We start from the raw sequence: 57,430 nt of genomic DNA, 5'->3' as shown, positions 1-57,430 counted from the left end.
CAGCTTCGTGCTGGCGGCGCGGCCCTTGCCGTGGCGCCTGGCGCCTGCCAGCGTGCTGTGCGCGCTGTGCCTGCAAGGCTTGCTGGCCGCCTGGTGGCCGGAACCGTCCGGCCAGCAAACGGCCGGCTGGCTGAAAGGCCCGTATTTCCTGTTCCTGCTGGCGGCCGTGCTGCTGGTGGGCGCGCTGTGGCCCGATAGTGCCGGCGGCAAGGCTGGCAAGGTATCCACCAGGCTGGGTCTGGCGATGATGGCGTGGACCATGCTGGCGTGCAATCTCGCCTGGATAGGCTGGCACTGGGCGGGACCGCCGGCGCTGCCGCCGGCCGGCCTGGTCGTGCTGCTGGCCATGCTGATGCTGTGCAACGGACGCTTGCGCCCGCCGCTGTGGCGGCTGGACCGGACCAGCCTCAGCATCGCGGGCGCGGCCGGCATCCTGCTGCTGCTGGCCATACCCGTGTCGGCCAGCTATTACGCCACCGAACGTTTCGCCACCACGGCCTTCGACATGCAAGGCCGCTTGCGCCATTGGCGGCAGGCGCTGGCCATGCAGCCGCCCGACTGGGGCGACCGCCTGTTCGGCATGGGTAGCGGCAGCTTTCCCGCCACGTATTACTGGCACAATCCCCAGCGCGAGGTGCCGGCCAGCATCGCGTATGCGGACGAAGAGGGAAACCGCTATGTGCGCCTGGCCAGTCCCGGCTACAGCGCCGGCTATGGCGAGCTGCTGCGGCTGCTGCAGCGCCTGCCCGTGCAGCCCGCCACGCGCTACACTTTGGCGCTCGACGTGCGACGCACGGGACCCATGCCCGTGCTGCTGGCGCGCCTGTGCCAGCGGCAATTGCTGTACGCACAGGGCTGCGTGAACGTTCCGCTGCGCCTGCGCCCGCCGCCGCCTGGCAACCCGCCGGAGGGATGGCAGCACTATGAAGTGCCGTTCGACAGCGCCTGGCTGGGCGCGGGCGCCTGGCTGCTGCGTCCGCCCGTGCAGCTGGAACTGGCGGCCAGCGGCACGGCCACCTCGTCCGTGCTCGAAGTCGACAATCTGAGCTTGCGCGCACCGGGCGGCGAGGAACTGATCGCCAACGGGAGCTTTACGCAAGCCAATAATTACTGGTTTTTCAGCAGCGACCACCACCACTTGCCGTGGCATATCAAGAGCATGGCACTGCATTTGCTGATAGAAACGGGCTGGTGCGGCGCCCTGTCCTTGCTGGCCCTGCTGGTTCTGGCCGGCCACCGCCTGCTGCGCCAGACCGCGCGCGGCGATGCAGGCGCGCTGGCCTGCGCCGCCGCCCTGCTGGGTTTTCTCGTCGTCGGCCTGTTCGACAGCCTGCTCGACGTGCCGCGCATCGCCCTGCTCTGCTATCTGATGCTGCTGTGCGCGCTGCTGCAGCCCGTGCCACCTCCTCACGTTGAAAGTGCGCCGCCATGAAAGCCCTGCCGTTTACATGCTTGTCCGCCCTCGTGTTTTGCCTGGCCTTGGCCAGCGCGCCGTGCCGCGCCGATGCGCCGCTGGCGCAAACCATCGCGCGCATCAAACCATCGATCGTCGGCGTGGGCAGCCTGCAAAAAACGCGCACGCCACCGATGAATTTCATCGGCACGGGTTTCGTGACCGGTGACGGCTTGAGCGTGCTCACTTGCGCCCATGTGATCCAGAAACTGCTTGACGCCAATCCGAACGAAGTCATCGGCATACTCACGGGCCAGGGCGAAGTAACGCAATTTCGCCCCGCCAAGGTCCAGGCGCTGGACACGGAACACGACCTGGCCTTGCTGCGCCTGGCGGGCGCGCCCCTGCCCGCCCTGGCGCTGGGCGACGCGGCCACGGTGCGCGAAGGCCAGGCCATGGCCTTTACGGGATTTCCACTGGGCACCTTGCTCGGACTGCGCCACGTGACGCACCGCGCCACCGTGTCATCGCTGACACCGGTGGTCATGCCCAGCGAAAACGCCCAGCGCCTCGACGTGCGGCGCCTGGCGCAGCTGCAAAAGGCGCCGTACACCGTGTTCCAGCTGGACGCGACGGCGTATCCGGGCAGCAGCGGCAGCCCCTTGTTCGATCCCGAGACCGGTCTCGTCTACGGCATCGTCAACATGGTGTACGTCAAGGGCCTCAAAGAGGCCGCCATCAGCGCGCCCAGCGGCATCACGTACGCGATTCCAGGCAGCCACATGCAGGCGATCTTGCTGAAGAATAAATGAATCGTCAGTTGCGCCCCTGCCTCAGCCGGCCGGTAATACCGGGCTCATCCCATGTCGGAAAAAAAAAGGGGTAAAACGACCGTTCACCCCCATGCTGTTCCATCAGGCCACCGAATTTACGGATCTGGGCCCCCATGTAATCGAGGTCCAGCCGTAGCAGCACGGCCGGCGCCCCCACGCGCGTGCACTCGCGCTCGCCGCCGAAGTCTTGGAAACCCAGCATGCGCTTGTAAAACACCACGTGGCGCGGGTTGACTTCAATCACGTAATCCGTAAAGCCGTGAATATTGTGGGCATAGATATAAGAAATATGAATCAGCGCCGCAAACACACGCTTGCTTACGCCCTTGTCGATGGCCAGGCGCGACGGTTCGCACAGGCGCCGGCCTTGCTCGCGCAGGACGTCGAGCTTGTCGCGAAAGTTTTCATCGGCGGGCAAGCCCGTCTCGTCGTTATCGAGGCACAAGGTCATGGTGCCGACGGTGGTGCCGGCCGTTTCCGCGAACAGCGTGATTTTATTCAGCGCATGCGCGGTGCAGGGATCGACGGCATAGCCGCGCCAGCCGTACATCTTGCGGATCAGCAAACTGGCCGCTTCGCGCCGGCCACGCGAATTGGCCATGCGGATATGAAAGCGCTGCAGGTCGAGCTCATGCTCCATGGCCGGGTCGATCTGCCCCTCGCCCACCACCAGATCACTGAAGTTGCCTGGCGTGTCGAAGGAAATTATGGGTTCATCTTCAAAGCTCATCTTGTCCTCACGTTCATCGGCAGCCGTCGAGACGGACTGAAGCCAATGCCTTGTGACAAGAGAAAAACTGGAGAAGTTCCCAGCAATAGCTAAAAAAACAGAAGAAATTTACCTTTGGATAGCAAAATAACACGATGAAATTTGTCTATAAGTACAAAATGGCAAATATAATTGCTGTTTTGATATTGATAAGCTTGCTGTTAAAAAAAGCTTTCCGGTATCAATAACACGTCGCCCGGCCGCATCATGACATTGGCCGAAATATCGCCTTCCTTCAGCAAATCGTCGAGCCGCACCCTCAACTGCTGCTGGTTGCCTTCGCGCACGCGGATGATGCTGGCCTTGTTGCCGGCCGCGAAATCGGTGATGCCGCCCACGGCGATGAGCACGTCCATCAGCGACATGCCCAGCCGGTACGGCAGCGCCTGCGGCTTGGCCGCCTCGCCGATGACGCGGATCTGCTCGCCATACGGTCCCGAGAAATTCGTGACGATCACCGTCACCACGGGTTGCTGGATGAACTTGCTCAAGGCTTGCTCGATGTCGCGCGCCAGCTGGGTCGATGTCTTGCCGCTGGCGGGCAAATCCTCGACCAGCGGCGTGGTGATCTTGCCGTCCGGCCGCACGGCCACCGTCAGCGACACTTCCGGATTGCGCCAGACGATGATGTTGACGGAGTCGCCCGGACCGATCAGGTAATCGTGCATGGGGGCGCTGTCGTCGGAAGGCGCCAGCGGATGGCGCATGCGGCAGGCACCCAGCAGGCTGGCGGCGCCCGCCAGGACCAGCGTGTTGCAGACAAATGCACGGCGAAATGGATTCATGCGGAGCCTCTTCGAGTCGATGCGCGTCCATGGCCGGCCCCGCAGAACCAGCCTGGGCCGCGAACTTCCTATGATTATTAAAACCCGGCAAGTGAACCTTGAGGCGTATCAAGAAGCAATCATCTTGGGAAATCTTGCTCCACAGCCGCCCTATACTTTGCTTACTCAACAAGCAAGTATTTCTTGCAAGACGCCGTCGTTGTCCGCGCCGCCAACCCATCTACCGGGCAGCACCGTTACCTGAAGGAAGCGACATGGAAGAATTGATACAGCAACTGCTTTCCGGCTTGAAAGGCATCTGGAAGTACCGCTGGCATGCGGTGCTGGTGGCGTGGCTGGTGGCCATCGGCGGCTTCATCAAGGTGATCACCCTGCCCGACGATTACCAGACGTCGGCGCGCGTGTTTGTCGATACGCAAACCATCCTCAAGCCGCTGATGGCCGGCATGACCAGCGTGCCGAACACGGAACAGCAGGTGGCCATCATGAGCCGCACCCTGCTCAGCCGCCCGAACGTGGAGCGCGTCATGCGCATGGTCGACCTCGACCTGGACTCGAAGACCGTACGCGAGCACGAAGCCCAGCTGGACAACTTGATGAGCCGCATCAAGATCACGGGCACCAACGCGTATGACATCTACACCATCAGCTACAGCGGACGCGACCCCAAGCTCGTGCGCGACGTCGTGCAAAGCCTGCTGACCATCTTTGTCGAAGGCAGTTTCCAGGGAAAGAAAGGCGACTCGCAAAAGGCGGTGCAGTTCATCGACGAGCAGATCAAGAATTACGAGGACAAGCTGAGCGCGGCGGAAAACCTGGTGAAGGAATTCAAGATCCGCAACAACCTGCTGCTGCCGCGCCAGGGCATCGACTATGGCAGCCAGCTGCTGATGTCGTCCGATAGCCTGAACAATGCCAAACTGGAACTGGTCGAGGCGGAACAGGCACGCAAGGCCATCCAGAGCCAGATCGAGGGCGACGAGCCCGTGCTCGACCTGGAGCCCAGCGCGTCGGCCATCACGAATCCCGAGCTCGACGAGCGCATCGCCTCGATCAACAAGAACCTCGACAGCCTGCGCATGCAATTTACCGAACTGCATCCCGACATCATCGCCTCGAAGCGCCTGGTGGCCCAGCTGGAAGAACGCAAGATCGAGGAAAACAAGCTGAAAGCGGCGTCCGGCGACCCGGGCAAGAACTACAGCCCCATGCTGCAGCAGCTGAAGGTGGCGCTGACGGATGCGGACGCCAAGGTGGCCGCCATCCGCGCCCGCGTGCAGGAATACAGCGCGCGCAACGAGCGCCTGCTGGCGCAAAGCAATGCCGTGCCCGAGGTGGAATCGCAGCTGGCGCAGCTCAACCGCGACTACATCATCAACAAGGAAAACTATGAAAAGCTGATCGGCCGGCGCGAAGCGGCCAAGCTGTCGGGCGAACTCAGTTCCACCACCGACATGATGGCCTTCAAGATCATCGACCCGCCCACGGTGCAATATGCGCCCGTCGGCCCGAACCGCCCGCTGCTGTTCAGCGCGGCGCTGGGCGCGGCCCTGGTGGCCGGCGTCGCCACGGCCTTGCTCATCAGCCAGGTGCGCCCCACCTTCCTCAGCCCCTCCGAACTGCGCGATGCCACAGGCTTGAACGTGCTGGGCACGGTATCGATGAACTGGACGCCGCTGCAGCAGGTACGCCGCCGCCGCGCCCGCTATGGCTTTGGCGCCTGCCTGGGCAGCCTGTTCGTCCTGTACGGCGGGGTCATGACGGCCGCGCTGCTGAAATTCTAGATCCAAGGGAGCGACGATGAGCAGCAAGGACAGCGGCAAGCACGAACCCACGATCCTCGGCGTGGCCGAGGCCAGCGTGCCTTATACAGTGAACGGTACGGATGGCGCGGATGCAAGCCGGTCGCCCCGCTACCGCGCCCTGAACCTGGCCCGGCTGGCCGAGCAAGGCATGCTCACGCACGATGGCGGGCGCAGCGCCGTGGCCGAGGATTTCCGCATCATCAAGCGCCCGCTGCTGCGCCAGGCGCGCGCCAGCGGCAGCGGCAGCGACACCATCCGCCACGGCAACCTGATCGTCGTCACCAGCGCCATGCCGGGCGAAGGCAAGACCTACTGCGCCGTCAACCTGGCCATGAGCATCGCCATGGAACTCGATATCACGGTGCTGCTGGTCGATGCCGACGTGGCGCGCCCGTCCGTGCTGAAGGTGCTGGGCCTGCCGCCGGAGCCGGGGCTGATGGACGTGCTGTTGGACCCGCAACTGGCCATGGCCGACGTGATCCTGAAAACCAACGTGGCCAACCTGAGCATCCTTCCCGCCGGGCGCAGCAACAAGCACGCGACGGAATTGCTGGCCAGCCGCGCGATGAGCCGGTTGCTGGCCGAGATCGCCAGCCGCTATGGCGACCGCATCGTCGTCTTCGATTCGCCGCCCCTGCTGATCACCAGCGAAGCGCACGCGCTGGTGGGGCAAATGGGCCAAGTGGTGATGGTGGTCGAGGCGGAAACAACGACCCAGCACGCCGTCAAGGAGGCGCTGCGGCAGATCGAGTCGTGCGAACACATTCATTTGATCTACAACAAGACCAAATCGTTCCCCGGCAACGACTACTACGGCTATGGCCATTACGACTAGCCGCCGGGGCTCGCTACCGCTGCTGCCCTTGCTGTCGCTGCTGCTGCCCGTGCCGGCCAGTGCCATCGACTGGCTGGCAAAACCGTCGCTGCGCCTGCGCGAAAGCTATACGGACAATGCCTTGCGCGCGCCGCCCGGCAAGGCGCAATCGGACTTCATCACGGAAATCGCGCCCGCCATCGCCCTCATCGGCACCGGCCCCCGCCTGCGCGTCCACCTCGATTACAGCTGGCACAAATACCTGTCCGGACAGCGGGCCGATACCGACAACCACGAACTGCAGGCCTCGGCCGACGCCGAGCTGGTCAAGGACTGGTTCTTTATCGATGCCAACGCCAGCGTGAGCCGGCGCAACATCTCGCCGTTCGGCCCCCAATTGATCGACGACCTGCCCGACACGGACAATGCCAGCACCGTGCGCACCATGGGCATCAGCCCCTATTTGCGCCACCGTTTCCGCGGCCTGGCCACGGCCGAGCTGCGCTATACGCGCAACACGGTCGACAGCGGCGGCGACTTGCTGTCCGTGCACAGCGATGAAATGGAATTGCTGCTCAGCGGCGAGCCGCGCGGCACCGGCTGGACCTGGAACGCCAGCCACGACGTGCGCCGCACGCAGGACAGCAAGCTGGCGCCCGTGCGCATGCAGCGCAGCAGCGTGGGCCTGCGTTATCCGTTCAGCAGCAAATGGTCGGCCACGGCCAGCGGCGGCATGGAAAAGGAAGGTTATATCTCGGCCAGCGGCAAGGCGCCCGAGGGCCGCTTCTGGTCGCTGGGCGGCGTGTGGACACCGTCGCCGCGCACCAGCGTCGCCTTCAGCACGGGCAAGCGCTTCTTTGGCACCACCTACAGCCTGGACGCCACGTTCCTGCAGCGCCATACCAACTGGCAACTGAACTACAGCGAAAACATCACCACCATGCCGACGCAGTTTTCGCGCCTGGGCAACCGCGACGCGGGCCAGTTGCTCGATCAATTGTGGCGCGGCATCTTTCCCAATGCGCGCGACCGGCGCCTGCGCATCGATGCCTTCCTGCGCTACGCCAACAGCCTGGGGCCGGAACGGGGCGCCATCAATTACTTCAGCCACCGCTATTTCCTGCAAAAGCAGCTGAAGCTGACGATGGCGCGCGCCACGGCGAAAAGCACGATGATCGCCGGCATCACCGCCGTCGACCGCACGGCGCAAACGGCCAGCGGCATCGACAGCGGCTTGCTGCCCGGCGTGGAATTCGGCAGCGAAGACCGCACGCGCCAGATCGGCGGCAATGTGGGCTGGAGCTGGCAAGCCAGTTCGCGCACCAGCGTGAATATCAATGCCGGCTACGCCAGCGTGCGCTCGCTGAGCGTACCCCGGCGCGACAACAACATCACCTTGACGGCCGGCTACACGCGCATCCTGCAGCCGAACATGACGGCCAGCATCGACGTGCGGCACACGCGGCACGCCAGCAACCGCGGCGGCGACTACCGCGAAAACGGCGTCAGCGCCACGCTCACCATGCAATTCTAAGGAGCCCGCATGTCCGACCCCTCTCTTGCGTCCGCCGTGCCGGCGCACCTGCTGTGCGTGGTGGCCGCGCGCCCCAACCTGATGAAGATGGCGCCCATCCTGGCCGCCCTGGCCCGCCAGGCGCCCGCCGTGCGCGTGACCTTGCTGCATACGGGCCAGCATTACGACACGGCCATGAATGGCCAGCTGTTTGCGGACCTGGATCTGCGCCCGCCCGACATCTGCCTCGACGTGGGCTCGGGCAACCACGCGCAGCAGACGGCCGAGATCATGCGCCGCTTCGACGCCGTGCTCGACGCGCATCCGCCGCTGGCGCCCGATGGCGTGCTGGTGGTGGGCGACGTCAATTCCACCTTGGCTTGCGCACTGGTGGCGGCCAAGCGGGGCATTCCCGTGATCCACGTCGAGGCGGGCTTGCGCAGCGGCGACCGGCGCATGCCCGAGGAAATCAACCGCGTGCTGACGGACCAGTTATCCAGCCTGCTGCTGACCAGCGAGGAAGGCGCCCGCGCCAACCTGCTGCGCGAAGGCATCGCCCCCGAACGCATCCACTTCACGGGCAACGTCATGATCGACAGCCTGCGGCGGCAACTGCCGCGCGCCGTACCGCCCGCCGCCGCCCTGCGCGCCCACGGCCACGCCTGCCCGGCCGCGTATGGCCTGATGACCCTGCACCGGCCATCGAATGTGGATGCGCCGGCGCAACTGGAAGCGCTGCTGGGGGCGCTGGGGCAATTGTCGCAACAACTGCCACTGCTGTTTCCCATCCACCCGCGCACCCTGGCCGGCCTGCGCCTGGCGGGCCTGGAACCGCTGCTGGCGCGCCATGCCATCGTCCGCCTGCCGCCGCTGGGCTATTTGGAAATGCTGGGCCTGATGCAGGACGCGCGCCTGGTGCTGACGGATTCGGGCGGGGTGCAGGAAGAAAGCACGGCCCTGGGCGTGCCCTGCTTGACCCTGCGCGACAATACGGAGCGCCCCGTCACCGTGAGCGACGGCACGAATACGCTGGCCGGCACGGACCCGGCCACCATTTTGGCGCTGGCGCGGGGCATCCTGGAGACGGGCGGCAAGCAGGGCCGCATTCCACCGCTGTGGGACGGCCACGCGGCTACGCGCATCGCCGCCGTCATCGCGCCCTGGCTGGCGGCGCGCCGGGGCACGCCGTGACACCGCCGCTGATATTGCGCAACGCGCTCACCATCGACGTGGAAGATTACTTTCAGGTGTCCGCCTTCGCGCCGCACATCGCGCGCGCCGACTGGCCCCGCCTGGAATGCCGGGTCGAGGCGAATATCGAGCGCATCCTGCTGCTGCTCGACAGCCGGCGCATCCACGCCACCTTCTTTACCCTGGGCTGGATCGCCGAGCGCTATCCGGCCATGCTGCGCCGCGTGGCCGACGCCGGGCACGAAGTGGCCAGCCACGGCTATGCGCACCTGCGCGCCAGCGACCAGTCGGCCGCGCAATTCGCCGAAGACGTGCGCCGCAGCAAGAGCATCCTCGAGCAATTGACGGGGCTGGCCGTGCGCGGCTACCGGGCGCCCAGCTTTTCCATCGGCGCGGCCAACCTGTGGGCTTTCGACGTGCTGCAGGAAGCGGGCTACCGCTACAGTTCCAGCATCTATCCGATCCGCCACGACCACTACGGCATGCCCGATGCTCCCCGCTTCGCCTGGCGCCCGCGCGGTCCGCACGGCGTGCTGGAACTGCCCGTCAGCACCGTGCGCCTGCGCGGGCGCAACCTGCCGGCCGGCGGCGGCGGCTATTTCAGGTTGATGCCGTATGCACTGTCGCGCTGGCTTTTGCGACGCATCAATTCGCGCGACGGGCAAGCTGGCATATTCTATTTTCATCCTTGGGAACTCGATCCCGGCCAGCCGCGTCCGCCGGGCCTCAGCGCCAGGACGCGCTTTCGCCACTACCTGAACCTGGGGCGCATGGAAGCACGGCTGGGACGCCTGACGGGCGACTTCGCCTGGGACCGCATGGACCGTATTTTTCTGGAAAGCACATGATGCACGAGGCCAGCCTTGCTCCCGACCCGGCACCATCGAGCGCCGCCATCGCCGTGCGGTCCCTGCAGGGGCACGAGCATGCGCGCTGGGACGCCTTTGTCGACACGTGCCCGGAAGCGACCTTCTTTCACCGGGCCGGCTGGCAAACCATCATGGAGCAAGGTTTCAAACACGACAGCCATTTCCTGTACGCGGAACAGGACGGGCGCATCGCCGGCGTGCTGCCGCTGGCCCACCTGCGCAGCCGGCTGTTCGGCTCCGCCCTCGTGTCGCTGCCCTTTTGCGTGTATGGCGGCGTCGCCGGCGGCAATTCTTCCGTCCGCCAGGCCCTCGACAGCGCCGCGCTGGCACTGGCCCGGCGTCTCGGCGTGGGCCACCTGGAATACCGCTGGCGCGAAGTGCCGGAGGAAACCTTGGACGCCTCATGGCTACAGAAACCCCTGTACGCGACCTTCCGCCGCCCCTTGCTCCCCGACGCCGAACAGAATCTGCTGGCCATTCCCCGCAAGCAGCGCGCCGTCGTGCGCAAGGCCATGGCGGCCGGCCTGCACAGCGCGATCGACTATGACATCAGCCGTTTCTACCCGATCTATGCGGCCAGCGTGCACCGGCTGGGCACGCCCGTCTTCGCGCGCCGCCATTTTGCCCTGCTGCGCACGGTGTTTGCTGACGCCTGCGACATCCTCACCGTCTACCACGGCCAGCAGGCGCAAGCGAGCGTGCTGCTGTTCTATTTCCGCGATGAAGTGCTGCCGTATTACGGCGGCGGCAGCGTGCTGGCCCGCAGCACGGGCGCCAACGATTTCATGTACTGGGAAGCGATGCGCCGCGCCTGCGCGCGCGGCTACCGCCTGTTCGATTTCGGCCGCAGCAAGTTGGGAACCGGGGCATACGACTTCAAGAAGAACTGGGGCTTTGCGCCGCAGCCGCTGCCATATGCCTACAAGCTCGTGCGCGCCAAGGCCTTGCCGGAAGTCAACCCATTGAATCCGAAATACGCGCTGTTCATCCGCGCCTGGCGCCGCCTGCCGCTGCCGTTGGCCAACCTGCTGGGGCCGCACATCGTGCGGCAACTGGGCTAAGCAAAGGACCCACCATGCGCGAACTGCTCTTCCTCGCCCACCGCCTGCCGTATCCGCCCAACAAGGGCGACAAGATACGCTCGTGGCACATGCTGCAATACCTGAGCCGGCATTTCCGCGTGCACCTGGGCTGCTTCATCGACGATGACGACGACTGGCAGCACGCGAAAACCGTGGCCGCCCTGTGCGCCAGCACGCGCTTCATCGACTTGCGGCGCGGCCCGGCCCGCTGGCGCGCCATGCAGGCGCTGCTGTCGCGCCAGGCCATGAGCGTGCAGTACTACCGCGATGCGCGCCTGCTGCAATGGGTCGACGGCTTGGTGTCCGGCGGCAAGGTGCGCCACGCGCTGGCCTTTTCCGGGCCCATGGCGCAATACATCGACGGCAGCGCGAGCCGGCATCTGCACCGCGTGATCGATTTCGTCGACGTCGATTCCGACAAATGGCGCCAGTACGGCGACAGCAAGCCCTGGCCCATGTCGCAGCTGTACCGGCGCGAAGCGCAGCTGCTGCTGCAGTACGAGCGCCATATCGCCCAGCAGTTCACAGCCGCCAGCTTCGTCTCGCCGGCCGAAGCGGCCCTGTTCCGCCAGTGCGCACCGATGGCGCGGCGCAAGACGGGCTACTTCAACAACGGCGTCGACACGGCGTATTTCACGCCCATGCCGGCCCAGCCTGGCGTGTATCCGGCGGGCGTGCAGGCGCTGGTGTTTACGGGAGCCATGGATTACTGGCCGAACGTCGACGCCGTGCAATGGTTCGTGCGCCACGTCTGGCCCGCCCTGCGGCGCCAGTTTCCCCAGCTGCAGTTCTATATCGTCGGCAGCGCACCCGTGCCCGCCGTCACGGCGCTGGCGCGGGTGGCCGGCGTGGTGGTGACGGGCAAGGTGCCCGATATCCGGCCCTACCTGGCCGGCGCGGCGCTGGCCGTGGCGCCCCTGCGCATCGCCCGCGGCGTGCAAAACAAGGTGCTCGAAGCGATGGCGATGGGCAAGATCGTGCTGGCCACGCCGCAGGCGCTCGAAGGCATCGCCGCGCAGCCGGGCCTGGAACTGCTGCTGGCGCGCGACGACGCCGAATTCATCCACCATGCGGCGCGCGTGCTGCGCAATGCGCAAAGTGGCGCGGCCGAAGGGAGCGGCGCGGCCATCGGCGCGGCGGCGCGCCAGCTGGTCTTGCAGGACTACGACTGGGAGCGCAATCTGCGCGGCCTTGGCGCCATGCTGGGCCTGCCAGCCGAGGCCAATTCCGAGGCTGCCTCCAGCGGCGCCGCCTCGCCTTTGCAGCCCGTGCGGGAGCCATCCACATGAGCTTGCAGCTCGACCAGCTGGCCCGCTTGCCGGATGCGGCCGTCCTGCCGCACGGTCATCCGCGGCGCCAGGCCGCGCTGGCGGCGCTGCTGCTGTCGCTGGCCGCCGTCGTGCTGCTGTACCACGCCACTTTCTGGTCGATGGTGGAACTGTGGGCCCGCTCGCAAACGTTCGCGCACGGTTTCCTGATCGTGCCCATCAGTTGCTGGCTGGCCTGGCGCCAGCGCGCCCGCCTGGCCGCGCTGGCCCCCCGGCCGTCGCGCCAGGGCTTGCTGCTGCTGGGCGTGCTGGGCCTGACATGGCTGCTGGCCGACGCCGCCAACGTGCCCGTGGTGGAACAATATGCGGCCACGGCCATGCTGCCCGCCTGCGTGCTGGCCATCCTCGGCTGGCCGGCCGTGCGCCTGCTGGCCTTTCCGCTGGCGTATCTGTTCCTCGCCGTACCGTTTGGCGAAGTCTTCATCGAGCCCCTGATCGACTTCACGGCCGCTTTCACGGTGACCGCGCTGCAATGGTCGGGGGTGCCTGTGTTTCGCGATGGCAGCAATTTTTCTCTGCCCACCGGCAACTGGTCGGTGGTGGAAGCGTGCAGCGGCTTGCGCTATCTGATCGCCGCGCTGGCCCTGGGCGCCCTGTTCGCCCATGTGAACTGCCACAGCACGCGGCGGCGCGTGGCCGTCATGGCCGCCGCCCTGCTGGTTCCCATCCTCGCCAACGGCGTGCGCGCCTACCTGATCGTGATGCTGGGCCACCTGAGCGACATGCGCCTGGCCGTCGGTGTCGACCACCTGATCTATGGCTGGCTGTTCTTCGGCCTGGTGGCGCTGCTGCTGTTCTGGCTGGCCGCGCGCTGGCGCGAATTGCCGCCGCCACGCGCCGTACCGTCAGCCCTGCCCGTGCGCCTGAGCGCCGGCGCGGCCAGCCCGCGCGCCGCCGTGCGCGCCGGCGTGGCCTGCCTGCTGCTGGCGGCCGTGTGGCCGGCACTGGCGCTGGCCAGCCAGCGCGATGATGGCGCCACGCTGCCTGCCATGGTGCTGGCCTTGCCCGATCCGCCCGCCTGGCGGCGCCTGCACGACGCGGTACCCGACTGGCAAGCGCCATATGCGGGCACGCCCGCGCGGTTTGCCGCCACCTATGCGCGCCAGGACGGCGACGGCGCGCCCGTGGGGCTGCAACTGCACTGGTATGCACGCCAGGCGCGCGACGCCGAGCTGCTGACGCACCAGGCCTTGCCGTACGGCGCCCGCTGGATGCCGCTGGCGCAGCGCGTGCGGCACGTCAACCTGGTCAACGGCAAGCTGGCCGTGCGCGAAAGCGTGCTGGCGTACGGCGGCGAACGCCTGCTCGTGTGGCGCGTCTATCGCCAGGGAGGCATCGTCACGGCCAGGCCCGTGCTGGTAAAACTGCTGCTGGCGCAAGCCAAGCTGCTGGGCAGGCGCCAGGATGGCGCCGACATCATCGTCTTTGCCGCCTACGACGAGCTGGCGCTGGCGCCGCGCGCGCGCCTGCAAGCGTTCCTGCAGGCGGCACTGCCCGTCATCGAACAACGCTTGCAGGAGCTGCCGCATGGCCCTTGACTTCGACACCGGCGGCACGGAAGCGGCCAGCGTCGCGCCCCTGATCGTGCACGTGATCCACCAGCTCGACGTGGGCGGGCTGGAAAACGGCCTCGTCAACCTGATCAACCATTTGCCGCCGGAACGCTACCGGCACGCCATCGTCTGCATGAAGAACGCCACCGCGTTTCGCCTGCGCCTGACCACGCCCGGTGTCGATGTGATCAGCCTGGACAAGCGCGAAGGCAAGGACTGGCGCCACTACCTGCACCTGTACCGCGTGCTGAAACAGCTGCGGCCGGCAGTGGTGCACACGCGTAACCTCGGCTGCATCGAGGCGCAGTTGCTGGCCTGCCTGGCCGGCGTGCGCCTGCGCGTGCATGGCGAACACGGGCGCGACATGAGCGACTTGCACGGCACCCGCCGCAAATACCGGCTGCTGCGCAAATTGATGCTGCCGCTGGTGCAGCACTTCATCGCCGTCAGCGCCGACCTGGGACAATGGCTGGTGGACGCCATCGGCGCGGCACCCGCGCAGGTGTCGCACATCGGCAATGGCGTCGACAGCGTGCAATTCCACCCGCGCCTGGGGCCGCCGGCTGCCGTGGGCCCGCCCGGCTTCCTGTGCAACGGCGCCTTCGTCATCGGCAGCGTGGGCCGCATGGCGGACGTCAAGGACCATGCCTCGCTGGTGCGCGCGTTCTTGCTGTTGCTGGCGCAGCCGGGCGCCCGCGCGCGCCTGCGCCTGATCATCGTCGGCGACGGGCCGTGCCGCCAGGCCTGCCTGGAGCTGCTGCAGCAAGCCGGCGTGGCGCACCTTGCCTGGCTGCCCGGCGCGCGCGACGACGTGGCGCAACTGCTGCGCACCATGGACTTGTTCGTGCTGCCCTCGCTGGCCGAAGGCAGCTCGAACACCATCCTCGAAGCGATGGCGACGGGGCTGCCCATCGTCGCCACGCAAGTGGGCGGCAACGCGGAACTGGTGCAGTCGGGCTGGAGCGGCACCCTGGTGCCGCCCGGTTCACCCGAAATGCTGGCCGACGCCATGCTCGACTACTACAGCATGCCGGAACTGGGCCCCCGTCACGGCGCGCGCGGCCGGCGCCAGGTGCTGGCCGAGCACAGCCTGCCCGCCATGGCCGGCGCCTACTTGGCCGTGTACGACCGCCTGACCGGTGCGCGCCAGCCTTCCCCCCTGTCCACCATTCCCTGAAAGGCCTTCCATGTGCGGCATCAGCGGCATCTTTGATTTGCAGGGCCAGCGCGACATCGACGTGCTGCTGCTGGCGCGCATGAACCACAGCCTGCGCCACCGGGGGCCGGATGAAGGGGGATTGCACCGCGAGCCGGGCCTCGGCCTGGCGCACCGGCGCCTGTCCGTGATCGACCTGGCTAGCGGCCAGCAGCCGCTGTTCAACGCCGACCGCAGCATCGCCATCGTCTTCAATGGCGAAATCTACAACTACCGCAACCTGATGGCGGAACTGCGCCAGTTCGGCCACCAGTTCCGCACCAGCAGCGACACGGAAGTCATCGTCCACGCGTGGGAACAATGGGGCGAACAATGCGTACAGCGCCTGCGCGGCATGTTCGCCTTCGCCCTGTGGGACCGCCGCCGCCACCTGCTGTTCCTCGCGCGCGACCGCCTCGGTGTCAAACCGCTGTACTACGGCGAGGCGCAGGACGGCACCGTGCTGTTCGGCTCCGAACTCAAAGCCCTGCTTGCACATCCGGCCATGCCGCGCGCGCTCGACCCGCTGGCCGTGGAAGAGTATTTCGCCTACGGCTACGTGCCCGAGCCGCGCAGCATCTTCCAGCACGCGCGCAAGCTGCCGCCCGGGCATACCCTGTCCATCCGCGCGGGCCAGCCGCTGCCGGCGCCGCAATCGTACTGGGACATTTCCTTCGTGCCGAATCCCGCCGCCAGCGAGGCGCAGGCGGCCGACGAACTGCTGGCGCGCCTGCGCGAAGCCGTGCGCATCCGCATGGTGGCCGAAGTGCCGCTGGGGGCATTCCTGTCCGGTGGCGTCGATTCGAGCGCCGTCGTGGCGCTGATGGCCGGCGTCAGCAGCACGCCCGTCAACACCTGTTCCATCTCGTTCGGCGACCCGGCATACAACGAGGCGCACTACGCCGACCTGGTGGCGCGCCGCTACGGCACGGCGCACCATGCGCGCCAGGTCGAGCAGGACGACTTTGAACTGATCGACCTGCTGGCCAACCTGTACGACGAACCGTTCGCCGACAGTTCCGCCATGCCCACCTACCGCGTCTGCCAGCTGGCGCGCCAGCGCGTCACGGTGGCCCTGTCGGGCGACGGCGGCGATGAAAGCCTGGCCGGCTACCGGCGCTACCGCCTGCACACGCGCGAGGAAAAAGTGCGCAAGGCGATGGATCCGCTGCTGCCGGCCGGTTTGCGCCAGTCGCTGTTCGGCACCCTGGGGCGGCTGTATCCGAAGGCCGACTGGGCACCCCGCTTCCTGCGCGCCAAGACGACGTTCGAGGGCCTGGCGCGCGACACGACGGACGCGTATTTTCACGGCGTCAGCCTGCTGGGCGATGCCATGCGCGCGCGCCTGTTCAGCCCCGAACTGCGGCGCAGCCTGCAGGGCTACCGCGCCGTCGAGGTGCTGCGCCGCCACGCGCTGGCCAGCCCCGCGCAAGACCCGCTGTCGCAGGTGCAGTACCTGGACCTGAAAACCTATCTGCCTGGCGACATCCTCACCAAAGTCGACCGGGCCAGCATGGCGCATGCGCTGGAAGTGCGTTCGCCCCTGCTCGACCATGAACTGGTGGCGTGGATGTCGGGCTTGCCGCCGCAGTTCAAGCTGCGGCGCGGCGAAGGCAAATACCTGCTGAAAAAAGCCCTGCGCCCGCTGCTGCCCGATACCCTGCTGTACCGCCAGAAGATGGGCTTTTCCGTGCCGCTGGCCGACTGGCTGCGCGGTCCGCTGCGCCAGCGCCTGCAACAGCGGCTGCTGGGTCCCACCCTGGCGCAATGCGGCCTGTTCGACATGGATTACGTGCGCCTGCTGCTCGATCAGCATGCGAGCGGGCGGCGCGACTACAGCGCGCCGTTATGGTCGCTGCTGATGTTCGAAGCCTTTTTGCGCCAGGTGCTGCCCGTTGATGGCCGCCAGGCGCCGGTGCCCGCACCGGCCATGGCCATGGACTGAAGCCATGCGCATCCTGCACATCCTCGACCACTCGCTGCCCCTGCACAGCGGCTACACGTTTCGCACCCTGGCCATCCTGCGGCAGCAGCGCGCAATGGGCTGGCACACGACGCAGCTCACCAGTGCCAAGCAGGGGCCGTCCGATGGCGCGCAGCAGCTAGTCGACGGCTGGCATTTCTACCGCACGGCGCCCGATGCCCGCTGGTGGGCGCGCCTGCCCGTGCTGCGGCAAGTGGCCGTCATCATCGGCCTGGCCATGCGCCTGCGCCGGCTGGCGCAACGCCTCAAACCGGACATCCTGCACGCCCATTCGCCCGCGCTGAACGCCATCGCCGCCCTCAACGCTGGGCGCGCGCTGGGCATCCCCGTCGTGTATGAAGTGCGCGCCTTCTGGGAAGACGCGGCCGCCGACCATGGCAGCAGCCGGCCCGGCGGCCTGCGCTACCGGCTCACGCGCGCGCTGGAAACCTACGCGCTGCGCCGCGCCGACGCCGTCACCACCATCTGTGACGGCTTGCGGCGCGAGCTGTGCGCGCGCGGCGTGCCCGCGCATAAAATCACCGTGATTCCGAACGCCGTCGATGCGGGCGATTTCAATGTCTCTGATAATCCAGCACTGGCCCACAGGCTGGGTTTGGATGGTCATCCTGTTATCGGCTTCATCGGCTCGTTCTATGCCTACGAGGGACTGGCCCTGCTGCTGCGCGCCATGCCGCGCCTACTGGCGGCGCAGCCGGCATTGCGGCTGCTGCTGGCCGGCGGCGGTCCGCAGGATGCCCAGCTGCGGGCGCTGGCGGCGCAACTGGATATAGCCCACGCCGTGGTGTTCGCGGGCAGAGTGCCGCACGCGCAGGTGGCCGCCTATTATCAGCTGGTCGACATCTGCGTGTATCCGCGCCTGCCGATGCGCCTGACGGAATTGGTGACGCCCTTGAAACCGTTAGAGGCGATGGCGCAGGGCCGTCTCGTGGTGGCGTCCGACGTGGGCGGCCACCGCGAACTGGTCGACCATGGCAAGACGGGCATGCTGTTTCGCGCCGGCGACGCCGGGGCGCTGGCGCAAGCGATACTGGCCCTGCTGCAGGCACCCGCCAGCTGGCCGGCGCTGCGGCGCCAGGCGCGCGCGTTTGTCGAGACGGAGCGCAGCTGGGGCGCCAGCGTGGGCCGCTATGCGCCCGTGTATGCGCGCGTGTCGGCGGAAGCGGCGGGAGCGACGCCATGATCTTCACGGGCCTGCGCATCGCGCTGGTCGGCCCGCTGCCGCCGCCGGCCGGCGGCATGGCGAATCAAACGGCGCAACTGGCGCACAAGCTGCGCGAGGACGGCGCACAAGTACAGCTGCTGGCCGTCAACGGTCCGCATCTGCCGCCGTGGCTGGCGCGCATCCGCTACCTGCGCGCCGCGCTGCGCCTGCCCCTGCTGCTGTGGCGCTTGTGGCGCACGGCCAATACGGTCGACCTGTTCCACATCATGGCCAATTCCGGCTGGTCCTGGCATCTGCAGGCCGCGCCCGCGCTGTGGATCGCCAGCCTGAAAGGCAAGCCTGCCTTGCTCAATTACCGGGGCGGCGAAGCGGCCGTTTTTTTCGCCCGCTCGCCGCGTCTGGTGGCGTTCAGCCTGCGCCGCGCCAGTGCCATCGTCGTGCCGTCGGCCTATCTGGCCGGCGTCTTCGAACAATACGGCCATACGGCCCACATCGTGCCGAACATGGTGGACTTGCAGCGATTCAGGCCAGCCACGCGACGCACAGCAGCCGCAGATGGCCCGTGCATCCTCGTGGCGCGCCACCTGGAAAGCCTGTACGACAACGCCAGCGCCGTGCGCGCCTTCGCCATCGTGCGCGAGGCGTTTCCCGCGGCGCGCCTGGTGCTGGCCGGCGGCGGGCCCGAGCGCGCGGCGCTGGTGCGCCTGGCAAGGTCGCTCGGCGTGACCGACGCCGTGCGCTTTACCGGCCCCGTCGACAATGCCGCCATGCCAGCCCTGTACCAGGCCAGCGACATCGTCCTCAATCCCAGCCTGGCCGACAACATGCCCAATTCCGTGCTCGAAGCACTGGCCTGCGGCGTGCCGGTCGTCAGCACCAACGTGGGCGGCATCCCCGCCCTGCTGCAGGACGGCGTGACGGCGCTCCTCGTGCCGCCCGGCGATTCAACCGCCATGGCGCACGCCATCCTGGCGCTGCTGCGCGACCCGGCGCGCACGCGGCAGCAAGTGCAGGCGGGCCTGGCGCACGCCGCCACCTTCGGCTGGCCCGACATCGCGCCCAGGCTGGCCGCCCATTACCGCCGCATCCGCGCCGCGCCGCGCCCCGGCGCCTATACGCGCCTCGTCGCCCGCTGGCTGTTTCCCCTGCATGAATGGCTCAAGGGCCACCACAGCGCGCGCCTGCTGCGCCGGATGGAACGCTCGCAGTGGTGGAGCACAGAGCAGCTGCAACAGTGGCAGCTGGCGCGCCTGCGCGCGCTGCTGCGCCACGCAGCCGATCACGTGCCCTACTACCGCGCCCTGTTCGCCCGCAGCGGTTTCGATCCCGAGCAAGTCAGGCAACTGGCCAACTTGTCCCGCTTGCCGCTGCTGAGGAAGCGCGACATCGCCGCCGCGCGCGACAGCTTCAAGTCCACCCGCGCCGTGGGTTTGCGCCCGTTCGCCACGGGCGGCTCCAGCGGCGAGCCGCTGCAGTTTTTCCTCGGCCGGCGCAGGATCAGCCACGACATCGCCGCCAAGTGGCGCGCCACGCGCTGGTGGGGCGTCGACATCGGCGACCGCGAAGCCGTGCTGTGGGGCTCGCCCATCGAACTGCACGCGCAAGACCGCGTGCGCCGCCTGCGCGACGCGCTGCTGCGCACCACCCTGCTGCCCGCGTTCGCCATGTCGCCCGCGCGCCTGGACGGCTACGTACAGCAATTGCGCCGCTGGCGCCCGCGCATGCTGTTCGGCTACCCGTCGGCCCTGTGCCGCATCGCCAGCCATGCTGCAGCACGCGACGTGCCGCTCGATGGCCTGGGCGTGAAAGTGGCGTTCGTCACGGCCGAACGCCTGTACGACGAACAGCGCGCGCAGATCGCGGCGGCCTTCGCCTGCCCCGTGGCCAACGGCTACGGCGGACGCGACGCGGGCTTCATCGCCCACGAATGCCCGGACGGCGGCATGCACATCACGGCCGAAGACGTCATCGTGGAAATCGTCGATGGCCAGGGCCAGCCGCTGCCGCCAGGGGCCACGGGCGAAATCGTCGTCACCCATTTGGCCACGCAGGACTACCCGTTCATCCGCTACGCCACGGGCGACGTGGGCGCGCTGGGCACGCAATCGTGCACCTGCGGCCGCAGTCTGCCCCTGCTGCAGAAAATCGAAGGGCGCAGCACGGATTTCCTCACGGCGGTCGATGGCACCGTCATGCACGGCCTGGCCCTCGTCTACATCGTGCGCGAACTGCCGCAAGTGCGCAGTTTTAAAATCATCCAGGAAACCCTGCTGCGCACGCGCGTGCTGCTCGTCTGCCTGCCGCGCCTCGACGACACCACGCGCGCCACCATCGTGGCCGGTTTCCAAGCCAGGCTGGGCGCGCAGGTCGACATCGCCGTCGAGGAAGTCGACGAGATCGCGGCGGAGGCGTCGGGGAAGTACCGGTATGTGGTGAGCAAGGTGGCTTGACGCCGATACGTTACGACAAAAAGTTGTTTTGGTTGTCAATATCAGGTTCTGGAGTAGAATTTGGTATCGCAACTGGAGGGTGTCATGGCAAAGTTGGAAGTTTCAAAGCCGGAGAAAGCGAAGAGCACGCATCGAATGGCGGTACCTGACCCGAGCAAGGCCTTGGGTGATTCGATCCGGAAAATCGGGGCGAGAGGAATCGACCTTGGCGATGGCTACGTATTGGTCAAGATACGACGCACCAAGCGGGCAGCCCAGCATGCGCGCGGGGAGGAAGTGGCGTTTGTACCGCAACAGCTGCCGGGAGTGCCTGTCGTTTCCAATGCCGACCTCCAGGAGTTGATCCAGCGATACCAGCATATACAAGCAATACAAGGTGCGGCAAGCACGGTTCCGCCAGCGAACCAGGCATTCCTTGATCAGTTTGCCCATCAGGAACTGGAAAAATACGCGAGCCTTGAAAAGAAAGGCGAACTGCTCACCTCACAGACGCTGGCCGAGCAAATGGGAGTGACGCGGCAGGCGATCAGCAAGGCGGTGACGGAGCAGCGGATGTTTTCCTTGGACAGCGCAGCCGGCAAGAAACTTTACCCTGCCTTCTTCGCCGATCCCACCCTGAACCGTCGCCAGCTCGGCAAAGTGAACAAGGAACTGGGTCACCTGGCCGGTTCCAGCAAGTGGCAGTTCTTCACCCATCCACGCATGTCGCTCAACGGCATCAGCCCGATCAATGCCTTACGGAAAGGAAAATTCGCCGACGTCATTGCCGCAGCGACAGCGTTCAGGGAGACGTGATGTGGCAGCGACCCGGCTGAAGCCGCCTCCAAAAGTGCTGGCAACGAGCGCGACGCTTCCCGTCGTCGGGCTGCCAATGCCCGGTCTGTACCGCATCTCGGGCCATGCGGCTGGCGAACCCTATTTCGGCTGCAGCGGCGGGAATCGCTTTGATGCACCCGGCTGCAAGACAGGCAATCCCGAATACAGTACCTGCTATCTGGGTCCGAGCTTTGATGTCGCGCTTGCCGAGTCCCTGTTACATGATGCAGTGCCTATAAAGGGCGCCTTTCCTATCGCTAAGTCCGAAATTGATCGCCGATGGGTGCATCAATTCAGTGGCAATTTGAGATTATTTGACCTGACCGGCCATTTGCTCAAGCAGATGGGCGGTCATGCGGGATTGACAGGTACATCAAGTTACACCTTGCCTCAACAATGGGCGCTGGCCGTGTATCGCAATCCGCTCCGGGTCGATGGCTTCCTGTATATGTCTCGTCATTTCACCAACGAAAAAGCCATCGTGGTATATGACCGCGCCAAAGCCAATCTCACAGCAATGGGCAAACCTATCCAACTTATCATGGCAACGGAAATGCCGAATGCCATGCGGCTGTTTAATATCGTTCCTGCTTGATATCGCCAACCGTCAGGAAAAATGAAAAACCTGCCTACTTATCGCTCAGAGCTTGCACGCGCAGAGCCAAATCGTCAATTTTTCGCTCGAGCTTTAAATTTGAAGCACCGATGAAGAACCAGATACATGCGAAGTTTACAATCGGAATCAACGCAAGAATCGTCCATTTTGTTACATTGCGCCCCTTTTCCTTCGCCAGAAGATGTGCCGCTATTGCCATCAGTAATGACATCAATATCAATGGGAGAAATGAAACAAGAATATTGGGGCCGCTATTTTCCATGGGTTAAATCCTATTTAAATTTACAAATATGATAATACCTTATCTTGTCACTGACAACAGCCAGCTTATAGCCGATGGTCGGAACGTCGCAGTATAAGTGGAAGTTGTCATTATGGAAATAAATAGATTTTATAATGCGTTCTAACTCAGTACTAAAGGCACAGATAAATTCAAGGAAAAGAGAATAGTCACTCCCCGAACAGCTGTTCCAGCCTGTGCTGATTCCCCGCCGCCACAAACCACTCCTCCTGCCACCGCTGCGTGCGCAGCGCCTGCGCGGACTCAGGCGTACACCACGGCGGATACACGCGCAGCGCGCGCTTGCCGCCCTGGCCGGCGCGCGACATCACGCCCCGTTCCAGCAGCACCTTGCGCGGAAAAATGAAGAAACCGTGCTGCGCACCGTCGTCGTTGGCTACGGCGATGATAACGACGTCGACGGGGTCCGCGTCGTCGAGCGGGGCGATCTCGGCGTCGGGATGGGGGCGCTTCCAGACGGTGACGAACTGGCCGGTTTTCGTCGGGGTGGTTTTGGCCACGCGCAGGACCAGCCGCTTGCCGTCCAGTTCGGCGCGGCAGGCGCCGTATTCCGCGCTTTCCGCTTCCGGTACGGGCGCTTGCGGCAAGCCCAGGAAAGCCCAGGGACTGGCCTTCATTGCGCGCTGAACTCGGCTGCGGCCTTGGCCGCCCACAGCGCTTCGGCGTGGCTGGCGAACGGGCTGTCGTAGCCGTCGACTGTGCCATCCTCGTCGACAAAATACAGCCACCAGCCGTCGGCCTGCTCGCGGATGGCCGTGTGGCCCGGTGCGCAATGGGTGTCAACGGACTGGCCGGCCGTCAGGGTGGTGATGGTGATGCCGCGGTGAATGATATGCTGGGGTGTCATGGGGTGAAATCGTGCAAGAAAATCAATGGCCATAGTGTAGCCGCGCCGGACCATCCTGGCCAGTGCGTTACACTGATCGTTCACACGGAGGACGACATGGCATCACAGCAAGGCACGGTGGATTTTTTGCTCGACCAGATGGCGGGCGCGGGCAGCATCAGCGCGAAAAAAATGTTTGGCGAGTATGGCTTGTATTGCGACGGCAAGATGTTCGCCATCGTCGCCGACGACCAGCTGTTCATCAAGCCGACGGACGCGGGCCGCGCCTGGATCAGCGCGCAAGGCACGCTGCAGGAAGCGCCGCCCTACCCGCAAGCCAAGCCGTACTTCCTCATCGATGGCGTGCTGTGGGATGAGCGCGACTGGCTGAGCCAGCTGGCGCGGCGCACGGCGGACGCCTTGCCGCTGCCAAAACCCAAGCCGCTGCCCAAGCCTAAAAAACAGGCGTCAGCCAGCTAGTACGCTGTTCTCGCATTGCTTGCCCTGGCGGAAGCATTGCAGGTTGTGATACGTGATGGCGGCGATTTCGCGCAGCGCTTCGCTGGTGAAGAAGCCCTGGTGGCCCGTCACCAGCACGTTCGGGAACGTCATCAGGCGCTGGAAGATGTCGTCGTCAATGATGTCGGACGAGCGGTCCTGGAAGAACAGATTGCTTTCCTGTTCATACACGTCGATGGCCAGAGAGCCCAGCTGGCGCGATTTCAATGCCTCGATGACGGCGCCCGTGTCGATCAGGCCGCCGCGCGAGGTGTTCACCAGCATGGCGCCCTTCTTCATCAGCGGCAAGGTTTCTTCGCTGATCATGTGGCGCGTGCTTTCCATCAATGGGCAATGCAGCGAGACGATGTCGGATTCAGCCAGCAGCTGCGGCAGTTCCACCATCGTGCCCAGTTGCGCGAACGCGGGCGCCGGATACGGGTCGTGGCCCAGCACCGTGCAGCCGAACCCTTTGAAGATGCGCGCCGTGGCCAGGCCGATCTTGCCCGTGCCGACGATACCCACCGTCTTGCCGAACAAGGTGGCGCCCAGCAAGCCGTCGAGCGAGAAATTGCCTTCGCGCACGCGGGCATAGGCGCGATGCGTGTGGCGGTTCAGGGTTTGCACGAGGGCCAAGGTGTATTCGGCCACGGCTTCCGGCGAGTAGGCAGGCACGCGGGCGACGAACAGGCCCAGGCGCTTGGCCGCTTCCAGGTCGAGGTTGTTGTAGCCGGCGCAGCGCAGCAGGATGGCGCGCACGCCGTAGCCGTGCAGGGCTTCGAGCACGGGCGCGTCGAGCACGTCGTTGACGAAGACGCAGACGGCGTCCGCGCCTTGCGCGAGGACCACGGTTTCCTGGCTCAGCAAGGCGCTGTGGTAGACCAGTTCGATGCCGGCGGAATCGGGCTGGGACGGCAAGGCTTCATCGAAGAAACGGCGGTCGTAGGGCTGGCTGGCAAAGAAGGCGATTTTCATGGGGCGTCCTGGAACTTGCTGGATGGCAAAACACCATCATAGCGCAAGCGCCCTGCCCCACTGTGTACGCCTGGCTCTCTTGGCCGCCTATTGGGGTTCGCGGGGCAAGGTCAGCACGTGGCGCAAATACGCCGTTTCCTCGGCGTGCTGCGCATGATAGCGCTCGCGCGCGGCGCGCATGGCCGCCTGGTGCGCCGCGATGCCCCTTTCCGTCAGCTCGACGCCAAAGTCCGCCGGCGGCTGCTCGGGGCCGCCGAACAGGCGCGCCAGGATGAAGCGGCCCACATTGTCGCGGTAGTGCGACGCTTCCCAGTAATAACGCATCGCGCGCGCGCCCGTCACCTGCGGGATAGGCTCGCTGGTGATGCTGTTGAAGCCGGAAAAATCAACCAGGCGCACGTCGCAACCCAGGCGCCGGTAGCGTCCGGCCATCTGCGCCAGGTCGCGCTGCCAGGCTTCCATGGCGTCCCACTTGCCGCGCCAGTACAGGGCGTCGAGCGTGAGCGCGTGCGTGGGATTGATGTACAGGCGCAAGCGCGTGCCGCCACGGCACAGCTTGCCGACGCTGGCATCGAAGGCTTGCAGCGCGGGTGCGGTCGGGCCCAGGCCGTCGCCGAATTCCTGCAGGCGCGGCTTGAAGGCGCGCGCCGTGCCGACCCAGACGCGGTTGCGACTGGTGAGGCAGGACTCGTCGCGCTGGCCGTACAGGGCCAGGCTCGACAGACAGACGCCGTCATAGGTGCCGCTGAGGATGCGCCAGCTGTCCTGGGTCATGTCCACGGTCAGGCCACGCTTGATGTTGAGCAAGGCGCGCCGCGCGAAAAACGCGGGAGCGGGATCCGTCAAGCCCGGCTCCACGCCAGCCGAGCCCAGTTCCAGCGAGAACGAGGGGGCATCGATGCCCCACACCATGGTGTCGACATGGCTGACCGTGGCCGCGTGTTCTGCCAGGCGGATGGCCTCGCCGATCGAAGCGCCCGAGACCGCGCTGTTGAACACGCTCTTGCCATCGAACAAAGTACGCATGCTGCTCGTAGGCAAACCCATTTCCGTGCGCGAATTGCCGATGTAGACGATGGCGGGCCGGTAGCGCGCCACCGCATATGTCTTGCTCCACACGCTGAGTTTTTCGGTCGTCGGCCGCAAGCGCTGCAGCAGCGGGCTGTCCCACTGGTGCAGCAAGTAGGGATCGACGTGGTAATTGACGGCGGAAACGACGGCCAGCGCGGCCAGCGCGCAGGCAAGGAAGGTGGCGAGGTAGCGGCGGGCGTTGGTATCCATGGTCGGCATTGGAAGTGGAGAAATGGCGTATATGTGGGGCTTTGCATCAACGCCGGATCAGCGGCCCGTCCAGCACCCGCTCCGTATAGGCCGCCTCGCGCGCATGTTCCACCCGATAGCGGTCGCGCGCAGCGCGCGTGGCCGCATGGTGGGCGTCGACGTTGGCCTGCGTCAGCTCCACGCCGAAATCGGCCGGCGGCGGCGTGTCGCCGCCAAACAGGCGCGCCAGGATCAAGCGGCCCACATTGTCCCGGTAATGCGACACTTCCCAGTAATAATGCATGTCGGGCTTGCCGCTGACGAGCGGGGTCGGTTCCGTCGTGATGCTGTTAAAGCCGGAAAAATCAACCAGGCGCACGTCGCAGCCCTGCTGGCGGTGGCGCTCGGTGATCTGCACCAGGCCGCGCTGCCAGGCCTGCATGGCCTCCCACTTGCCGCGCCAGTGCAGCGCGTACAGGGTCAGCGCGTGCGTGGGGTTGATGTACATGCGCAGACGCACGCCGCTACTGCACAGCCTGCCTATGCTGGCGTCAAACGCGGGTATCGAGGGCGGCGTCGGCCCCTGGCCATCGCCAAATTCCTGCAGCCGCACGGGAATGGCGTCCTTGGTTCCCAGCCAATGCCGTATGCCTTTCAGGGTGCAGGTCTCGTCGCGCTGCCCATACCGGGCCAGGTTGGAGCGGCAGACATCGCCCGCATTGCCGGTGAGGATGCGCACGCTGTCCTCCGTCATGTCCAGGGTCAGGCCGCGCTTCAGGTTGACGAGGGCGCGCTGGGCGAAAAAGCCGTGCCGGGCGCCCGTCAGGCTGTCTTCCACCCGCGCCGCACCCATGTCCAGGGAAAACGTGGGCGCGTCGACGCCCCACACCATGGTCTCGACGCGGCTGACCCTGGCCGCATGCTCGGCCAGGCGGATGGCGTCGCCGATCGAGGCGCCGGACACGGCGCTGTTGAAGATGCTCTTGCCGTCGAACAAGGCGCGCACGCCCGTCGGCAGGCCCAGTTCCGTGCGCGAATTGCCGATGTAGATGATGGCCGGCCGGTAGCGCGCCACGGCATAGGTCTTGGCCCAGGCGCCCAGCTTTTCATTCAACTGGCGCGGGCGCTGCACCAGGGGACTGTCCCACTGGTGCAGCAAATAGGGGTCGACCTGGTAGTTCAGCAACGAGATGCCGCCCAGTACCAGGAAGACGCAAGCGAGAAAGCAGACAAGATAGCGGCGGCCGGCGGTGTCCATGGTCAGAACTGGAAGTAAAGAAATTCGGTGACCCGGTTCATGCCGAAGATGCAGGCAACGAACAGCGCGGCCAAGCCCACGCTCCAGCGCGAGGTGGGCCGCCAGCTGAAGGACCAGCGCCCTGCGGGCTGAAAGATTCTTTCAATCGCAGGCTCATAGAGAAAGAATATTTCTTGCGTATTGGGCGCCTTGAAGGCCAGCAGCATCGCCGCCAGCAGCACGGGCAAGCCTGGCCCTGCCAGTTCGATCCAGCGGATGCCATCGAACGCGGGATGCAGGCCCCACTGCGCCAGGCTGGACGCCTGGCTGGCCAGGCCGCGCGGCAGGCTTACGCCGTTCGCCCCCACCAGCGCGCCCGTGATGTCCCAGGCCGTGGCCACGTCGGGCGCGCGGAAGAAGACCCAGGCCAGCATGACGGCAAGAAAGGTCAGGACGCCGGGCCACCAGCGCAGCCAGCAGTAGCCCGGCGCCGCGCCAAACACCCGTTGCCACGCCTGCTGCAGCACCAGGTACAGGCCGTGCAAGCCGCCCCAGATGACAAACGTCCAGCCGGCGCCATGCCACAGGCCGCCCAGCAGCATGGTCAGCATCAGGTTGCGGTAGCGCATGGCTTCGCCGCGCCGGCTGCCGCCCAGCGGGATATATAAATAGTCGCGCAGGAAACGCGACAAGGTCATGTGCCAGCGGCGCCAGAAGTCGGCGATATTGGCCGCCTTGTACGGCGAGTTGAAGTTCAGCGGCAATTTCACGCCAAACAGGCGCGACAGGCCGATGGCCATGTCGGAATAGCCGGAAAAGTCGAAATACAGCTGGAACGTGTAGGCCAGCACGCCGATCCACGCTTCAATCAGGGTCGGCTCGGCGCCTGCCGCGAAGATGGGGATGGCCAGCGGCGACAGGTTGTCGGCGATCAGCACCTTTTTTGCCAGGCCTATGGTGAAAATCGACAAGCCGATGGCGAAATTGGCGGCGCGCGGATGGGCATTGGCGGGGTCGGCGAACTGCGGCATCATGTCGCGGTGGTGCAGCACGGGGCCGGCGATCAGATGGGGGAAATAGCTGACGAACAGCACGTAATGGATGAAACGGTATTCGCGCACCTCGCCCCGGTAGCAATCGACGAGGAAGGCGATCTGCGTGAAGGTAAAGAAAGAGATGCCGATCGGCAGGATGATGTCGAGGCCGTGCCATGGCAGGCTGCCAGCGCCAGCACCAGCGGTCACGGCGATGGCATTGACGCTGTCGATGAAGAAATTCGCATATTTGTAGTAGGCGAGCAGCCCCAGGTTCAGCACCAGCGCCACGACCAGCGCCCGCTTGCGGGCCGCTCCTGCCCGTGCGCCGATCAGGCGCCCCGCGCCGTAATTGACGCAGATCGACGCCAGCAGCAGCGGCAGGTAGCGCACGTCCCACCATGCATAGAAGAACAGCGAGGCAAGCGCCAGCCACGTCGCGGGGGCCAGGCGGCGCCAGCTGGCGGATGTGCCTGCGGCGGGCGCCAGGCGGTCCAGCAGAAAATAGCCGGCCAGCACGATGGGCAGATAGCCGAACAGGAAGGCGAAGGAATTAAACAGCATGTTGCCTCCTGGCAGGCAGCGACTGCGCCTGGTAGTAGCAATCGGCAATCTGGGCCGCCACCCGCTCCCACGTAAAGCGTTCCACGAGGGCTTGCACGCGCGAGCGTTCGGGCGGCAGCGCCAGCAGTTCGAGGATGGCCTGGCGCTGCGCGGCGCCATCGTCCCAGCGCACCTTGCGCAGCGCAAAGATGGAGTCGGGCAAGTCCAGCGCGCTTTGCGCCGTCATGACGACGGGCGTGCCGGCCGCCAGCGCTTCGAGCACGCTCAAGGGAAACACCTCGCCCTGGCTGGGCAAGGCCGCCACGGCCGCCGCATGGTAGGCGCTGGCCAGCAGCGGGTCGGCATGGTCGAGCGCGCCCAGCCAGCTGACGTGCGGCAAGTCCAGCAGCAATTGCAGATATGCTTGCTGTTCGCGCGGCGCGGCGCCGATCAGCACGAGGGGCAAGCCGGCGCCCGCCAGCGCCTGGGCCAGTCCCAGCTGGTTTTTATACGGTGAAATACTGCCCACCATCAGCACGAACGGCCCGGCGATACCCGTTTCGCGCAGGAACAGGTCGCCATTGGCCGTGAAGAAATGCGGGTTGATTCCGTTGGGCAAGACGCGGATGGTGTCGGCTCCCATGCCGAAACCTTGCACGATGGCGTCACGCTCGGCCTCGCCCAGCGCGATCACCACGTCGGCCAGTTGCAGGGCGCGCCGGGTTTGCGCATAGCTCGTTTGCACCATCCATTCCGTCAGCCGGCCCGCCAGCCGGTCCGCCAGCCGCGCGCGCCAGGCGCTGGCGCGGCCCCAGCTGGGCGACAGCAGCGGCGACAGCACGACGGGCACGCCTTGCTCGCTGGCCATTTCCATGATGCGGTAAGTGCCATTGCTCGCTGAAAACACGTGCAGCACGTCGAAATCGGCCAGCCGCTGATGGTTGGCGTCGACCAGTTCCACTTCCAGCGGACGCGCCGGCTGCTGGGGCAGCCGGTTCAGCGCGGCAATGGTTTCGCGTACCTGGATCTGCAAGCCGCCGTCGCGCTGGAACAGCATCGGGTAGGACAAGATACCGACACGCATGGTCATCCTTTCGTGCATTTGACTGCCAGCCATCGGCCAGCGAGCTTGCGTTGCAACAACAGAAACTCGCCAGCGAGTTCATGCTTCAACAGGAACAGACCGGCCAACCAGCACAGCAAGGTGGCCAGCGCCGTGCCCATGAGCGCCAGCAGCGCCGGGGTGTCCGTTGGCAGCCACAGCAGCGAAGCGACGGGCGCAACGGCGCTGACACCGCAGAGCAGCAAACTCTTGCGCACTGCTCGCGCCAGGATGCGCCAGTCCAGTGCGCTCAAGCGCCGCAGGCAGTTGTAGTTCAGCCAGCTGCGCAGCACATTGCTGAGCACCACGGCCCAGGCCACGGCCACCAGACCGAACGGCGCCGCGGCCAGCAGCAGCGCCACTTTGATGACGCCAGCGCAGGCATCGAGCCGCACCTGCGCATGCAGCTGGCCCGTCGCCACGAACAGGTAGCGGGCCATGCTGAACATGCTATACACGGCCGAGGACAGGCACATGATGCGTATCAAGGGCACACAGCCTAGCCATTGCGTGCCATACAACACCTTGACCAAGGGCAAAGCCATGCAGGCGAGAAAGAGAAAAAACGGCCATGCCAGCGCCGTCATATAGCTGATCGTGCGCAAATACACGAGCTCCGCCCCGCCCTGCCCCCCTTCCCCCCTTGCGCGGGCCGCGAACAGGGGAAACACGACGGGAGAAATCGCGCTGGTGATGGCCTGGTTAAAGATATTCAGTACGCTTTGCGCCTTGCCGAACAGGGCCAGGCTTTCAATGCCGATCAACTTGCCGATGATCAGGTCCGGCGCCGCCACGCCCGCCTCGTCGACGAGGCCGCCCCCCGTCGCATACGCGCCAAAGCGGGCGATATCGCCCATGCCGCGCCGTCCCGGCAACCATGGTAACTCTGCAGGCCGCACCAGCAGGCTCACCAGCAGCGACGCGCAGGAACCGGCCAGCGCCGCCCACACCATGCTCATGTAACTGTAGCCCTGCAGCGCCAGCAGCACGGCCACCAGCAAGTTGACGACGCTATTGGCCGCATTGATGGCGTAGATGGCGCGAAAGCGCAGTTGCCGACGCAGCATCGGTAACGTTAATGCGCTGAACGGTATCAACAGGAAATTGATCGCCAGCAAGCGCAGCACGAGGGTCAGCCGGGGTTCGCCATAGAACTGCGCGAGCGGCGCGCTGGCCAGCAGCACCAACCCTGCCAGCAGCCAGGCGACGAGCAGGCTGGTGGCCAGCGCGGCCCGCAATTTCACCGTATCGAGCTGCTTTTCCTGGATTAGGTATTGCCCCACGCCAAAGTCGCGCACCACTTGCGCCAGCGCCACCAGCACGGCGCCCAGCGAATATACGCCCACTTCGGCCGGCGTCAGCAAACGCGACAGCACCATGGTGGCGACGATACCCAGCAGCAGTACCGTGTATTTTTCGGCGAACGAAAAGAAAAACGAGTGACGGGTGGCGCTCATGCGGGCCGCCCGCGCCTACACGAGGCCGGCGTAAAACGCGCGCAGCTGGCGTTCCAGGCGCGGCATTGAATAGCGCTGCACGGTTTCCTCGCGCGCCAGCCGTCCCATGCGGGTGCGCCGGGGCGCATCCAGCAATAGCTGCGCCACGGCCGCGCAGGCGGCGTGCTCGTCGTCGATCGGCAGCAGCAGCCCGCCTTCACTATCGTGCAGGATATCGTGGGTGCCCGGCACGTCCGTTCCCACGGCCGGCACGCCGCAGGCCATGGCCTCGATGGTGGCGATGCCGAAACCCTCGTTTTTACTGAGCAGCACATGCAGGTCGAAGGCCGGCATCAACAACTCGACATGCTGCTGGAAGCCGGCAAACACGATGCGCTCCTGCAAGCCTGATTGCTGTGCCTGCAGCCGCAGCATGGCTTCCAGCGGCCCCGTGCCTACCAGCACTAAATATAGATTGGGAAATTGCTTGGCCAGTCTGGCGAACAGGGCCAGCAGCACTTGCGGACGCTTTTGCGCGGACAGCCGGGCCACGCAGCCGAGCACGAGCGCGTCCGCTGGCACCCCAAGTTGCCGCCGCGCCAGCACCCTGCGTTCGGGAGAGACGATAAAAGTATCCGTATCGACGCCATTGGGAATGACGGCCAGCCGCGTTTCCGGGTTCAGCATGCCGCGGTACAGCTCGAGGAAATGCCGCATGGCCGACGGCGACACGGCATACACGCCTTTGACGGTGCGGAACGCTTCCTGCAGCCGCGGCCGCTGCCAGTCGCTGAACGCTTCCAGCGGAAAGGCATTGTGCACGCTGATCACGGCAGGCAAGCGGCATTGCCGCGCCAGCCACAGGATGGAAGCGCCATAGCTGGTCCAGCAAAACGCCACGTGGACGAGGTCGGGCCTCAGCCGCCGCAGCCGCCACGCTCCCGTGACCCTGGCGCGCAGCCAGTTCCAGCGCCGCCAGGCCCAGTGTTCGAGAAACAAGGGCGGTTCATACACACGCACCTGCAGATGCTGCGCGCGCAAACCTTGCACCCAGGCAGTAAAACCGGGAAAGCGCCGCAGGGCAAGCACGCTGTCATAGCCGCTCGCGCCCAGTACTTTCGCCTCTTGCGCCATGCGCAGCTCCATGCCGCCCAGCTCGCCCGAATAACTGCTGATGACGATGCGCGGCAAGCGTTTGCGCCGTCCGCGCCACGCTTCATGGAAAAAGCCGCGCAGCCAGGCCCGTTCCCACTGGCGCAGGAACAGGTCGGCGTGGTCGCGCCGCAGCCAGGCCCGCACGGCGCCGAGGGAGTCGCGCACGTATCTGCCCAGCATCCAGCGCGGTACGCCGAGCAACTCCACGCTTGGTGCGAATGTGGCCAGACGGCATTGGCCGCGGCCAAACAGCATGGCGCGGCGCAGTATCCAGGCGCGCTGTACTTGTTGAGCGCGGATGATGTGCGCCACTTTCGCTTGCGGACAAAACCAGGAAGGATTGCCGGCCGCATGCATCTCCAGGTTGAGCCGGGTTTCGCTGCCCATGGCGTAGTTGGCGCCTTGCGGGCCGATGCTTTCATCATAGCGGGCGCCCGCCTCGAAGATGCGGCGGCGTATCGCCATGTTGGCGCCCCAGACCAGGCCCGGATAGATGGGCGCGTCGCGCAAATCGGGGCTGGTGATGCCCCACGTCAGGCCAACGGGGGTCAGGCGCAGCAGCCATTCCGCCGGTTGCTCGCGCCAGGCGGGCACGATGGCGCCGCCGAACAGGGCGTAGCCGGGGTGAGCGCGCGCGCTGTCCTGCAAGCGGCACAGCCAGTCCGATGCGGGCATGGCGTCGTCATCGCCAAACACGAACAGCTCGCCGCCATCGCCGCTTGAACGCAAGGCGTGTTCGACAGCCCCGTTCAGGGCGGGACTGCGGCCGCGCCGCGCCACGTAGACGGAACGCAAGGGCAAGCGGCCGCGGAAGGCGGCGATCACCTGGGCCGTGGCGTCCGTGCTGCCATTGTCGGCGATGATCAGGCGCCAGCCGCCCACGGGGGCTCGCAACTCCATGTAGGCGCGCAATACCTGGGGCAAGGTGCCGGCGCCATTGTAGGTCGCCATGAGAACGGTCAACAAGGACATGCCTCCTTGGTCTTACCATGACAAAACTATGTACTCAAGCAGTGTTGATCCAGTGTACTGAGCCTGCCCGCCAGCCCGTTGACAGGCATCAATACCTTGCCAACCCGGGCACAACCAGGAGCGTCTCCCTTCATGCGCGACATACTGATTACCATCATCATCCTGGGCTCGCTGCCCTTCATCCTGAAGACACCGGCCACCGGCGGCCTGATGTGGGTCTGGGTCAGCGTGATGAACCCGCACACGCAGGGCTGGGGCTTTGCCACCCACATGCCGTTCGCCTTCATCATCGCCATCGCCACCCTGATCAGCCTCGTCATGACGCGCGAGCCGAAAAACCTGCCGCTCACGCCCGTCAGCGTGCTGCTGCTGCTGTTCGTCATGTGGATGAATGTCACGGCCCCGTTCGCCCTGATTCCGGAATCGTCATGGGTGCAGTGGAACAAGGTGATGAAGATCATGCTGATGAGCTTTGTCATCATGATGGTGATACGCACACGGCGCGACATCGTGCGCCTGATCTGGGTGCTGGTGGGGTCGATCGGCTATTACGGCGTGAAAGGCGGCATCTTCACCATCCGCAGCGGCGGCACGGACCGGGTATGGGGGCCGGAAGAAACGTTTATCGGGGATAACAATGCGCTGGCCCTGGCCCTGATCATCACCATCCCCCTCATGTATTATCTGCAGCAAAACACGGATAAACGCTGGGTGCGCCACGGCTTGTCCGCGGCGATGCTGTTGTCGGCCCTGGCGGCGCTGGGCTCGTATTCGCGCGGCGGGCTGCTGGCCATTGCCGCCATGGGCCTGTTCATGTGGCTGAAAAGCGACCGCAAGATGGTGCTGGGCGCGCTGCTCGGCGCCGTCGCGCCGCTGCTGCTGGCCTTCATGCCCGAGCGCTGGGCCGAACGCATGGACACCATCAACACCTATCAGGACGATGTCTCCGCCATGGGCCGCCTGAATGCCTGGCGCATGGCCTGGAATTTGGCACGCGACCGTTTTCCCGGCGGCGGCTTCGACGTCTCCGACGCGGCCATCTTTGCCCGCTATGCGCCCAACCCCATGGACGTGCATGCGGCGCACAGCATCTATTTCCAGGCACTGGGCGAACACGGCTTTGTCGGCTTGCTGATTTACCTGGCGCTGGGCATCGCCACCTGGCGCACGGCCGCCGCCATCATCCGCCGCACGCGGGGCAAGCCAGAATTGCGCTGGGCGCACGGCCTGGCCACCATGAGCCAGGCCAGCCTGATCGGCTTTGCCGTGGGCGGCGCCTTCCTCAGCCTGCTGTACTTCGACATGCCGTATTACCTGATGGCCGCCCTGATCGCCACGCGCATCATCGTCGAGCGGCAGGTGCCCACGCTCACCTCTACTTCGCGCCAGGCCAGGCCCCGGACCGCCATCGTGGAGCAGCCATGACAGCCACCTTGTCCATCCTGATCTACCACCGCGTGCTGGCGCGGCCCGACCCGCTGTTTCCCGGCGAAGTGGACGCCGTGCTGTTCGAGCGCCAGCTGCGCCTGCTGAAACGCTTCTATACGCCGCTGTCACTGAGCGATGCCGTGCAGCGCTTGCAGAATGGCAGCCTGCCGCAGCGCGCCGCCTGCATCACCTTCGACGACGGCTATGCGGACAATGCGCAAGTCGCCCTGCCGCTGCTGCGGCGCCATGGCATGCACGCCACGTTTTTCATCGCCACGGGCTACCTGGACGGCGGGCAAATGTGGAACGACACGGTGATCGAGGCCGTGCGCCAGGCGGCCGGGCCCGTGCTGGACTTGCGCAAACACGAGCTGGGGACGTTCCCCGTCGCCAGCCTGGCGCAGCGGCAAGCGGCCATCGCCACCCTGCTGGGGCAGCTCAAATACCTGCCGTTCGCCCGGCGCCAGCAGCTGGCCATGCGGATACGCCGCCAGGCGGGCGTTCTGGCTGGTCCGCCCGCCATGCTGAGCACGGCGCAGCTGCGCCAATTGCATGCGGCCGGCATGGAGGTGGGCGCGCACACGGACAGCCACCCGATTTTGTCCACCTTGCCGGACCACGCGGCGCGGCAAAACATCGCCGACGGCAAGCGCCAGCTGGAAAGTTTGATCCAGGCGCCCGTCACTCTGTTTGCATATCCGAACGGCAAGGCCGGGCGCGACTATGGCGCGCCGCACGTGGCGATGGTCAAAAGCCTCGGTTTCAAGGCGGCCGTGGCCACGGACTGGGGCGTGGCGCGCCCCGGCGCGGGGCTCGACCTGCTGCAGCTGCCCCGCTTTACGCCGTGGGATCGAGGACGGCTGGCGTTTCTGTGGCGCATGCGGCAAAACCGCCGGCAAGCGCACCCAGCGCGCCTGGATGCTGGCTGAGCCACTGTTCCAGCATCAGCAGCAGCCACACCATGGTGCCGTGATAGGCCGGATGTTCCGCCAGCAAGCGCCCTTGCAGATCGTCGATGAAGGCGGACCGCACGATGCCGCGTCCGCGCAGCTGCGTGAGGTTGTCGAATGCAAACTCGCGCAGCGGCGGATGACTGTGCAGCCACAGGCCGAAAGGCAGGCCGAAGCCGTGCTTTTTCTTGCGCACGATGGCCGGCGGCAGGATTTCCGCCAGCGCCCGCTTGAAGAAGGGCCGCAGCCGCATGCCGTCGAGCTTGTCGCGTGGCGCCAGGCGGGCGGCAAACGCCACCATCGCATCGTGCAGGAAGGGAAACGCCGCTTCCACGCCGGCCAGCTCGCACGCCTTGCGCACCTTGAACAGGTCGTTGTCGGCCAAAGTAAAACGCATGTCGAGCGCCAGCAGTTCATTGATCTGGCTCAAGCCCTGGCCTTGCCGCTCCCAATACGCGCCATTCACGCAGCCGGGTGCCATGCCCGGGTCGATGGTGTCGATGAAACCCGCTTCCAGCACCGTGCGGTGGCCATGGCGCAGCAGCAGGTTGTAGCTGTCGAGCCGTGCCGGCAGCGGCAGGCTCGATAGCTCGATGTAGCGGCGCGCCTTGTCGCCCAGCCGCCACGGCTTGCCCGTGCGCTCGCGGAACAGCAGCGGCTCGATGATGGCCTGGCGCAGCACGGCGGGCAAGCGCTCGTACTGCGACAGCAAGGCCTGGTGCGCATAGCGCTCATTGCCGCCAAACAGTTCATCGCCGCCGTCGCCGCCGAGCAAGCGCGTTACGCCATCCTCGCGCGCCATCTGCGCGCAGTAAAAGGCGGGAATGGCCGAGGCGTTGCCGAAAGGCTGGTCGAAGATGGCCGCCATGGCGGGAATGGCGGCCAGCACATCGGCTGGCGTCACGTAGCGCTCGTGGTGGATGCTGCCCGCGTGACTGGCGGCCAGGCGCGCATACGCCATTTCGTCATAGCCGGGCGCGTCGAAACCGATGGAATACGTGCGCGCCGGCCGGCCCGTCACTTGCCCCATGATGGCGGCCACGGTGGAACTGTCCGTGCCGCCGCTGAGAAACGCGCCCGTGTCCGCGCCATCCGCGCCCAGGCTGCTTTCCACGGACTGGCGCAGCAGGCGCAGGAATTCCTGCTTGTTGCTGGCAAAGCTGGCCCGCGGGCGCGCCGCGCCCGGCTCCCGGAAAGCCAGCTGCCAGTAACTGCCCTTGCATTGCTTGCCGCCGCGCACATGCAGGTATTCGCCGGGCAGCAAGCGCTGCTGGCCCAGGTAAGCCGTGGCCGGGCCAGGCACCATGTGGAAGAACAGGTAGTGATAAAGCGCTTGCGGATCGAGCGCGCCCCGCACGGACGGATGGGCCAGCAAGGCGTCATGCGAGGAGGCAAAGAACAAGCCTTGCGCATTACCCGCATAGCTGAGGGGGTGGATTCCGGCGCGGTCCACTGCCAGCAGGGCCGAGCCGGAAAAAGAGTCGAGGATAGCTATAGCAAATGGCCCGGACAGGCTGGCGCAGGCCGCCACGCCCCGGCTCAGCCAAAGGGAAGCGAGGCGGCTTGCCACGTCATCGGCCGAACCGTCAAGCATGGGCCGGCCCCAGATAGCCACTTGCAAGCCATCCTGCTGATACACATGGCGGCTGCCGTCGATCGCGGCCACGGCCACGCCACCCACTTCGCTCACGCAGGCAGTCAAGGGGGCCCTATCGAAACGCGACAGGGGCGCGGCCATGCCGGCCAGCGCGGCGCCACTGGCATCGGCATCGGCGGCGACAGAGCCCGCTGCCCCGCCGGTCGCCGCCAGCCAACCGCACAGGCCGCTCATACGAGCACCTCGGCCGGCAACGGATGGCCAAGAAAGGCCGTGGGGCTGGCCGTCAAGCCATACGCGCCCGACTGGAACACGACCACCAGGTCGCCCTCTTCGGCGCGCGCCATCTCCATCTGATCGGCCAGCAAGTCCAGCGGCGTGCACAACGGTCCCACGACGGACGCCACTTCGCGCGCCCCGCCATGCAGCCGGTTGCCGATGGCGACCGGGTAATTCTTGCGGATCAGCTGGCCGAAATTGCCCGAGGCCGCCAAGTGGTGGTGCAAGCCGCCATCCGTGACGAGAAACACTTGTCCATGCGACACCTTGCGTTCGAGCACCTTACACACATAGATGCCCGCCTCGGCCACCAGATAGCGGCCCAGCTCCAGGTTCAGGCGCGCGCCGGGCGCCGCCTGGGCCAGCAGATCGAGCTGCCGCTGCAAGCCGTCCGCCACAGGCGCCAGGTCCAGCGCCTGGTCGCCGGGAAAATACGGCACGCCGAAGCCGCCGCCGATATTCAGGGTGCGCAAGGGCGACGGCGCGCTGTCGGCCAGTTGCAGGGCCAGTTGCACGCTCAGGGCCTGCGCTTCAGCCAGGGCCGCCGCCGACAGGCTTTGCGAACCCGCATACAGGTGAAAACCGTGAAAATCCAGCCCCAGCTGACCGATGCGGCCCAGCAGCGCCGGCACGAGGGCCGCATCGACGCCAAACGGCTGCGCGCCGCCGCCCATGCGCATGCCCGTGCGGCGCAAGGCGAAATCAGGATTCACGCGTACGGCCACCCTGGCCGTCATGCCCAACCGTTCGCTGGCCAGCGCCACCCTTTCCAGCTGGGCGCCCGACTCCACGTTGATCAATACGCCAGCGGCCACGGCCCGCGCCAGTTCCCCATCGCTCTTGCCCGGGCCCGCAAAGCTGATGCGCTCCGGCGCCATCGGTGTATCGAGCGCCGTGGCCAGTTCGCCGCCCGAGGCCACGTCGATGCCGTCGACCAGGCCCGCCAGCCATTGCACCACGGCCGGCATGGGGTTGGCCTTCATCGCGTAATGCACATGCACGCCGGCGGGCAAGGCGGCGCGCAATTGCGCCACGCGGCGCGTGATATGCGCGCGGTCATAGGCATAGAACGGCGTGCCGCCCACCCTCTGCGCCAGCCGGCGTAAAGAAATACCGCCGACCTGCAGCATGTCGCCGTCCATGGCAAACTGCTGGCCCAAGGCCGAGTGCAAGGGCAATTCCGTACTGTTCGAGCGGATCAAGTCCTTCATGCCGCGTCTCCTGTTTGGACCGCATACGCACGCGCCAGTTCCCGGGCCAGCAAGGGGCGGTCGATCTTGCCGTTCGGATTGCGCGGCAGCACGCCGTCGCGGATCTCCACCCACAGCGGCACCATATAGCTGGGCAGGCGTGCGCGGCAGGCGGCCAGCACGCTGTCGCGCTGCAATTCCACACCGGGCGCGGGCGTGACGAGCAAGGCGATGGCCTGGCCCAGCACGGCATGGGGCAGGCCCAGCGCGGCGGCATCGCCCACCAGTCCGCTCGCATACGCGACTTCCTCGATCTCGGCCGGGCTGACCCGGTAGCCCGACGTCTTGATCATATCGTCGCTGCGCCCGACGAAATACAGATAGCCATCCGCATCGCGTCGCACCGTGTCGCCCGACCAGACGGCCAGCTCCGGCAGCACCAGGCCACTCGCCTGCGGCGGCAGCGGTTTGAAGCGTTCGGCCGTGCGCGCCGCGTCGTTCCAGTAGCCGAGCGCCACCAGCGCGCCACGGTGCACGAGTTCGCCCGGCTCATCGGCGTCGCACACGCTGCCGTCGGGACGCAGCACCAGCACTTCCGCGTTCGGGATCGCTTGCCCGATGGAATCGGGGCGCCGTTCCAGCTGTTCCGGCGCCAAATAGGTCGAGCGGAACGCTTCCGTCAAGCCATACATCAGGTAGACCTGCACGCGCGGCAACGACTGGCGCAGCCGGTCGAGCGTGGAGCGCTGCATCACGCCGCCCGAATTGGTGATGTAGCGCAAAGGCGTGGACAAGGGCCAGCTCAGCTGGGACAGCTGCACCCACAGCGGCGGCACGGCGGCCAGGCCCGTGATGGCTTCCTGCTCGACGGTTTCGACGATATCGCGCAGCAGCAGATAATTCATCAGTACGGCACAGGCGCCGCTGGCAAATGCCGTCGTCAGCTGGCTCAGGCCGTAATCAAAACTGAGCGGCAGGACGCATAAAATACGGTCCTGCGGCGTGTTGCGCAAATAGCCCGACACGCTGAGCGCGCCCGCCAGCATGTTGCGGTGCGACAGCACCACGCCTTTCGGCCGTCCCGTGCTGCCCGAGGTATATAGAATGGCGGCCATGTCCACGTCGATCGCCGCATGCGGCTGAGGCGCGGGCACGCTGGCGGCGGAGACCGCGCTCCACGGCAGCACGCGCACCTTGCCCAGGCTGGACTCCGCCTCCCCTTCGCCCGTCAGCAGCACCGTCCGCAAGTCCGGGCAGGCGGCCAGCGCGTGGCCCAGCTGCGCCAGGCGTTCGCGCGAGGTAACGAGGATGGCTACGTTGCAGTCGGCCAGGATATACGCCACCTGGTCCGGCTTGAGCAGCGGATTGACGGGCACGAACACGCCGCCGGCTGCCGCCGCGCCAAACATGGCGCTGACGTTTTCCGGGCGTTTTTCCAGGTACACGGCCACGCGCGCGCCACCTTGCAAGCCCAGGGTCAGCAGGGTCGCTGCCGCCTCGCGCACGGACTGCGCCAGCGCGCCATAGCTCAGCTCCTCGCCCTGCCACGACAGGGCCGGCGCGTGGGGCGCGCGCTGCGCCGTTTCAAAGATCAGATCGTGTATCAGTGTTGCCATCGTGTCGCCCCAGGGTTGCCATGATTGCCATGCATCCCCCTATGATTGGGACAAACGGGCGCGGCAGTGTTGATTTTTATCAAGCAAGCACCTCTCCCCACGGACGGTGACCTATCTGGCGCAATGCTTGAGGCCGCGCAACATCGGCCACTGGCCGCTGCGCTCTAATGGACAGCGTTGGCTGCATAGCCGCCCCGTCCGTTACTACCATGGCCCTGTCCCCGCAATTTCCCTTGCTGCAACGGCTGGCCGCCCGCGTCGCCCAGCTGGGCTGGCGCGACAGCGCCTGGCTGGCCGTGGCGCGGCTGCTGGCAACGGTGCCGGGCGGGCGTTGCGCCCTGTACCGCTACCAGTTCGTGGCACAGGCCGTGGCGCCCGGTTCGCTGTGCCGTGGGCGCGGCCAGTCGATTGCCGTCACGCCCTGCGTGGCGGAAACGGACTTGCCGCCCGGCCCCGAGCGCCGGCCCGGCGCGCTGCGCGAGCGCTACCGGCAAGGTGCGCAATGCCTGGTGGCGCGCGACAAGTCCGGCATGGTCGGCTGGATCTGGCTGCTGCGCCACGGCTGCCAGGAAGACGAGGTGCGCGCCCGCTATGCGCTGGCCTCAAACCAGTCGTCGTGGGACCTCGACGTGTGGGTGCATCCCGAACAGCGCGGCGGCCTCGTCTTCGCGCGCCTGTGGGAAGAAGCCAACGCCGTGCTGTACGCGCAGGGCGTGCGCTGGTCGTGCAGCCGCATCTCGCGTTTCAACCGCGCCTCGCTGGGCGCCCACGCGCGCCTGGGCACGCACGCGCTGGGCACGGCCACCTTCATTCGCTGCGGGCGCTGGCAATGGATGGCCGCCAGCCTGCCGCCGTATCTGCACCTGTCGCGCCGCCCCGACGATATTCCCTGCCTGGCCTTCGATACGTCGTCCCTGCCGCACTACCCTTCCCTGGAGCTGACATGCCGCATCTTGAAGCAGTAAAGCACATCCTCGACACCACCCTGGGCTTGAACGGGCGCGCGCTGGAAGCCCACACGCCGCTCTTGGGTAGCGTGCCGGAACTCGACTCGATGGCCGTGATCGGCGTGATCACCGCGCTGGAAGACCATTTCGGCATTGTTGTCGCCGACGACGACATCCACGCGCGCCACTTCGCCACCGTGGGCACCTTGCACGATTTCGTGTTTGCCAAGCTGCGACCATGAACCGCGCCCTCACCGACGCGCTGCCGCTGCTGCCCTTCTTCCTGCCCGCCAGCGGCGGCCAGCGCTATTGTTTGCTGCACCTGCCGCCACCGGGCCAGGCCGCGCGCGGCGGCATCCTCTACGTCCATCCGTTCGCGGAAGAACTGAATAAAAGCCGCCACGTGGCCGCCGCGCAGGCGCGCGCCTTTGCCGCGGCCGGCTACAGCGTGCTGCAGATCGACCTGTTCGGCTGCGGCGACAGCAGCGGCGACTTTGGAGAAGCGCGCTGGGATATCTGGCACAACGACCTGCACCTGGCGTGCGCGTGGCTGGCGCAGCGGGTCAACGGCCCCTTGACCGTGTGGGGCTTGCGCCTGGGCGCCCTGCTGGCCCTCGATTTCGCCAGCAACCCGCCGCTGCCCCTGGCCCGTCTGCTGCTGTGGCAACCGGAACTCGATGGGCGGCGCGTCATCGACCGCTTCCTGCGCCTGCGCCTGGCGACCGGCATGCTGGCCGGCGGCGGGCAGGAAGCGCCCGGCCATGCGCGCGCCGCACTGGCGGAAAGTGAGCCCGTGGAAGTGGCCGGCTACCTGCTGGCGCCTGCGCTGGCGCACGCCATCGATGACGTCAGCGCGTCCGCGCTGCAGCCTGCCGTTCCCGTCTATTGGCTCGATTACCAGGGGCAGGAACAGGCAGCCGCGCCCTTGCCGCCGCTGGCGCGGCAATGGCGGGACCAGGGCACCGCCGTCCACGTGGCCAGCTTTGGCGACGGCCCGTTCTGGCATAGCGGCGAACTGCTCGCGTGTCCGCAACTGCTGGACGCCACGCGTGCGCTGTGCCGCGACTGGCTCGACGAGGAAAGGACGCCGCCATGAAACGCGACAGCGGCCAGCAGCACCTCGCAACGCACGCCGTGCGCGAACTGGCCCTGCGCTTTCGCAGCGCCGCTGACGACGGCGAGGCGCAGGCGCGCATGGCCGGCATCCTCAGCCTGCCCGACGCACCGGGTCCGCGCGGCGTGTTGATCGTCACGGGCGGGCCGCAGTACCGGATCGGCAGCCACCGCCAGTTCGTCTTGCTGGCCCGCGCCCTGGCCGCGCAAGGCTGGCCCGTGCTGCGTTTCGACTTGCGCGGCATGGGCGACAGCGAAGGCAGCGCGCGAGATTACCGCGCGGCCGGTCCCGATATCGCCGGCGCGCTGGCGCAATTCTTCGACGCCGTGCCAGCCTTGCGCGAAGTGGCGCTGTGGGGCTTGTGCGACGGCGCCACGGCAGCGGCCTGCCATGCGCCGCGCGACACGCGCGTCAAAGCCCTGATCCTGCTCAACCCGTGGGTGCGCAGCAGCGCCGGACTAGCGCGCGCCACCTTGCGCCACTATTATCTGCCACGCCTGCTGCAAGGCAGTTTCTGGCGCAAGCTGGCCAGCGGCGGACTGCGGCTGGGCGCCAGCCTCGCCTCGCTGCGGCAGGTGGCGGCGGCCACGCAAGAAGGGCCAACGCGGGAAGACGATGCGCCCGCGCCGGCCATGCTGCGGGCGCTGACGCAATTCCAGGGCAAGGTGCTGCTGGTCCTCAGCGGCGACGACCTCGGTGCGCGCGAGTGGCAAGCCCTGCTCGATGGCGACACAGCCTGGCGCGCCGTGGCCGCCCGCGCGCAATGGACGCAAGCGCAGGTCGCTGGCGCCAACCACACGTTCGCCAGCGCCGCCTGGCGCGGCGAAGTCGAACAGTTGTGCGCACGGTGGCTGCGGTCATGGTAATGACATCGCCAAAACGGGTGCTGATGGTCGCCTACCATTTCCCGCCGTTTGCCGGCGGCAGCGGCATCCTGCGCACGCTGGGTTTTGCGCGCCATTTGCCCGACTGCGGCTGGCAGCCGCTCGTGCTCAGCCCGTCGCCGCTCGCGTATGCGCAGCGGGGCAATACGCAACTGGCGCAGATCGGCACACAAGCCACCGTGCGGCGCACCCTGGCGCTCGACGCGGCGCGCCATCTGTCCATCGCCGGGCGCTATCCGCGCTGCCTGGCGCTGCCCGATCGCTGGAGTTCCTGGTGGCTGAGCGCCGTGCCGGCCGGCCTGCGCATGATCCGCGAATACCGCCCCGACGCCATCTGGTCGACATACCCGATCGCCACGGCGCACCTGATCGCGATGACCCTGCAAAAACTCAGCGGCCTGCCGTGGATCGCCGACCAGCGCGACCCCATGCTCGACGACAGCGACCCGCTGGCGCCGTATCCGCCCGAGCCCCGCCTGCACCGCATGCATGCGTGGATCGAACAGCGCATCGCGGCGCGCAGCGCGGCCATCGTCTGCACCACGCCGGGCGCCATGGCGGCCCACCAGCGGCGCCTGGCGCAAGTGGGGCGCGAACGCTTCTGCCTGATCGAAAATGGCCACGACGATGACGCGGACGCCGCGCCGCTGGCCGGGCCGCGCGGCCACCGCAGCCGCTTCCTGCTGCTGCACAGCGGCGTGATCTACCCGTCCGAGCGCGATCCGCAGCCGCTGTTCGAAGCCCTGGCCCGCCTGCGCCACGACGGCGTGCTGCACGCCCGCAATTTCCAGATGGTGCTGCGTGCCACGGGCCACGATGCGTGGCTGGCGGGATTGCTGGCGAAATACGGCATCCTGGATCTGGTGAGCCTGGAACCGTTGCAGCCGCACGAGGATGCGCTGCGCGAAATGCTGGCCGCCGACGGCTTGCTGCTGCTGCAGGCGGCCAACTGCAACGAACAGATTCCCGCCAAGTTGTATGAATACCTGCGCTGCCGCCGGCCCATCCTCGCGCTGACCGACCTGGCCGGCGACAGCGCGGCCAAGCTGCGCCACTGCGGCATCGATACCATCGGCCAGCTGGCGTCCAGCGGCGATTGCGCGCGCGCCCTGCTGCGCTTTCTGGAACTGGCGCGCCAGGGCCGCGCCCCGCTGGCCAGCCCCACGGCCATCGCCCTGCAATCGCGGCAAGCCCGCAGCAACGCCCTGGCCGATTTGCTCGACCAGGTCAGCCACAGGAGTCCGACATGAAGCATTGCTTGTTAGCCTGCACCCTCGCCGCCTGCTGCGCCAGCGTCACTGCCGCCGAGTGTCCGCCCTACGTCAAGCGCACGCCGGGCGGCGACTACACGAGCGCGGAAGACCGCGACGGGCTGTCCGTGGTCGAAAAATTCCATTTTTCGCGCGCCGTGGAAACGCTCACGCAAGGCATGACGGGCAGCCTGGGCGCCGACATCAGCTACACGCTCGAACATTTCCCGAACCACCACCGGGCGCTGGCGTCGATGGCCAAGCTGGGATTGCGGCTGAAAAGCGCGCAGCCGGTGGGCGCCCGCTACACGGTCAGCTGCTACTTCGAACGGGCGATCGCCTTCGCGCCGCACGACGTGACGGCGCGCATGGTGTATGGCAGCTATTTGCTGTCCACGGGCCAGGATGCGATGGCGCTGGAACAGCTGGACGCTGCCAGCCGCCTGGCGCCGGACCAGGCCACCATCCAGTACAACCTGGGCCTGATGTATGCAAAGAAGAAGGAATACGAGAAGGCCAGCGCGCACGCGCAAAAAGCCTATGCGCTGGGTTTCCCCTTGCCGGGGCTGAAGAACAAGCTGAAAGCGGCGGGCAAGTGGCGCGAGCCGCCGCCGGCGCCCGCCGTCGTGGAGGCGAAGGAAGCGCCGAAAGCGGAAGAACCGGCTGTGCCGCCGGTCGAAGAACCTAGCGGGGAATGACGGCCGGCCGCTGGGCCACGCTCCAATGCCCCGCAGGCGACGCGGCCAGCGCGGCGGCCAGGTCGCGCCGCGCTTGGGCCTTGTCTTCCGCCTCGCAGATGTATGCCAGTTCGGCCGGCTGCAGCGCGGTGAGCGTCAGCAGCATCACTTCGCCATACGGCGTGCCGAAGGACGACGGGATGGTGCTTGCGCCCTGGGCCAGCAGCACGCCCACCTGTTCGTTTTCGTCTTCGAGGCCCTTGGGTGCATCTTGCAAGTCCAGCGCCATCGACACGCTGCCGTGGCGCTGCACCAGCAAATCGATGGAGCCATGATCGGCCACGTTCTGGCTGACCTGGTAGACCAGATCGAACAGCCACGATGCCTGCACCGGACCGCCGTTGAAGGCGGATGGCGGCGCCTCGATGCACACTTCCAGCAGGTGGCCGCGCGGCACAAACACGTCGTCGTCATCCTCGAACGGATCGCTCAAGCCATCGCTGGCGATGAGAATGGAATCATTGCGGCGGATTACCCGCCAGGCCTGGCGCAACGATGGCCAGCGCGGGCCGCCCATGAAGGCCGGGTTGACCAGCGGCGCCAGCACGTCGGCGTCAACGGCGCCCAAAGTAGCATAGAAGGCGTCGCGCGCGGCGCACGCCGTGGCCAGCATCTGCGCGCCCGCTTCCTTGCCGACGACGGCGTCGTCCGGTTGTGGCACTTGGGGAATCTCGTTATCAGGCATGAGAGAGTCTTTGAATTAGTCGGCGGGTGGGAAATCGTGATAATTGCGGGGCAAATAGCCCCAGATACGCGCCACCCGGTCCCGCACTTCGAAATCGAAACCGATGCGCTCGAGCTCCGGCACGATCCACACGCCGTGGTCGATGATTTTCTTGGGCAGCAGCATGGCCACGTGTTCTTCCGAGTACAGGCTGATATCGAACCATTCCACGCCCAGGAACGGGAACGGCGGGTGGTAATCCCATTCCGTATCCCAGCGCGACACATAGCCGGTGACGGAGCCGTAACGGTACGACGGCGCCCAGTCGGTGCGTCCGCGCATGAAAGCCAGCAGTTCGTTCCACTTGCAATCGTTGGCGGCGCCGGCCAGGTTGCGCCGCGCGATGTAGCCACGCAGCTTGCGCTTGATGTCGTCGCCACCGGCGTCGGCCTGCGGCAGGCTGGCCTCTGGCATCAGCGGACCACCGGTTTGACTTTGGACGCAGCCAGCACGGCGCGCGCGCGGGCCGTGTCGATATCGTCGGCCGTGGCCAGCGCCACGCCCATGCGGCGGCGGGCGAATGATTCCGGCTTGCCGAACAGGCGCAAGTCCGCGCCCGGCACGCTCAAGGCGTCGGCCACGCCTTCGAAGGCGATGCCTTTCGCTTCCAGCTGGCCGTAGATGACGGCCGAGGCGCCGGGCGAACGCAGGGCCACGTTGACGGGCAAGCCGAGGATGGCTTTCGCGTGCAGCTCGAATTCGCTCTGCACCTGGCTGGCCATGGTGACCATGCCCGTGTCGTGCGGACGGGGGCTCACTTCCGAGAACCACACCATGTCGTCCTTGACGAACAGCTCCACGCCGAACAGGCCCAGGCCGCCCAGGTTGTCCGTCACCTTGCGGGCGATGTCGCGCGAACGCTCGAGGGCCAGCGGCGCCATGCGGGCCGGCTGCCACGATTCCACGTAGTCGCCATGCACCTGCAAGTGGCCGATCGGCTCGCAGAACTGCGTCTCGATCTGTCCCGAAGCGCCGACGGCACGCACGGTCAGCAAGGTGATTTCGTAATCGAAGTCGATGAAACCCTCGACGATGACCCGGCCCGTATCGACACGGCTGCCGCTGGCCGCATACGCCCACGCCGCATCCACGTCCGCGGCGCCATCGAGTTTGGACTGGCCCTTGCCCGACGACGACATCACGGGTTTCACGACGCACGGAAAGCCGATCTCCTGGCAGGCAAGCTGCAACTCCCGCAGGCTGCTGGCGAAGCGGTAGGGCGACGTGGCCACGCCCAGGGTCTCGGCCGCCAAGGTGCGGATGCCTTCGCGGTTCATCGTCAGCACGGCCGCGCGCGCGTTCGGGATGCACGTGATTTGCCCGGCCGCTTCCAGCGCCGCCAGCGTATCGGTGGCGATGGCTTCGATTTCGGGCACGATCAGATCGGGCTTTTCCAGTTCGATCAGGGCGGCCAGGGCCACGCCGTCGCTCATGTCGATCACGTGCGAGCGGTGCGCCACCGGGTGGCCCGGCGCGTTCGGATAGCGGTCGACGGCGATCACTTCCACGCCCAGGCGCTGCAGCGACATGATCACTTCCTTGCCCAGTTCACCCGAGCCCAGCAGCATGACTTTGATGGCGGTGGAAGACAGGGGCGTGCCGAAGGTGCGGGGCGCGATGGTGCTGCTGGTGCTAGTGGTCATGGCAGGGTCTGTAGGCGGATGGAAAGATGGCTGGGACTATAGCAAATGCCGGCCATCTTGGACAGGGCGCACCGCTGCCTGACGGACCAGGCTAGCCCGCGTAAGCCCGCTTGATCTCGTCGATGTCGATCTTTTTCATGCCCATCATGGCTTTCATCACGCGCTGGGCCTTGATCGGGTCGGGATCGCCCAGCAGCTTGACCATGATGGTGGGCACGATTTGCCAGGACACGCCGAACTGGTCCTTGAGCCAGCCGCACTGCTGCGCTTCCAGGGGCCCGCCTTCGGACAACTGGTTCCAGTAGTGGTCGACCTCGTCCTGGGTTTCGCAATTGACCTGGAACGAGATCGCCTCGGAAAACTGAAACAGGGGACCGCCATTCAAGCCCGTGAACGTCTGGCCGTCGAGTTCAAACGCGACAGTCAGCACGCTGCCCGGCTCCTGGCCGTGGATTTCCTTGCCCTCCTCGCCATAGCGCAGGATCTGGCCGATCTTCGAATTGGGGAATATCCCCGTATAAAACAGGGCCGCCGCCTCGGCGTGGCCGTTGAACCATAAACACGGGGTAATCTTTTGTATGCTGTGCATGATGTCTCCCTTGGCCGGTGTGTGGATTAGCTACGCTAATATAGTCACAATTGCGCCGGCATGGCGCGCGGAATGCGCCTGTTAGCGACCTGCAATGGCCTCCCGTCCCAGCACGCCGGCGCTGGCCAGCAGACGCAGCCGGGCCGAACGCCATTCCGCCTGGCAACGGATGCGTTCCTGCTGCGCCTCGAGCAGCGCCGACTGGGTGTTCAGCATTTCCAGGATATCGGCCGCGCCCAGGCCGAACTTGCGCTGCACGCTGGCCTGGGCATCGCGCGCGGCGTCCAGCCACGCTTGCGAGGCGGCCAGGTTGGCCAGCGCCGTGCTCGCTTCCGCATGCGTTTTCACCAGTTCCATCAGGGTCTGCTGCTTTACGTCTTGCGCCTCGGCTTCCCTTTGCCCGGCCTGCGCCAGCGCGCCGCGCACCTTGTAGCGGCGCGCAAAACCGTCGAACAGGGGGATGTTCAATGAGATGCCCACCAGGGTTTCGCGCGTGGACGCGGCGGACAAGCCCTGGTTGGGGCGGCCGTTCTGGTAGATATTGGCCGTCAGGTCGATGCTGGGACGGCCTTCCGACTCGCTCACGGCCACCCGTTCGCGCGCGGCCGCCAGCTGCGCCTGCGCAGCCATGATGGCCGGGTGCCGCGCCTGGGCCAGCGCCAGCCAGGTGTGCAGATCTTCGCCCAAGCCCGCCACCGGGGCATCCGCTTCGTCATCCAGCACCACGCCCGCCTCGGCCGGCAAACCCAGCGTATAGACAAGCACGGCGTGCGCCTTCTGGAACTCGCCATCGGCGCGGCTGGCGCCCAGGGCCGCCTTGGCCAGCGCGCTTGTCGCCTGCAGGGTGTCGCTGTGCGAACCCAGTCCCCGCTGCGCGCGGCGCTGCGTGGCCAGCACCGTTTCATTGGCCAGCGCCCGGTACTCCTCGCGCATCCGCACGTTGGCCCGCGCCGTCTGCGCGTCGAAATACGCGCTGACGGTGGCCGCCAGGGTCTTTTGCAGCACGGCGTCGCGGTTGGCCAGGGCCGCGTCGAGCAAGGCTTGCGCCGAACGCTGGCCCGCCGCGCGCCCGCCGAAGTCGAACAGACGCCAGGACAGATTGAGCGAGCCCGTATTGCTGTTCAAGCTACCGGACGGCGTGCTGGCGCCCGGATAAGCCGTGCGGTCGTGCACCCGGCTCAGGCCCGCATTCAGGGTCGGCAGAAAGGCGGCTCTGGCCTCGCCCACGCCGGCCGCCTGCAGCCGTATGCCGGCCCAGGCGCCATGCACCTGCGCGTTGCGGCACAGGGCCAGGTCGACGGCCGCCGGCAGGGTCAAGGGCACGCCCGCCTCGTAATCGGACGGGCATGGCGCGGCCTCGAACTCGCCCGCCTGCGCCGCAGCACTGGCCAGCAGCAAGCTGGCGGCGATGGCGATGGCGGTCATGGCGCGGCGTCTAGCGTTCATGCAGCGCCTCCTTCTGGTGCTGTACCAGCGGCGAGAGCACGTATTCGATCACCCTCCTCGTCCCCGTGCGGATTTCCGCGCGCACGGCCATGCCGGCCGACAGCGGCGCCAATCTGCCGTCGACGACGATGGACGGCTGCCGCAGCGTGATCCTGACGGCATACACGGGACCCTTCTTTTCATCCTCGACAGCGTCGCGCGAGACGCTGCTGACGACGGCGGGCACGGTGCCATACTTGGTGTAATCGAAGGCGTCGACCTTGATGGCCACCGCCTGCCCGACCTGCACGAAGCCGACGTCGCGGTTTTCCAGCACGGCGTCAATTTCCAGCTTGCCCTGGCGCGGCACGATCTGCATCAGCGCCTGCGCGGCCGGCACGACGCCGCCCACCGTGTGCAGCTTCAGTTGCTGCACCGTGCCGTCGACGGGCGCCGTCAAACGCAGCAGGCTGCCGCGGGCGCCTGCGCGGCGCGCATCCTGGCCGCTGGCCGCCGCCACCCTGGCCCCTTCCGTCAGCGCGTCGTAGGCGTCCTTGCGCGTCTGCGCCACCAGGGCCGCGCGCTCGCTGCGGGCCGACGCCAGCTGGCCTGCCAGGTCGATGCGCGCCTGCTCCTTTTCCAGCCACGCGTGTTCGGCCACGTCGCGCGTGGCCAGCAGCGCCTTGTAGTCGCTGGCGCGCTGCGTGGCCAGCGGCAACGCCTGGGCATAGCGGGCAATCTCGCCATCGAGATGCGCGAGCCGGGCGCGGAAATTCGCGTACTGGCCATCGAGGTGGCCCTGCGCTTCCTCGCGCTGGGCGGCGGAAGCGCCATCGGGCGCCGCCAGCTTGGGCAGCGTCAAGCTGTCGATGGCGGCGATCAGCGCGCGCGAGCGGGCCATCTGCAGCGCGGCCGCCACGGCGTCGCCGGCGGCCTTGTCGCGTTCGGCGTCCGGGCCGCGGCTGTCGAGTTCCACCAGCAGCTGGCCCGCCTTGACGGCTTGCCCTTCCTTCACATGCAGGGCGCGCACGGCCGCCACGTCGACCGAGGCGATGGTCTTGGTGTTGCCGGACGGAATGATCTTGCCGGCCGCGTTGACGATGATGTCGACCTGGCCAAAGACCGCCCACAGCACGACGCAGCCGACCAGCAGCATCAGCACCCTGGCCGTCAGGCGCAACGATAGCGACACGGGCCGCTCCTGCAGCGCCAGCGCGGCCGGCAAGAAGGCCGCCTCGTCTTCGCTGAGCACGGGGCCGCTCAAGGCGGCGCGCTGGCGCCAGCTGTGCCGCAGCACCTGGCCGTAACGTTGCAACAGCTCGCCATACGCGGCCAGGCGGTGGCCGGCGCTCATGTTGCGTCCCCTGTTGCGCTCCCGCTCGTGCCCTGCTGCAGGCTGTACAGATGGGCGTAGATGCCGCCCGGCTGCGCCAGCAGCGCGTCATGCGTGCCCAGTTCGGCCACCTGCCCCCGCTCCATGACCACGATGCGGTGTGCTTCGCGCACGGCCGACAGGCGGTGGGCGATGATCAGCACAGTGCGCCCCGCGCAAATGCCGCGCATATTGTCCTGGATGATTTTTTCCGATTCGTAATCGAGGGCGCTCGTCGCCTCGTCGAAAATCAGGATGCGCGGATCACCGATCAGGGCGCGGGCGATGGCGATGCGCTGGCGCTGGCCGCCCGACAGGCCCGTGCCGTGCTCGCCCACCATGGTGTCGTAGCCTTCGGGCAACTCGCAAATGAAATCGTGGGCGCCCGCCAGTTTCGCCACGGCGATGACGGCATCGATGGACAGCGCCGGGTCGCTCAGGGCGATGTTGTCGCGCACGGAACGGTTGAACAGGATGTTTTCCTGCAGCACGACGCCGATCTGGCGCCGCAGCGAGGCCGTGTCGATGACGGCGATGTCCTGTCCGTCGATCAGCACCTTGCCCCGCTCGGGAATGTACAGACGCTGCGCCAGCCGCGTCAAGGTGCTCTTGCCCGAGCCGGAACGCCCGACGATGCCGATCACTTCGCCGGGCGCGATGGCAATCGACACATTGCGCAGCACCTCGGCCGCATCGGGCCGGTAGCGGAAACCCACTTGCTGGAAGTCGATGGCGCCCGCGATGCGCGGCAGGCGCGCCTTCTGGCTGCCCGCTTCCACGCGCGCGTTGAGGATGTCGCCGAGCCGGCTCATGGAGATGCCTACCTGCTGGAAATCGTTCCACAGCTGGGCCAGGCGCAGGATGGGCGACGCCACCTGCCCGGCCAGCATATTGAAGGCGACCAGTTCGCCCACCGTCATCTTGCCGTCGATGACGAGGGTGGCGCCCCACCACATGATGGCCGCCGTCACCAGCTTGCTCACGAGCGTCACGCCGCCGCTGGCCAGCATGCCGATGTTATTCGCCGACAAGCCCGCCGACACATAGCCGGCCAGCTGCTTTTCCCACTGCTGCTGCCAGCGCGGTTCGACGGCCATTGCCTTGAGTGTATCGACGCCGCTGATGGTTTCAACCAGGAAGGACTGGTTTTCCGCGCTGCGGTTGAATTTGTCGTTCAGGCGGCCACGCAACACGGGCGTGAGCAGCATCGACAGGGCCGCGTAGACGGGAATCGAGGCCAGCACGACGATGCTGAGCGCCGCGCTGTACCACAGCATGGCGGCAATGAAGATGAAGGAAAACAGCAGATCGAGCACCAGGGTCATCGCGTTGCCGGTGAGAAAAGAGCGGATGTTTTCCAGTTCATGGATGCGCGCCACGGAATCGCCCACGCGGCGCGCCTGGAAATACGCGATCGGCAAGGCCAGTAAATGGCGGAACAGGCGCGCGCCCAGTTCCACGTCGATCTTGCTGCTGGTGCGCGCGAAAACATAGGTGCGAATGAGGCCCAGCACGGCTTCGAAGACGATGGCGCACACGAGGCCGATGGCCACCACGTGCAGGGTTTTCATCGCATGATTGACCAGCACCTTGTCCATCACCACCTGGAAAAACAGGGGCGTGGCCAGGCCGATCAGTTGCAACACGAAGGAAATCAGCAACACTTCGCCCAGCAGCCTGCGGTATTTGACGACGGCGGGAATGAACCAGCTGAAGTCGAAACGTGCCGTCTCGCCCGCATAGCTGGCCTTGCTGGTGAAAAAGATCAGCTCGCCCGTCCAGGCGGCAAGAAAAGCTTCGCGACCGAGGATCTGCGGCGGCTGGCCCGGATGCTGGACCAGCACCTTGCTCACGCCGTCAGCGCCCGTCTCGACCTTGCCAAGGATAAAGAACCGACCGTCCGTATCGATGGCGATGGCCGGCAGCGGCGCTTGCCCCAGCCGTTCGGGCGCCTGGCGCACCAGTTTGGCCGTCAAGCCAAGTTGTCTGGCGGCCAGCAGCACGGTTTGCCGCGTGAACACGGCCTGTCCGAAAGCATGCTTGAGCTGGGCGCCATCGGCGGCGATGCCGTGCAGGCTGGCCATCAGCAACAGCGACAGCAAGCCCGTGTCGGGCGCAGTTTTTTCTATGGACGGCGTATCGTTGCGGTGGGAGAGGACTGTCATCGGGCAATATCAGAGATTCAATGGCGCAGCCAGGCCGTGGCAGGTCGCCCCGGCCCGGCTGCGGAGGGTGGATCTGGCTATGTCAACTGATTAATGGACTGCCGCCAGCTGGATCTGCGTCGACGGATTGCCGTGGCCTGACCATGGCGCCGATGCGGCCGCCGGCACGGCAAAGCCGGCCATCGCTTGCACCAGCTGCGCGGAATCCGCCTGCCAGCCGCCGAGTCCGCCCTGGCTGACGGCACTGAATTGCTGCGCGGAGCGCCAGTTCTGCGCCAGCACCGGCGCCAGGATGGCGGCCGTGCCTGCAGGCAAGGTCAGCTGGCCGGCCGGTGGCGGCGTCAGGCCCGCCATGGCCTGCACGAGGTTTTGCACCTGGCTGCCCAGCAAGACCCGGCCATCGGCCATGCGGAATTCCTCGATGCTCGCCCCCGCTGCCGCATACCAGCCATTGACGGTGATCTTGTCATTGGTGCCGATGGTGCTCACTTCGAGGTTGGTGCCCACCTGGCGGAACCACAGCTGCTCGGCGCTGACGCCGGCCAGGAAGGACACCACGTCGCGGCTGCCCGCCTCGTTCGCCTCGGAAATAATGTCGACGCCGTCACCGCGGGCGAAGACATAGGTGTCGTTGCCCAGCGTACCGGCCAGCGCGTCATCGCCCTTGCCGCCTTGCAGGATATCGTTGCCGAGGCCGCCCAGCAGGATGTTCTTCAGTTCATTGCCGGTCAGCACGTCGTCGAACTTGCTGCCGATGACGGCATTGAAATTGGCCAGCACGTCGCTGCCCGCGCGCGCCGTCATCGGGCCGCCAACGGGCGCAAAGGCGGCCGTCACGCCCGTAGTGGAAGTGGCGTAGGACAGCGAATTGCCCGCCCCGCCACCGTCGAGCACGTTGCCGCCGGCGGTGCCGACATGGAAGACGTTGCTGGTATAGGCGCTGCCCGTCACCGTCAGGCCGGCTGCGGCCAGGCGCACGTACTCGACGTTGTCGGCCACCGTGTAGTTGACCTTGGTGTACACGGTGTCGTTGCCGCCATTGCCACGTTCGTCGATGAAGTCGCCGCTGTGGTTGACGTAATACGTGTCGTCACCACCGAGGCCTTGCAGCAGGTCGGCGCCCGTGCTCCCATTGATGACGTCGGCGCCCGCCGTGCCGACAAAGGTTGGACCCGTCGGTTGCGTGGGACCGTTGAAGTGCCAGGCCTGGGCCAGCGCGGGCGCCAGGGCAGCGGCCGTGCCGGCCGGCAAGGTCAGCTGGCCCAGCGGCGGCGGCGCCAGGTTCGCCATCGCCTGCACCAGCAGCTGCACGTCGGCGCCGCGCATGACGTGGCCGGCGGCCGTGCGGAATTCCTCGATGTTCGGCACAGCCGCGTTCCAGGCGCGGATGGTGATCTTGTCCGTGGTGCCGATGGTGCTCACTTCCAGGTCATTGCCCACCTGGCGGAACCACAGCTGGTCGATGTTGACACCGGCCAGGAAGGCGATGGTGTCGTAATTGGCATCGGCGGACGATTCGATAACGACATCGGCGCCGTCGCCGCGCGCAAAGACATAGGTATCGTCGCCGAGGCCGCCGGTGAGCACGTCGCTGCCTTTGCCGCCTTGCAAGGTATCGTTGCCAAGGCCGCCAGCCAGGGTATTGGCCAGCTCGTTGCCGGACAGTACGTCGTCATAGCCGCTGCCCGTCACGCTGGAAATATTGACCAGCACATCGCTGCCCGGGCGGGCCGCATGGGATTCGTTGATGGAAACGATGCTGGCCGTCGCGCCTGCCTTGGAGCCCGCATAGGTGGCCGTGCTGTTCGTGCCGGTGCCGCGCAGCACGTTGCCGCCGGCGACATCGACGTGGAACACGTTGTCATTGCCGTTGCCCGTCACCGTCAGGTCGGCGGCGCTCACATGCACCTCTTCGACGTTGGCGGCCAGCGTGTAGTTCGCGCTGGCATAGACGGTGTCGCGTCCGCCGCCAGCCTGTTCCACCACCACGTCGCCGCTGTGGTTGACGTAATACGTGTCGTCGCCGGCCAGGCCCACCATCACGTCGGCGCCCGCCGTGCCCAGGATGATGTCCGGGTTCGCCGTGCCGGTAAAGACGCCATTGCCGGGCTGGTTCGGTCCTTCCGTGCGCCAGTTCTGCGCCAGCGCCGGCGCCAGGGCGGCGGCCGTTGCCGCTGGCAAGGTCAGCTGGCCGGCCGCTGGCATCGCCAGGCCCGCCATTGTCTGCACGAGGTTTTGCACGTCGCTGCCCAGCAGCACGCGGCCTTCGGCCGTGCGGAATTCCTGGATGCGCGGCGCCGCACTGGAAAACCAGGCGTTGATGGTGATCTTGTCGCCGGTGCCGATGGTGCTCACTTCCAGCGCCGTGCCCACCTGGCGGAACCACAGCTGGTCGGCATTGACGCCGGCCAGGAAGGAGACGACGTTATGGCTGGCCGCCTCTTCTCCTTCAACGATGATGTCGGCGCCGTCGCCACGGGCAAACATATACGTGTCGTCGCCCTGCATGCCGGCCAGGGTATCGTCGCCCTTGCCGCCGCGCAGGATATCGTTGCCAAAACCGCCCACGAGGGCGTTTTTGAGCTCGTTACCGGTCAGGACATCATCGAACTTGCTGCCGGCGATGTTGGCGATATTGAGCAGCACATCGCTGCCGGGCGGCGCCGTCACCGGGCCATTCGCTCCGGACAAGGTCGCCGTCACGCCCGTGCTGGACGCCGTGTAATTGACCATGTTGCCCGTGCCGCCGCCATCGATCCTGTTGCCACCGGCCGCATCAACGAAAAAGACGTTATTGGTATTGGCGCTGCCCGTTACCGTCAGGCCGCCTGCGGTCAGGCGCACGTTCTCGATGTTGTCGGCCACCGTGTAATTGACGCTGGTGTAGACGGTATCGCTGCCGCCATTGGCCAGTTCGACGATCACGTCGCCACTGTGGTTGACGTAATACGTATCGTCGCCGGCCAGGCCTTCGAGCACGTCGGCGCCCGTGGTGCCGGTGAGGATATCCGCGTTCGCCGTGCCCGTGAAGCGCTGCGCGGCGGCTGCCGAACTGTTCAGGTAAGCGTCGATGGCGGAGACGCTGGAGCCAGATGCATTGTTTTCAGTCATGTTGCAGTTTCCTGTCATTAAACTTAAAACCAAGATTGAATATGCCGGCGCAAGCCGGCATGCAAGGCAAAAGTTCCGGCCGCATCCACTTGCCATTCAGCGTGCACCTTCAACGGTCCGGCACTTTTGGCGCATGGACGGCGAGCGCTTGAGCGTCGCCTCGCATGCACGCCTTAATGACGCGCAATCGGGACAGGCACTGTTATTTGTCATGCAAATGTCACACTGCATGGAAGAAAGAAGATGAGATTTTTGCCAAGTTTTTTCTGTCACCGCCATAGCCATTGTGCGAGAATGCCCCTCCCCCCTCGATGGTGCGCATGATGACCAAACTCGCCGCAAGCATCACTGTAATGACACTGCTGCTGGCAGCTTGCAAGCCAGCAGCCACGGCACCTGCGCACGACATTCCTGCGGCCATGCGCCAGACCGCGGCCACTTTGCTGCAGTCACCATTGCTGCACGCGACCTCGATTGCCGTCGTTTATCGCGGCAAGGAATTCATCCTGCATCAGGGCGAGCTGGAGACCGGCAAAGCCAATCCGCCGAACGATACAACGCTGTATGAAATCGGCTCAGTCAGCAAGACTTTTGCTGGCCTGCTACTGGCGAACGCCGTGCTGGACGGGAAGGCGGCGCTCGACGATCCCATACAAAACTACCTGCCGGCCGCCTACCCGAACCTGCAGTGGCAAGGCCAGCCCGTGCGCTTGCGCCACTTGATCACGCACACCAGCACCATGCCGGGCATGCTGCCATTGCAGGTGAACGCCATATTGCAGGATTTCACGGCACACGCCACGCCGGCAAAGCTCAATGCAGCGTACGCCAACTACGGGCAACAGCAATTCTGGCAGGATTTACATGCAGTCAGCATCAAGGGTCCGCTAGGCAAGGACTACGCCTATT

General features: G+C 66.3%; 49 protein-coding genes (2 of these 49 only partly in view). 26 read left to right on the top strand and 23 right to left on the bottom strand.

The genetic code is table 11. The annotated features are described in order from the left end of the window. Positions 1-1,432, top strand: the 3' portion of a protein-coding gene (locus tag OPV09_RS15250; protein WP_338678658.1) for a hypothetical protein. The gene continues 1,040 nt to the left of window position 1, outside the view; the window shows 1,432 of its 2,472 coding nt (coding positions 1,041-2,472); its start codon lies beyond the left edge, outside the window; it ends in the stop codon at positions 1,430-1,432. Beyond that, entirely contained in the window at positions 1,429-2,205 is a 777-nt protein-coding gene (locus OPV09_RS15245) for a serine protease (protein ID WP_319991710.1), read from the top strand. The genes OPV09_RS15250 and OPV09_RS15245 overlap by 4 nt, the downstream gene beginning before the upstream one ends. 4 nt (positions 2,206-2,209) lie before the next feature. On the opposite strand, the gene OPV09_RS15240 is transcribed toward OPV09_RS15245, so the two are convergent. Both OPV09_RS15240 and OPV09_RS15235 read right to left on the bottom strand, forming a co-directional pair. Beyond that, positions 2,210-2,956 (bottom strand): N-acyl amino acid synthase FeeM domain-containing protein, encoded by a 747-nt coding sequence (locus OPV09_RS15240; RefSeq protein WP_034748381.1) that lies wholly within the window; start codon positions 2,954-2,956, stop codon positions 2,210-2,212. A gap of 200 nt (positions 2,957-3,156) precedes the next feature. Further along, complete coding sequence (locus OPV09_RS15235) at positions 3,157-3,780, bottom strand: XrtA/PEP-CTERM system exopolysaccharide export protein (RefSeq protein ID WP_425323992.1); 624 nt, start codon at positions 3,778-3,780, stop codon at positions 3,157-3,159. 254 nt (positions 3,781-4,034) lie between these two features. On the opposite strand from OPV09_RS15235, the gene OPV09_RS15230 reads away from it, so the two are divergent. The 14 genes from OPV09_RS15230 to OPV09_RS15165 all read left to right on the top strand — a co-directional run bounded on the left by OPV09_RS15230 (position 4,035) and on the right by OPV09_RS15165 (position 22,140). Beyond that, on the top strand, positions 4,035-5,564 hold the full coding sequence (locus OPV09_RS15230) for an XrtA system polysaccharide chain length determinant (protein WP_034748388.1): 1,530 nt from the start codon (positions 4,035-4,037) through the stop codon (positions 5,562-5,564). Positions 5,565-5,580: 16 nt separating this feature from the next. After that, entirely contained in the window at positions 5,581-6,420 is an 840-nt protein-coding gene (locus tag OPV09_RS15225; protein ID WP_338678657.1) for an XrtA-associated tyrosine autokinase, read from the top strand. Beyond that, positions 6,404-7,933 carry a TIGR03016 family PEP-CTERM system-associated outer membrane protein gene (locus OPV09_RS15220; RefSeq protein WP_338678656.1) on the top strand — a complete coding sequence of 510 codons (1,530 nt, stop codon included), beginning with the start codon at positions 6,404-6,406 and terminating at the stop codon, positions 7,931-7,933. The genes OPV09_RS15225 and OPV09_RS15220 overlap by 17 nt, the downstream gene beginning before the upstream one ends. 9 nt (positions 7,934-7,942) lie before the next feature. Next, complete coding sequence (gene wecB, locus OPV09_RS15215) at positions 7,943-9,103, top strand: non-hydrolyzing UDP-N-acetylglucosamine 2-epimerase (protein ID WP_338678655.1); 1,161 nt, start codon at positions 7,943-7,945, stop codon at positions 9,101-9,103. Beyond that, complete coding sequence (locus OPV09_RS15210; RefSeq protein ID WP_338678654.1) at positions 9,100-9,951, top strand: XrtA system polysaccharide deacetylase; 852 nt, start codon at positions 9,100-9,102, stop codon at positions 9,949-9,951. The genes wecB and OPV09_RS15210 overlap by 4 nt, the downstream gene beginning before the upstream one ends. Beyond that, the gene (locus OPV09_RS15205) at positions 9,951-11,033 is read left to right on the top strand and encodes a FemAB family XrtA/PEP-CTERM system-associated protein (RefSeq protein ID WP_338682303.1); all 1,083 of its coding nucleotides are present in this window, start codon (positions 9,951-9,953) and stop codon (positions 11,031-11,033) included. Before OPV09_RS15210 ends, OPV09_RS15205 begins: the two co-directional genes overlap by 1 nt. 14 nt (positions 11,034-11,047) lie before the next feature. Further along, positions 11,048-12,343, top strand: coding sequence for a TIGR03087 family PEP-CTERM/XrtA system glycosyltransferase (locus OPV09_RS15200; protein ID WP_338678653.1), 1,296 nt, complete (start codon positions 11,048-11,050; stop codon positions 12,341-12,343). Further along, entirely contained in the window at positions 12,340-13,920 is a 1,581-nt protein-coding gene (xrtA, locus tag OPV09_RS15195; RefSeq protein WP_338678652.1) for an exosortase A, read from the top strand. Before OPV09_RS15200 ends, xrtA begins: the two co-directional genes overlap by 4 nt. After that, on the top strand, positions 13,910-15,112 hold the full coding sequence (locus OPV09_RS15190; protein WP_338678651.1) for a TIGR03088 family PEP-CTERM/XrtA system glycosyltransferase: 1,203 nt from the start codon (positions 13,910-13,912) through the stop codon (positions 15,110-15,112). Before xrtA ends, OPV09_RS15190 begins: the two co-directional genes overlap by 11 nt. Before the next feature lie 10 nt (positions 15,113-15,122). Next, on the top strand, positions 15,123-17,075 hold the full coding sequence (locus tag OPV09_RS15185; RefSeq protein ID WP_338678650.1) for an XrtA/PEP-CTERM system amidotransferase: 1,953 nt from the start codon (positions 15,123-15,125) through the stop codon (positions 17,073-17,075). Positions 17,076-17,079: 4 nt separating this feature from the next. After that, complete coding sequence (locus OPV09_RS15180; protein ID WP_072453680.1) at positions 17,080-18,297, top strand: TIGR04063 family PEP-CTERM/XrtA system glycosyltransferase; 1,218 nt, start codon at positions 17,080-17,082, stop codon at positions 18,295-18,297. Beyond that, positions 18,294-20,729, top strand: coding sequence for a glycosyltransferase (locus OPV09_RS15175; protein WP_072453681.1), 2,436 nt, complete (start codon positions 18,294-18,296; stop codon positions 20,727-20,729). The genes OPV09_RS15180 and OPV09_RS15175 overlap by 4 nt, the downstream gene beginning before the upstream one ends. A gap of 84 nt (positions 20,730-20,813) precedes the next feature. Then, entirely contained in the window at positions 20,814-21,524 is a 711-nt protein-coding gene (locus OPV09_RS15170) for an HTH domain-containing protein (RefSeq protein ID WP_331776673.1), read from the top strand. Position 21,525: 1 nt separating this feature from the next. After that, positions 21,526-22,140 carry an RES family NAD+ phosphorylase gene (locus OPV09_RS15165; RefSeq protein WP_338678649.1) on the top strand — a complete coding sequence of 205 codons (615 nt, stop codon included), beginning with the start codon at positions 21,526-21,528 and terminating at the stop codon, positions 22,138-22,140. 34 nt (positions 22,141-22,174) lie between these two features. Here the strand turns inward: OPV09_RS15165 and OPV09_RS15160 are convergent, their stop codons facing one another. From OPV09_RS15160 to OPV09_RS15150, 3 genes are all read right to left on the bottom strand, one after another. Further along, the gene (locus OPV09_RS15160; protein WP_139143300.1) at positions 22,175-22,423 is read right to left on the bottom strand and encodes a hypothetical protein; all 249 of its coding nucleotides are present in this window, start codon (positions 22,421-22,423) and stop codon (positions 22,175-22,177) included. 188 nt (positions 22,424-22,611) lie between these two features. Then, positions 22,612-23,079: a MepB family protein gene (locus tag OPV09_RS15155; protein ID WP_338678648.1), complete on the bottom strand. Its 468-nt coding sequence runs from the start codon at positions 23,077-23,079 to the stop codon at positions 22,612-22,614. Next, entirely contained in the window at positions 23,076-23,309 is a 234-nt protein-coding gene (locus tag OPV09_RS15150; RefSeq protein WP_070301758.1) for a hypothetical protein, read from the bottom strand. The genes OPV09_RS15155 and OPV09_RS15150 overlap by 4 nt, the downstream gene beginning before the upstream one ends. A 96-nt stretch (positions 23,310-23,405) precedes the next feature. Here OPV09_RS15150 and OPV09_RS15145 point away from each other — a divergent pair, with 96 nt between their 5' ends. Further along, a complete protein-coding gene (locus tag OPV09_RS15145) occupies positions 23,406-23,768 on the top strand; it encodes a TfoX/Sxy family protein (protein WP_338678647.1) in 363 nt (120 codons plus the stop codon). Here OPV09_RS15145 and OPV09_RS15140 read toward each other — a convergent pair. The 7 genes from OPV09_RS15140 to OPV09_RS15110 all read right to left on the bottom strand — a co-directional run bounded on the left by OPV09_RS15140 (position 23,757) and on the right by OPV09_RS15110 (position 33,494). Continuing rightward, positions 23,757-24,761, bottom strand: a complete 1,005-nt coding sequence (locus tag OPV09_RS15140; protein WP_338678646.1) for a 2-hydroxyacid dehydrogenase — start codon at positions 24,759-24,761, stop codon at positions 23,757-23,759. The two genes, OPV09_RS15145 and OPV09_RS15140, sit on opposite strands and share 12 nt — an antisense overlap. A gap of 87 nt (positions 24,762-24,848) precedes the next feature. Continuing rightward, positions 24,849-26,042, bottom strand: a complete 1,194-nt coding sequence (locus OPV09_RS15135; protein ID WP_338678645.1) for a hypothetical protein — start codon at positions 26,040-26,042, stop codon at positions 24,849-24,851. 46 nt (positions 26,043-26,088) lie between these two features. Beyond that, the gene (locus OPV09_RS15130) at positions 26,089-27,279 is read right to left on the bottom strand and encodes a hypothetical protein (protein WP_338678644.1); all 1,191 of its coding nucleotides are present in this window, start codon (positions 27,277-27,279) and stop codon (positions 26,089-26,091) included. Positions 27,280-27,281: 2 nt separating this feature from the next. Further along, positions 27,282-28,856 carry an MBOAT family protein gene (locus OPV09_RS15125; RefSeq protein ID WP_338678643.1) on the bottom strand — a complete coding sequence of 525 codons (1,575 nt, stop codon included), beginning with the start codon at positions 28,854-28,856 and terminating at the stop codon, positions 27,282-27,284. Then, positions 28,846-29,919 carry a glycosyltransferase family 4 protein gene (locus OPV09_RS15120; protein WP_338678642.1) on the bottom strand — a complete coding sequence of 358 codons (1,074 nt, stop codon included), beginning with the start codon at positions 29,917-29,919 and terminating at the stop codon, positions 28,846-28,848. Before OPV09_RS15120 ends, OPV09_RS15125 begins: the two co-directional genes overlap by 11 nt. 2 nt (positions 29,920-29,921) lie before the next feature. Then, positions 29,922-31,394 carry a lipopolysaccharide biosynthesis protein gene (locus OPV09_RS15115; protein WP_338678641.1) on the bottom strand — a complete coding sequence of 491 codons (1,473 nt, stop codon included), beginning with the start codon at positions 31,392-31,394 and terminating at the stop codon, positions 29,922-29,924. A 15-nt stretch (positions 31,395-31,409) separates the two neighbouring features. Next, a complete protein-coding gene (locus tag OPV09_RS15110) occupies positions 31,410-33,494 on the bottom strand; it encodes a glycosyltransferase (RefSeq protein ID WP_338678640.1) in 2,085 nt (694 codons plus the stop codon). A 138-nt stretch (positions 33,495-33,632) separates the two neighbouring features. Between OPV09_RS15110 and OPV09_RS15105 the strand changes: the two genes are divergently transcribed. Further along, positions 33,633-34,925 carry a putative O-glycosylation ligase, exosortase A system-associated gene (locus OPV09_RS15105; RefSeq protein WP_338678639.1) on the top strand — a complete coding sequence of 431 codons (1,293 nt, stop codon included), beginning with the start codon at positions 33,633-33,635 and terminating at the stop codon, positions 34,923-34,925. Beyond that, positions 34,922-35,857 carry a polysaccharide deacetylase family protein gene (locus OPV09_RS15100; protein WP_338678638.1) on the top strand — a complete coding sequence of 312 codons (936 nt, stop codon included), beginning with the start codon at positions 34,922-34,924 and terminating at the stop codon, positions 35,855-35,857. Before OPV09_RS15105 ends, OPV09_RS15100 begins: the two co-directional genes overlap by 4 nt. Here OPV09_RS15100 and OPV09_RS15095 read toward each other — a convergent pair. The 3 genes from OPV09_RS15095 to OPV09_RS15085 are packed head-to-tail and all read right to left on the bottom strand — an operon-like array spanning position 35,766 to position 40,560. Then, positions 35,766-37,709 (bottom strand): asparagine synthetase B family protein, encoded by a 1,944-nt coding sequence (locus tag OPV09_RS15095; RefSeq protein ID WP_338678637.1) that lies wholly within the window; start codon positions 37,707-37,709, stop codon positions 35,766-35,768. The two genes, OPV09_RS15100 and OPV09_RS15095, sit on opposite strands and share 92 nt — an antisense overlap. After that, positions 37,706-38,965 (bottom strand): pyridoxal-dependent decarboxylase, exosortase A system-associated, encoded by a 1,260-nt coding sequence (locus OPV09_RS15090; RefSeq protein ID WP_338678636.1) that lies wholly within the window; start codon positions 38,963-38,965, stop codon positions 37,706-37,708. The genes OPV09_RS15095 and OPV09_RS15090 overlap by 4 nt, the downstream gene beginning before the upstream one ends. Then, positions 38,962-40,560, bottom strand: coding sequence for an acyl-CoA ligase (AMP-forming), exosortase A system-associated (locus OPV09_RS15085; RefSeq protein ID WP_338678635.1), 1,599 nt, complete (start codon positions 40,558-40,560; stop codon positions 38,962-38,964). The genes OPV09_RS15090 and OPV09_RS15085 overlap by 4 nt, the downstream gene beginning before the upstream one ends. A 209-nt stretch (positions 40,561-40,769) precedes the next feature. Between OPV09_RS15085 and OPV09_RS15080 the strand changes: the two genes are divergently transcribed. From OPV09_RS15080 to OPV09_RS15055, 6 genes are read left to right on the top strand one after another with little or no spacing between them, the layout of a single operon-like run. Then, positions 40,770-41,525 (top strand): hypothetical protein, encoded by a 756-nt coding sequence (locus tag OPV09_RS15080; protein WP_338678634.1) that lies wholly within the window; start codon positions 40,770-40,772, stop codon positions 41,523-41,525. Then, positions 41,504-41,749, top strand: coding sequence for an acyl carrier protein (locus tag OPV09_RS15075; protein ID WP_338678633.1), 246 nt, complete (start codon positions 41,504-41,506; stop codon positions 41,747-41,749). Before OPV09_RS15080 ends, OPV09_RS15075 begins: the two co-directional genes overlap by 22 nt. Next, positions 41,746-42,603, top strand: coding sequence for a hydrolase 2, exosortase A system-associated (locus OPV09_RS15070; protein WP_338678632.1), 858 nt, complete (start codon positions 41,746-41,748; stop codon positions 42,601-42,603). The genes OPV09_RS15075 and OPV09_RS15070 overlap by 4 nt, the downstream gene beginning before the upstream one ends. After that, complete coding sequence (locus OPV09_RS15065; RefSeq protein ID WP_338678631.1) at positions 42,600-43,487, top strand: hydrolase 1, exosortase A system-associated; 888 nt, start codon at positions 42,600-42,602, stop codon at positions 43,485-43,487. The genes OPV09_RS15070 and OPV09_RS15065 overlap by 4 nt, the downstream gene beginning before the upstream one ends. Continuing rightward, positions 43,487-44,755, top strand: coding sequence for a glycosyltransferase (locus OPV09_RS15060; protein WP_338678630.1), 1,269 nt, complete (start codon positions 43,487-43,489; stop codon positions 44,753-44,755). The genes OPV09_RS15065 and OPV09_RS15060 overlap by 1 nt, the downstream gene beginning before the upstream one ends. Further along, positions 44,752-45,453: an ABC transporter permease gene (locus OPV09_RS15055; protein WP_338678629.1), complete on the top strand. Its 702-nt coding sequence runs from the start codon at positions 44,752-44,754 to the stop codon at positions 45,451-45,453. Before OPV09_RS15060 ends, OPV09_RS15055 begins: the two co-directional genes overlap by 4 nt. On the opposite strand, the gene OPV09_RS15050 is transcribed toward OPV09_RS15055, so the two are convergent. From OPV09_RS15050 to OPV09_RS15015, 8 genes are all read right to left on the bottom strand, one after another. Continuing rightward, positions 45,440-46,177, bottom strand: coding sequence for a hypothetical protein (locus OPV09_RS15050; RefSeq protein WP_338678628.1), 738 nt, complete (start codon positions 46,175-46,177; stop codon positions 45,440-45,442). The genes OPV09_RS15055 and OPV09_RS15050 overlap by 14 nt on opposite strands. A 15-nt stretch (positions 46,178-46,192) precedes the next feature. Then, on the bottom strand, positions 46,193-46,630 hold the full coding sequence (locus OPV09_RS15045; RefSeq protein WP_338678627.1) for a DUF6678 family protein: 438 nt from the start codon (positions 46,628-46,630) through the stop codon (positions 46,193-46,195). Further along, positions 46,630-47,859, bottom strand: coding sequence for a formate-dependent phosphoribosylglycinamide formyltransferase (gene purT, locus OPV09_RS15040; protein ID WP_072453699.1), 1,230 nt, complete (start codon positions 47,857-47,859; stop codon positions 46,630-46,632). Before purT ends, OPV09_RS15045 begins: the two co-directional genes overlap by 1 nt. A gap of 91 nt (positions 47,860-47,950) precedes the next feature. After that, positions 47,951-48,448, bottom strand: coding sequence for a VOC family protein (locus tag OPV09_RS15035; RefSeq protein WP_425323991.1), 498 nt, complete (start codon positions 48,446-48,448; stop codon positions 47,951-47,953). A gap of 81 nt (positions 48,449-48,529) precedes the next feature. After that, positions 48,530-49,894, bottom strand: a complete 1,365-nt coding sequence (locus tag OPV09_RS15030) for a TolC family protein (protein WP_338678626.1) — start codon at positions 49,892-49,894, stop codon at positions 48,530-48,532. Further along, positions 49,884-51,227 (bottom strand): HlyD family type I secretion periplasmic adaptor subunit, encoded by a 1,344-nt coding sequence (locus tag OPV09_RS15025; RefSeq protein ID WP_338678625.1) that lies wholly within the window; start codon positions 51,225-51,227, stop codon positions 49,884-49,886. Before OPV09_RS15025 ends, OPV09_RS15030 begins: the two co-directional genes overlap by 11 nt. Further along, positions 51,224-53,410: a type I secretion system permease/ATPase gene (locus OPV09_RS15020; RefSeq protein ID WP_338678624.1), complete on the bottom strand. Its 2,187-nt coding sequence runs from the start codon at positions 53,408-53,410 to the stop codon at positions 51,224-51,226. Before OPV09_RS15020 ends, OPV09_RS15025 begins: the two co-directional genes overlap by 4 nt. A 90-nt stretch (positions 53,411-53,500) precedes the next feature. Beyond that, complete coding sequence (locus tag OPV09_RS15015; protein WP_338678623.1) at positions 53,501-56,521, bottom strand: calcium-binding protein; 3,021 nt, start codon at positions 56,519-56,521, stop codon at positions 53,501-53,503. A gap of 320 nt (positions 56,522-56,841) precedes the next feature. On the opposite strand from OPV09_RS15015, the gene OPV09_RS15010 reads away from it, so the two are divergent. Beyond that, positions 56,842-57,430, top strand: the 5' portion of a protein-coding gene (locus OPV09_RS15010; RefSeq protein ID WP_338678622.1) for a serine hydrolase domain-containing protein. It continues 554 nt past the right edge of the window; the window shows 589 of its 1,143 coding nt (coding positions 1-589); its start codon is at positions 56,842-56,844; the stop codon falls past the right edge of the window.

Source organism: Janthinobacterium sp. TB1-E2 (genome assembly GCF_036885605.1).
Taxonomy (GTDB): domain Bacteria; phylum Pseudomonadota; class Gammaproteobacteria; order Burkholderiales; family Burkholderiaceae_D; genus Janthinobacterium; species Janthinobacterium aestuarii.
This window is presented reverse-complemented; position numbering and strand designations above follow the sequence as displayed.

Coding starts and splice junctions, on each gene's coding strand:
- OPV09_RS15245 (WP_319991710.1), top strand. CDS start 1,429: ATGAAAGCCCTGCCGTTTACATGCTTGTCCGCCCTCGTGTTTTGCCTG.
- OPV09_RS15240 (WP_034748381.1), bottom strand. CDS start 2,956: ATGAGCTTTGAAGATGAACCCATAATTTCCTTCGACACGCCAGGCAAC.
- OPV09_RS15235 (WP_425323992.1), bottom strand. CDS start 3,780: ATGAATCCATTTCGCCGTGCATTTGTCTGCAACACGCTGGTCCTGGCG.
- OPV09_RS15230 (WP_034748388.1), top strand. CDS start 4,035: ATGGAAGAATTGATACAGCAACTGCTTTCCGGCTTGAAAGGCATCTGG.
- OPV09_RS15225 (WP_338678657.1), top strand. CDS start 5,581: ATGAGCAGCAAGGACAGCGGCAAGCACGAACCCACGATCCTCGGCGTG.
- OPV09_RS15220 (WP_338678656.1), top strand. CDS start 6,404: ATGGCCATTACGACTAGCCGCCGGGGCTCGCTACCGCTGCTGCCCTTG.
- wecB (WP_338678655.1), top strand. CDS start 7,943: ATGTCCGACCCCTCTCTTGCGTCCGCCGTGCCGGCGCACCTGCTGTGC.
- OPV09_RS15205 (WP_338682303.1), top strand. CDS start 9,951: ATGCACGAGGCCAGCCTTGCTCCCGACCCGGCACCATCGAGCGCCGCC.
- OPV09_RS15200 (WP_338678653.1), top strand. CDS start 11,048: ATGCGCGAACTGCTCTTCCTCGCCCACCGCCTGCCGTATCCGCCCAAC.
- xrtA (WP_338678652.1), top strand. CDS start 12,340: ATGAGCTTGCAGCTCGACCAGCTGGCCCGCTTGCCGGATGCGGCCGTC.
- OPV09_RS15190 (WP_338678651.1), top strand. CDS start 13,910: ATGGCCCTTGACTTCGACACCGGCGGCACGGAAGCGGCCAGCGTCGCG.
- OPV09_RS15185 (WP_338678650.1), top strand. CDS start 15,123: ATGTGCGGCATCAGCGGCATCTTTGATTTGCAGGGCCAGCGCGACATC.
- OPV09_RS15180 (WP_072453680.1), top strand. CDS start 17,080: ATGCGCATCCTGCACATCCTCGACCACTCGCTGCCCCTGCACAGCGGC.
- OPV09_RS15175 (WP_072453681.1), top strand. CDS start 18,294: ATGATCTTCACGGGCCTGCGCATCGCGCTGGTCGGCCCGCTGCCGCCG.
- OPV09_RS15170 (WP_331776673.1), top strand. CDS start 20,814: ATGGCAAAGTTGGAAGTTTCAAAGCCGGAGAAAGCGAAGAGCACGCAT.
- OPV09_RS15160 (WP_139143300.1), bottom strand. CDS start 22,423: ATGGAAAATAGCGGCCCCAATATTCTTGTTTCATTTCTCCCATTGATA.
- OPV09_RS15155 (WP_338678648.1), bottom strand. CDS start 23,079: ATGAAGGCCAGTCCCTGGGCTTTCCTGGGCTTGCCGCAAGCGCCCGTA.
- OPV09_RS15150 (WP_070301758.1), bottom strand. CDS start 23,309: ATGACACCCCAGCATATCATTCACCGCGGCATCACCATCACCACCCTG.
- OPV09_RS15145 (WP_338678647.1), top strand. CDS start 23,406: ATGGCATCACAGCAAGGCACGGTGGATTTTTTGCTCGACCAGATGGCG.
- OPV09_RS15140 (WP_338678646.1), bottom strand. CDS start 24,761: ATGAAAATCGCCTTCTTTGCCAGCCAGCCCTACGACCGCCGTTTCTTC.
- OPV09_RS15135 (WP_338678645.1), bottom strand. CDS start 26,042: ATGGATACCAACGCCCGCCGCTACCTCGCCACCTTCCTTGCCTGCGCG.
- OPV09_RS15130 (WP_338678644.1), bottom strand. CDS start 27,279: ATGGACACCGCCGGCCGCCGCTATCTTGTCTGCTTTCTCGCTTGCGTC.
- OPV09_RS15125 (WP_338678643.1), bottom strand. CDS start 28,856: ATGCTGTTTAATTCCTTCGCCTTCCTGTTCGGCTATCTGCCCATCGTG.
- OPV09_RS15120 (WP_338678642.1), bottom strand. CDS start 29,919: ATGCGTGTCGGTATCTTGTCCTACCCGATGCTGTTCCAGCGCGACGGC.
- OPV09_RS15115 (WP_338678641.1), bottom strand. CDS start 31,394: ATGAGCGCCACCCGTCACTCGTTTTTCTTTTCGTTCGCCGAAAAATAC.
- OPV09_RS15105 (WP_338678639.1), top strand. CDS start 33,633: ATGCGCGACATACTGATTACCATCATCATCCTGGGCTCGCTGCCCTTC.
- OPV09_RS15100 (WP_338678638.1), top strand. CDS start 34,922: ATGACAGCCACCTTGTCCATCCTGATCTACCACCGCGTGCTGGCGCGG.
- OPV09_RS15095 (WP_338678637.1), bottom strand. CDS start 37,709: ATGAGCGGCCTGTGCGGTTGGCTGGCGGCGACCGGCGGGGCAGCGGGC.
- OPV09_RS15090 (WP_338678636.1), bottom strand. CDS start 38,965: ATGAAGGACTTGATCCGCTCGAACAGTACGGAATTGCCCTTGCACTCG.
- OPV09_RS15085 (WP_338678635.1), bottom strand. CDS start 40,560: ATGGCAACACTGATACACGATCTGATCTTTGAAACGGCGCAGCGCGCG.
- OPV09_RS15080 (WP_338678634.1), top strand. CDS start 40,770: ATGGCCCTGTCCCCGCAATTTCCCTTGCTGCAACGGCTGGCCGCCCGC.
- OPV09_RS15075 (WP_338678633.1), top strand. CDS start 41,504: ATGCCGCATCTTGAAGCAGTAAAGCACATCCTCGACACCACCCTGGGC.
- OPV09_RS15070 (WP_338678632.1), top strand. CDS start 41,746: ATGAACCGCGCCCTCACCGACGCGCTGCCGCTGCTGCCCTTCTTCCTG.
- OPV09_RS15065 (WP_338678631.1), top strand. CDS start 42,600: ATGAAACGCGACAGCGGCCAGCAGCACCTCGCAACGCACGCCGTGCGC.
- OPV09_RS15060 (WP_338678630.1), top strand. CDS start 43,487: ATGACATCGCCAAAACGGGTGCTGATGGTCGCCTACCATTTCCCGCCG.
- OPV09_RS15055 (WP_338678629.1), top strand. CDS start 44,752: ATGAAGCATTGCTTGTTAGCCTGCACCCTCGCCGCCTGCTGCGCCAGC.
- OPV09_RS15050 (WP_338678628.1), bottom strand. CDS start 46,177: ATGCCTGATAACGAGATTCCCCAAGTGCCACAACCGGACGACGCCGTC.
- OPV09_RS15045 (WP_338678627.1), bottom strand. CDS start 46,630: ATGCCAGAGGCCAGCCTGCCGCAGGCCGACGCCGGTGGCGACGACATC.
- purT (WP_072453699.1), bottom strand. CDS start 47,859: ATGACCACTAGCACCAGCAGCACCATCGCGCCCCGCACCTTCGGCACG.
- OPV09_RS15035 (WP_425323991.1), bottom strand. CDS start 48,448: ATGCACAGCATACAAAAGATTACCCCGTGTTTATGGTTCAACGGCCAC.
- OPV09_RS15030 (WP_338678626.1), bottom strand. CDS start 49,894: ATGAACGCTAGACGCCGCGCCATGACCGCCATCGCCATCGCCGCCAGC.
- OPV09_RS15025 (WP_338678625.1), bottom strand. CDS start 51,227: ATGAGCGCCGGCCACCGCCTGGCCGCGTATGGCGAGCTGTTGCAACGT.
- OPV09_RS15020 (WP_338678624.1), bottom strand. CDS start 53,410: ATGACAGTCCTCTCCCACCGCAACGATACGCCGTCCATAGAAAAAACT.
- OPV09_RS15015 (WP_338678623.1), bottom strand. CDS start 56,521: ATGACTGAAAACAATGCATCTGGCTCCAGCGTCTCCGCCATCGACGCT.